Origin of the sequence: Parasphingorhabdus sp., assembly GCF_039939955.1 — a bacterium.
GTDB lineage: Bacteria > Pseudomonadota > Alphaproteobacteria > Sphingomonadales > Sphingomonadaceae > Parasphingorhabdus.
In genome coordinates, this window is sequence record NZ_JBDVHS010000002.1 from 226240 (window position 1) to 282609 (window position 56370).

Consider the following 56370-nt stretch of genomic DNA (forward strand, 5'->3'; position numbering starts at 1 on the left):
TGCTACTGGATCAATTTCAACCGATAAATGATTGGCAGCAATTACAGCATATCGGTGCCATAAAACACTGGTCGACAAAACGGGGCTAAAAATGTTCAATAAAAATCCTTCAGGCGCATTTTCGTCCGGCAAACTTCTCGTTTTGCTCAACCTTATATGGCTTGCCGCGGCGGCGACGCTTTCCTTTTCGGCTCCCGCCTCTGCACAATTTTCTGAAAGCTATAATTTTCTGAAAGCGGTCAAAGACCGTGATGGCGAAGAGGCAACCAAATTTCTAAGCAAGCCAGGGTCGGTAATCGTCAATACGCGCGACCTTTCCAGCGGCCAGACAGCCCTGCATATCGTCGTCGAACGTCGCGACAGAGTCTGGGTCGGTTTCCTGCTACAGAAAGGCGCCAACCCCAATATCGCCGACAAAGAAGGTATGACACCGCTCATGTTGGCGACCCAGCTTCGGTTTATCGATGGTGTGACAGTCCTCTTGGCCAAAAATGCGCGGGTGGATGACACCAATAAGCAAGGCGAAACAGCGCTTATACGCGCGGTCCAACTCCGGGACGCGGAACTGGTTCGCCTGCTTCTCAAAAATGGTGCCGACCCCGACCGCACCGACACGCTCGCAGGATTATCAGCGCGTGATTATGCAACACGAGATCGCCGAGCGGCTTCAATATTGGCGGAAATTGAAAAGGCCGATGCCGACAAAAAGCCGGAAATCGAAGGTCGATTCTTTGGACCAGAAGGCTAGCACCGACAGCTAGCTGGTAGAATCATGCAGTCCTGAGGCAGGACTGATCCAACCATCGGACACCGCCGCTCGCCGCATCGCACGACGGGCCAAACGCATGGTTTCCGTCTTGCGTCGCGCCGGAGCAAGCGTGTGGGTCTCAGCTGATCGCACCATTTCCCCATCATAAGCATCGGCAATGATAAGTCCGGTACGTTGTGGCAGAAACTCCGGTCCATCGACCGGGGAGGCATCAAAACCCACGGGAAGGGCCCAGTAAAAACGGTCACAATAGTCAAGATATTCGGTCCATTTAGCATCACCGAGTAGATCGCTCCGCGCAACCTTAATCTCGACAATGACAATTTGTCCCTTGGCATCAATGCCCATCAAATCCGCCCGGCGCCGATTGCGCAGACTGACTTCGGGCAACACCATGATATCGTGTCGCAGAAACATTCGTGCGACCCCCCGGGCAACAGCCTGTGCACCGGTCAGTTCATCGGTGGCCCGCAACAGATCTAGAGAATCATTGGTTCCTGTCATGTCAATTGACTAGAACATAAAAAGAACAAAATAAAGGCCCCCAAAAGGGAGCCTCTATGCATTCGATCGTTACGCTGTGACTAGCGATAGAAAATATGATTTTCTATCCGGGCCATCCGCTTCAACCGCCAACGAGGAGAAACATAGCGTGCGTGGAAGAAGAGCGCGCCTTCGACCTCGCTTTTCCATCCATCATTGACCGCAATTTTGGCAATCGCAACCGCATTACGCCACTGCTGATGGCCTTTGTTGATACGAGGCATTTTTCCGCCGCGGATGAAGGAAAACTGCCGGCGCTGATAGACAACACCGCATATGGAATTTGGAAAACGGGACGATGCGACACGCGCCAAGACCACCCGCGCGACGGCCAATTGGCCTTTCAGCGATTCACTTTTCGATTCGAAATAGACAGTGCCAGCGAGACACTCCATTTCAGCGTCCAGCGAACCACCGACCGATTGCTGGCTGACCAGCTGGCGCAAGGAGGTTGCACCACTGTTGGTGAAATTAGCGGCTTCGCTATTGGCGATCTTGTCAGCGTCCAAAACTTCTTGTGGGATTTCAGCGACAATTTCTTTTGGCTCAGCAAACATAATCGTCTGATTTGCTTGCTCTGCTTCCAGCACGGCTGGATCAACAAAAATTTCTGATTCAGGCGTTTCGTCAGTTGCTTCCAATGCAAAAGACGCATCGGTGACGGACAATGCCGCAACCGTAGTAATGGCAAGCGAAAAGACGCTTGCTGCACGAAGAATTTTGCTCATAAACCTGTATTTTTATGCGGTGAGACCAGAGTGAATCATGGCATTCTCGCCAAAATCACCAAAAATAGAGCCAAAAAACCAAAACCGAGCCCTATTTCTGTTCTCCCCGTCTGCGTGTTTACCGCCTGTCCTTGTTGACATCACTAAACGGCAACCTGCGCATCAAAGTTGGGTGCCAAATATGGATTTGAACAATAAAGTCAAGTTTACTGACCCATTTCGGCGATGAGCCGTTCCGCATCCGGGATGTCCAGTTCTATTAACCACATATCGGAGTCAAAACGGAATCTTTGAGCAATATAATCAGATAATTCTCTATTATTATCAGTGTTTTGCGGCCATATTGCCTGCCAGTTGGGAGACCCGTCGAGCGATGGCATATTCTCCAGAAGCTTAGGATTTTCCCCCTTTTCAACGCATTGAATCAGGATAGCGCCGGATATCCGGTCACCTTTTTTCAAAACGGCTCCGAATCCACCATTTTGATCCGCCAATCTAAGAAGCGTTTTAACCTTCATTTCCGCAGAAAGTCGCGGTTCAATCACCCTTTTGATATCCCGGCAAGGACGCCAGCGGGATATGCGAACGCATGAACGTCCCGGTACCCCGAGCAATTTCTTCGCCTTCGCTATCGATCAACCGCGCATCGGCGACAAAGACCCGGCGCTTACCGCTAACCCAGCGCCCCTCCGCCGTAACCTGTCCGAATTTCAACGGTTTGGTGAAAAGCAGGTTGAAGGCGGTCGTTAGAATGAACCGGTCGGAAACCAGGCTGTTGGCCGCATAAAAAGCCGCATCGTCGAGCATCTTGAAATAGGCCGTGCCATGCACAGCACCAGCTGCGTGATAATATCGCTCATCAACGTCAAAATATATGCGCGCCAGACCGGCTTCTGCGATTTCCAAACGTGATTGAAACAACTGATTGATCGGGGCTTCCGCATATAGGCGCTCTAACGCTCGGAAATGCTCCTGCGCGCCGCCACTTTCCATATCAGTTTTCGTTTCGTCTGCCATGGTCAACGATCAGGCCGCCCGCTGCTCACGCTGTTTATTCAACAAGGAATAAAGCGCATCCTGACCCGCCGCTCCCCGAAGCTTTGCAACCATCTGATCATCCCGCAAGAATCGGGAAATCGCAGCCAAGGCCTTTAAATGCTCAACCCCACCTTTTTCCGGGGACAACAAAGCGAACATCAGATCCACAGGCTTGCCATCGTGAGAATCGAAAGAAACAGGCTCGGCAAGACGGAGGAAAATACCGACACAATGGTCGAGACTCGCCAATTTCGTATGCGGTATCGCAATCGCCCGCCCGAATCCGGTAGACCCCAGTGCTTCGCGAGCGATCAAACCGGACTCAATGGACGCAGAATCAAGGCCATAGCATTCCTGCCCAACACGGGCGATGATCGCCAAAATGTCGTCCTTGCTGCAATCGCCGGGGCAATCCCGAACAGCAGCGATTTCCAATCGAATGGACAAAGCAGTCATTACTCATTCCTTTTGTCCCGGTAAAACTCGGCCAATTCTGTAACTTTACCAGAATTCGGACGCCGGTGCGCGTTGGACCAACCGTCAAAAACGTCAATCATCTGCCTGTTTGCAGCGATATGACTCTATCAATTATGCGGCTCTACCCAACCAATTGTGCCGTCGGAGCGGCGATAAACCATATTATGGGCGCCAGTACCAGAGTTTTTGAACAATAGGGCGTTGGTATTGCGCAAATCCATCATCATAACGGCGTTAGATACGCTGGCTTCCGGAATGTCAGTGCTGGTTTCGGCAATGATCGGAGGCGCTTCCCCATTGACTTCGCTTTCCTCTTCCTCTTCGTCTACTTCAAACACGCGATAGGCCGCATCTTCTTGTTTTGCAGCATATTGTGCCTGAACATGATGGTCGTTCAACCGCCGCATATAGCGCCGAAGCTGTTTTTCAACCTTGTCGGCGGCCTGATCAAAAGCCTGATGGGCATCGCCCGCCTCAGCATCGGATTTCAACATCAATCCCTGCATGACATGATTCACAATATCGCATTTGAAATGCCCGTGCGGCGCTTTGCTCAGAGTGACATGGGCTGAAATCGCTTTCGGAAAATATTTGCTGGCGATCGCATTCATTCGATCTTCTGCATGGGTTTGCAGTGCGTCACCGGTATCAACCTGATGTCCCGAAACACGAATTTCCATATTCATTCTCCTATTTTTCTACACCGCTACACAATTTATGATGCAGTCAATTTTCGGACCAGAGTGCGTTTTCAATCCCGTCCATAAAGCTCTTGTGCCGGACCAATTCCTCTGCAGTCGCAGAATGTTCCCGCACGGGCATGATCTGTCGGCGTTCTGTCCGTTGTGTTGTGGCTCGGGCATTAGCCGCTGAGGCATCAGGGCTGCGATCCTCTGCCAAACCGAGCCCGATCTGGCGGCCGCCGGTCAACTCAATATAGAGCTGGGTCAGCAGTTCCGCATCAAGAAGCGCGCCGTGTTTCACACGATGGCTGCGGTCAATGCCGTAGCGCGAGCATAGTGCATCGAGGGACAATTTAGCCCCCGGATGTTTCGACTTGGCAATCGCCAATGTGTCGACCATGCGAAACTGTGAAATCGGTTTATATCCGCACATCACGAACTCAGCATTGAGAAATTTGAAATCAAACTGGGCATTATGAGCGACAAGATTCGCTTCGCCGAGAAAGACCAGCAATTCTTCTGCACCGGCAGCGAACAGCTTTTTGTCGGACAAAAATATATCAGAAAGACCGTGCACATCCTCTGCAGCCTTTGGCATCGGACGCTCTGGATTATAGTAACAATGAAAGGTCTGGCCGGTTTCAACCCGGTCGATCATTTCAATACAACCGATTTCAACCATCCGGTCACCATTTTGAGGATCAAAGCCGGTGGTTTCGGTGTCGAAAATTATTTCCCGCATAAGGCCAATATCGGACTCTACTCCGGGTTACGCAAGGGAAGCTTTCAGTTTTCGAACAAGTTTTTGCACATGTTGACGTGTTTCTGCCAGTGGCACCGACGTATCGATCACGGAATCAGCCTTTTGCCGTTTTTCCGCGTCCGGCATTTGCAGCGCTTTTATCTGTTCGAACCGTTCCTCGGTCATACCAGGACGAGCCAGAACACGCGCCCGCTGATCTTCCGGACCCGCGGATACAACAACTATATGATCGACACCCTCGGCGCCGCCTTTTTCAAAAAGCAGCGGGATGTCGAACAGGATCAAGGGCTCGTCACGATTATCTGCAAGAAAGGCCAAGCGCATTTCTCCAACCGCCGGATGAATCAATCCTTCGAGCTGTTTCAGAGAATCCGGATTACCCAGTACCGCCGCTCCGAGCTTCTGCCGGTCCACACCATCCTCGTTCGTGCTGCCCGGAAACAAGGCTTCGATCGCATCCACCAGAGCGCCGCCCGGTCCCTGCAGCTGGTGCACAGCCGCATCTGCATCGAACAACGGAACGCCTTCATCGACAAACATCTGGCCAACCGTAGATTTTCCCATGCCAATGGAACCGGTCAGGCCGATAATATAAGGCTTGTCGGATTTCTTCATGCGATCAGCAGCTTTTTGAGTTCCGCATCATGCTCGACCGGCGGTGTCGCTCCAAAAAACAGTTCAAATGCGAGCGCCGCTTGCCCGATCAGCATGTCTAGACCATCAATCACAGCCAGGTCCCTCTGTTTGGCGGCCTTTAAGAGTCCCGTCTCCAAGGGTACATAGACAAGATCATATACCAATGCGTCAGTAGGTAGGGGATCCAGATCTATCTCGAGCGGCGGCTTGCCAGTCATGCCCAAAGGGCTGGCATTGATAAGCAGGTCGGCCTCCGGCAATCGAGCATCCATCGGCAAAACACTACCTTTGGCAGAGGCTTGCATCAACAAGCCGGTTGCTTTCAATCCACTGCGCGCGATAATGGTGATTTCACCGATACCCACCTGTTTCAGCGCGAATAAAACCGCCCGTGCGGCACCGCCTGCGCCAATAACTACTGCATGTTTTTTTGACCAATCGGTGTCGGCAATCGGCGCCAGAAAACCAGCCGCATCGGTGTTGGTTCCGATCAAGCTACCATCTGCTTGTCGTACAATCGTGTTCATCGCTCCGATCTTGTCGCGAACGCCACCCGGATCTGCGACCAGATCAAGGATTTCTATCTTATGCGGTATGGTCACATTGCAACCGCGCCATGCCGGATCCGCACGCCGCTGCTCAATATAGCCAGGCAATGCATCTGGCGTAACGTGACAGACACGATAATCCGCTTCCATCGCCAATCGCTCAAGCCAGAACTTATGGATCAGCGGAGACTTGCTATGGGCGATTGGATCACCAATCACTTCAGCATAAGGAATATCGGTGGTCATGATGGCATAATTCCTCGAATGCGAAGATAATCCAGAAGATGCAAAAGCGGCAGACCCATGATCGTAAACTGGCTGCCGACAATGGTTGAGAATAGCTGAGCGCCCCTGCCTTCAATCTCGTAACAGCCGACGCAGTGCCGAATATTGTCCCATTCCGATTCAACATATTGCTCAATGAAATTGTCGCTAAGCGACCGCATGGAAAGCGTCGCAATATCGATATGCCGCCACACCGGAGTCCCTTGTTCGGCGATGACTGCAGCGCTGAACAATTTGTGCTTTTTACCGGACAGCATTTTCAGATGCGCCATCGCCTCAGCGGGATCGACAGGCTTGTCGAGCATCTTACCATCTTCAAGTGCGAGAATTTGATCACCACCCAATATCAATCCGCCGCCAATCCGCCGCGACAGACGAACAGCCTTGGCCTCGGCTAGCGCATCGGCCAGATTGCGGGCCGTTGCACCTTCAGTTTTGAGTCCTTCTCTGAGCGCCTCTTCATCAACATTGGGCGCCACCGCTTCAACATTCACACCGGCAGCGGTCAGCATCGCATGCCGCGCCTTGCTTTTCGAAGCCAATATCAGCGGCTCCTCATTCACCGTCACCGACCTTTTGATGATCATCAGAATCGATATGACGTTCGTTATAGAGATTGATGATTGCCGCTGCCGATTCTTCGATCGAGCGCCGTGTCACATCAATCGTCGGCCAGCCATTGTCGGCGAACATCCGGCGAGCGTATTGGGTTTCCGCTTTGACCTTATCTTCGTTGACGTAATCGGTCTCCGGCGCCTGGTTCAGAGACAATAAACGATTGCGCCGAACTTGCACTAGCCGCGAGGCCCCCGTGATCAAACCCACAACGAGTGGATTCTTCAAATGAAACAGAGCGTCGGGGGGCGGAGATTCCGGTACGATTGGAATATTGGCGGTTTTATAGCCCCGATTGGCTAGATAGATGGATGTAGGGGTTTTCGAGGTTCGCGAAACACCTGCGAGCACAATATCTGCCTCTTCCCAATTTTCCCAACCAACCCCGTCATCATGAGCAATGGTGAATTGAATCGCCTCAACCCGGGCGAAATAGGCCGCATCCAAAACATGCTGGCGGCCCGGCCGGGCTTTGGCTTCTTGTCCAAGCATGTTGGACAGCGCATCGGTAACCGTATCCAGCGCCGGAACCGACGGCAGGCCGAGATGCCGGCACTCACGTTCCAACTTTACCCTGATATCGCGGTTGACGATGGTGAAAATCACCAGCCCGGGGTTATCCGCAACCTCAGTCAATATCCGGTTGAGATGTTTTTCGGAGCGGACCATAGGCCAGAAATGCTTGATAATCTCAACGCCATCAAACTGGGCCAATGCCGCCTTAGCGATATTTTCCAGGGTCTCTCCCGTTGAATCGGAGAGCATATGAAGATGAAGTCGATTCATGCACTAAGCTTTGTGATTTCGCGGGGGATAAAGCAAGGGATGAAAATGTGGATAAGCAGCTCAGGGATATTCTTCCCCGATTCCCGAAAATCCATCCACAGCCAACCAACATTGACAGATTCCATCAACAGGCTGTGGATAGCAGGGATCAATTTTTAGAATCGGTAAATTTTCCGTTTACCCCCGCCTGTCAATCTGTTTGTGTTTGCGGTGCTAGCGGGTTACCGCATTTTCCACGCTCTATCATCAACAACAATTTATAATAAATACTTATATAATATATTGGATCACCTTCTTTCTATGCCGCACGAAAATGAATCCCAGAAAATTTTGCTCCAGACATTGCTCGGCAATAAAACCGATCAAACGCCGGTCTGGCTCATGCGGCAAGCTGGACGCTATCTACCGGAATATCGGGAATTGCGTGCCAAGAAAGGCGGTTTCCTGGAGCTTTGCTATGATGCTGAATCAGCGGCAGAAGTCACTTTACAGCCTATTAGACGCTTTGATTTTGACGGTGCGATCTTGTTCTCCGACATTTTGATCGTGCCCCATGCGATGGGCCAGAATCTCTGGTTTGAGGCAGGTGAAGGACCTCGGTTGGCACCAAGGCTACTGGACGCCGCTTTGGGCTTTCTAGAGGGTGCTCCTGAGCATTTTGAAGCCATATATGCAACGGTTCGCAGGGTCGCTGAACAGCTAGACAGCAAAACCACCTTCATGGGCTTCGCAGGCAGTCCCTGGACGATCGCGACTTATATGGTCAATGGTCAGGGCAGCAAGGATCAGGCAGCGACCCGTCGCTTTGCTTATCAGGATGAAACAGCCTTTGGCGAACTGATCGACGCTATCATCGATAATACAGTCACCTATCTATTGGGTCAGATCGAGGCTGGCGTGGATGCGGTTCAGCTGTTCGACAGCTGGGCAGGATCTCTATCCCCAGCACAATTTGAAAAATGGGTCATTGCCCCCAATGCCGAGATTATTTCGCGGCTAAAGGCAGTCCATCCCGATTTTCCGATCATCGGCTTTCCAAAAGGAGCCGGGGCCAAATTGATCGCTTATGCCAATGAAACCGGTGCCAATGCGATTGGTCTCGATGAAACCGTTGATCCGGTCTGGGCGCATAAAAATCTGCCGCGGGACTTGCCGTTGCAGGGAAATCTTGACCCGCTGGCGCTAATCGCGGGGGGTGATGCGTTGGAACAATCGGTTCGGCACATTCTCGATATTTTCAGCGAACGGCCGCATATTTTTAATCTGGGTCACGGGATTTTGCCGGATACGCCCATTGCACATGTTGAAAAGCTGCTTACACTTGTGAGGCAATGAACGAATATATTTCTATGCTTTATCTTTGGCTCAAATCTGCACATCTTATTTTTGTGATCTTCTGGATGGCCGGGCTGTTCATGATGCCGCGTTTCTTTGTCTATCATCAAGAATGCGCGGTTGGTTCCGAAGAAGATGGCAAATGGATTGAACGCGAGGGTAAGCTCCGCAAGATCATTCTGAATCCTTCGCTGATCATTGTCTGGGTGCTTGGATTGTTACTGGCCTACAATATTGGCGCTTTCAGTCAGGGCTGGTTTCATGCCAAATTGCTCGTGGCATTGTTGCTGACGGGCTATCACGGTTGGATGATCGGCTATGTCAAAAAACTTGCCAGAGGTGAGCGGACGATGAGCGACAAAGGCTTGCGGTTGGTCAATGAAGTTCCGGGTATTACTGCTGCGATCATCGTAATATTGGTGATCATCAAACCCTTTTGACCGGGCTTGGTTGACACTCAAATGACAAAGGCGTAATTGAGCGCCAAAGCCCGTCCGGGCGAATATTCATGTGAATCGTAAACAGCAACCAGCTGCGCACATGCATTATAAAAAATAACCTCCTGACATATTTGGATAAACCTCCATGCATTTAAAAGAATTAAAAGAAAAATCGCCCGCCGATCTCGTCTCTATGGCGGAAGAGCTGGGCGTCGAGGGTGCCTCCACCCTACGCAAACAAGATTTGATGTTCGCAATCCTGAAAGAACTGGCGGACAATGACGAACAGATCATGGGCGTTGGCACGATTGAAGTGCTGACCGACGGGTTTGGATTTTTGCGCTCACCTGATGCCAATTATCTCGCCGGCCCTGATGATATTTATGTGTCTCCCAACCAGGTCCGCAAATTTGGTCTTCGCACCGGTGATACGGTCGAAGGCGAAATCCGGGCACCGCGCGATGGCGAACGCTATTTCGCGCTGACCAAATTGACGTCGATCAACTTCGATGTTCCTGATGCGGTTCGTCACCGGGTGAATTTTGACAATCTCACGCCGCTTTATCCGGATGAGAAGCTCAAGCTCGATAGTCTTGATCCGACAGAGAAAGACAAGTCTGCTCGGGTGATCGATATTATCTCGCCACAGGGTAAAGGCCAGCGTGCTTTGATCGTGGCGCCACCGCGGACCGGTAAAACCGTGCTGCTACAGAATATTGCCAAAGCAATTACCGACAATCATCCGGAAGTCTATCTGCTGGTTTTGCTGATCGACGAACGGCCGGAAGAAGTTACCGACATGCAGCGTTCGGTGAAGGGCGAAGTGATCAGCTCGACTTTTGACGAGCCAGCGACCCGCCACGTACAGGTTGCCGAAATGGTGATCGAAAAGGCCAAGCGCCTGGTCGAGCATAAGCATGATGTTGTCATTCTGCTGGACTCGATCACCCGTCTGGGCCGTGCCTATAACACCGTGGTACCAAGCTCTGGTAAGGTTCTCACCGGTGGTGTCGATGCCAATGCTCTGCAACGTCCGAAACGCTTTTTCGGTGCTGCCCGGAATATTGAAGAAGGCGGTTCGCTGTCGATCATTGCAACGGCGCTGATCGATACCGGTAGCCGGATGGATGAAGTCATCTTTGAAGAATTCAAGGGCACCGGTAACTCGGAAATTGTCCTGGATCGCAAAGTCTCTGACAAACGCATATTCCCAGCGCTGGATGTCGGGAAATCCGGCACGCGTAAGGAAGAGCTGCTGGTCGAGGACGAGAAGCTCAAGAAAATGTGGGTGCTACGCCGTATCCTCATGCAAATGGGTACGATCGACGCGATGGAATTCCTGCTCGACAAGATGAAGGATTCAAAATCCAACGACGATTTCTTCGACAGTATGAATCAATAAGCTTACCGGACTGCCCTGATGATCGTCGAACATGCCATATTGCAGGTCCGGCCAGGGCAGTCGGGTGATTTTGAATTGGCGATGGCGAGAGCCAAGCCGCTTGTAGCCGCACAACCCGGTTTTCAGTCGATAGAGATACGGCCATCATCCGATGATCCTGATCGCTATCTACTGCTGATCAAATGGGATACAATTGAATCGCATCGTGATGGGTTTCGGCAATCAGCAGAATATCAACAATGGCGTGGCTTGCTTCATGATTTTTATGATCCTATGCCGACAGTGAACTATTACGGACCATCTATTCTCCATGATTGACCTGATTTCCATCTTTTCCGCCGCCGCCTCGGGGCTCGGTTCGCCCGCTGAAATCTGGCAAGCGATTCTCACCGATTTTTCGAAGATCGGCACGCCCGAAGCCTTGGCAGCTTTTGGTCAGGTCATCCTGATCGATCTGGTTTTTGCCGCTGACAATGCAATCGCCGTTGGCGCGCTGGCTGGCGGTCTGCCAGCGGACCAACGACGCAAGGTCATATTGATGGGTATCGGTGCGGCACTAGTGCTGCGTATATTATTCGCGCTGATTGTGGTGCAGCTTCTGCAGATTGTTGGCCTAGTGCTGGCTGGCGGGTTGCTTTTGCTCTGGGTCGCGTGGAGTTTTTACCGCGAGATTTTCCACGAAGGAGAATCCGACGGATCTCCGGAAATTGAAGGCGATGAACATAGTGGTATCGCATCGAAGAAAAGCTTTTGGGGGGCGGCCTGGGCGGTCATGGCTGCCGACGTTTCGATGAGCCTCGACAATGTATTGGGCGTTGCTGGAGCCGCGCGCGACCATCCAGGCATCTTGGTTGTCGGTCTGATACTTTCGGTCGCCCTAATGGGCCTCGCCGCCAATGTCATCGCCAAATATATCGAGCGGTACAAATGGATTGCCTATCTGGGGCTGGCGGTCATCATCTATGTCGCCGGCAAGATGATCTATTCCGGCCTAGTGGGTGATGAACAAACGATTGGTGTGCTGACGCTGTTTTGATTACGAAAAGGCTGGGATTGCTCCCAGCCTTTTGATCTAACCCTTCATCTTCTCCAGCATCTTGCCCATTTCTTCCCAGACCTTGTTGATCGCCTTCAATGGGCGGACCATCACTTTGAAATCCTGAATCTTGCCTTCGTCATTCCAGTGGATTATATCGACACCGTTCACCTGAATGCCGTCGAGCTCGAGTTCAAATTCCAGCATTGCGGTGTTTTTTGCCTCGTCGACAATTTCGCGGACATAGCGGAAACTGTCATTGGCGAGCACCACGTCGGCTGCGCTGAGATAGGCGACGACCATATGTTTTCCGGATTGGGGCGTGTGCACAACGGGGGAGTGGAACACGGCGTCATCGGCGATCTGATCGGTCAGACCGGATCCACCCTTATCTTCGAAATGGTCGTGCCAGACCTTCAGATTATCCTGTGTGCTCATGCCAGATGCTCCTTGAAAAATGCTTCGGTGCGGTTGTCGGCCAATGTTGCGGCTGCTTCGTCCCGGCGCTTGCCGAATTGAGCGGCAAAGCCATGGTCGAGGCCGTCATAATCGTGCAGCGCAACCTTTGGATGGTCATCCAGTCCGGCGTGCATCGCGGCTTGCGCGTCTGCAGGGACAAAGCCATCGGCGGTAGGAATATGCAGCATTACATCATGGGCTATCGCTTGTTTTTCCCCTAGCAGCCCGTCGATGCCAACGCCGTAATAGCCAACAGACGCCCGGATATCGGTGCGACAGGCGGTCATGAAGGCGAGACGGCCGCCAAGGCAATAGCCGACGCAGCCGACCTTGTGATTGCTGGTCTCTGTCTGCGCAAAATGGATGGCGGCCTCGATATCGCGGATGCCTTGATCCTGATTAAACTTGCCCATCAGATCGAGTGCGGTTTCAAATTCGGCCTGCACGTCGGCATCGAGGTCCGTTTTGTCGTTGATCCGCCAGAACAGATCCGGAGCAATGGCGAGATAGCCAAGGCTTGCCCAATGGTCGCATTTCGCACTGATCCCGTCATTGACGCCAAATATTTCCTGGATCACGATGATGGCGGCGCTGGCTTTTCCATCAGGCTTGGCGACATAACAGGGAAAATCTGCATCTCCGCTCAGTGTTTTCACCTGTTCCATTGCACCCATCTTACAGTTCCTTTGTATCATGACTTGATTCTTGGGGCACAATATCCCCATATCAGCGACAGGCAAGGTGGAACATCAACCTGTTGGGTGAGGGAGGGAACTTCGCTGCAACGGCCAAGTAGAGGAAGACAAAATGAAAGTCACCGTTGAACTGGACTGCACGCCGGAAGAGGCGCGCCGATTGATCGGCCTGCCTGACGTAGGCAAGCTAAACGAAAGCTACGTCAAGGAAATGTCCAAATTCTTGCAAGGTGCGAATTCGGCGGAACAGCTTCAGAATTTCACCAAGATCATCGCGCCGATGGGTGAGGCTGGTCTGAAGATGTTCTCCTCCTTTCTGACCGGCGCAATGAGCGCTTCTTCGACCGGTGGGAAATCATCTTCCTCCAAGAAAAAGTCGGACTAACGGACGTTTCCTGACATGTTGTCCGCTGATGACACCATTTTTGCGCTGTCCAGCGGACAACCACCAGCAGCCATAGGAATCCTGCGGGTTAGCGGGGCTTTGGCCGGACAGGCGCTCGAATCCCTAACAGGAAATTTACCAAAACAGCGCGTTGCAACTCTAGGAAATATCACCAATCCGGTTAGTGGAGAGCTTTTGGACGCGGCCTTATGCTTCTGGTTTCCGGGCCCGAATAGCGCAACGGGGGAAGATTTGGCGGAGATTCACTGCCATGGCGGCCGGGCGGTAATCCGGGCGATTGAGCAAGCGCTGGAACAAATGGAAGGGCTGCGCAAGGCCGAACCGGGTGAATTCACCCGCCGGGCCTTCACCCATGGGAAAATGGATCTAGCTGAATCAGAAGGCCTGTCCGACCTGCTCTTTGCTGAAACCGAATTGCAGCGAAAAGCCGCGGTCCGCAATGCCGGTGGCGGATTGTCGCGCAAGGTCGACGATTGGCAGCAACGTATATTACAACTATCTGCGCTGGTTGAGGCGGAACTTGATTTCTCCGACGAAGATGATGTCGCCCCGCAACAAACAGCGATGATCCAACAGGCCGTTAATCCACTGGTCGAGGAAATGCGCAATCTCTTGCAGCGTCCGCGCGCGGAGAAGCTGCGCGATGGCATTCGGGTGGTGCTTGGCGGTCCGCCCAATAGTGGCAAGTCAACATTGCTCAATGCATTGGTCGAGCGAGAAGCGGCCATCGTGTCGGATATTGCGGGCACAACGCGCGATGTGATCGAAGTGCCCATTGGCTTGGGGGGAATACCATTTCTTTTCATCGATACTGCCGGTGTTCGCGATAGCGGCGCCGAGACGATCGAACAAATTGGCATCGACCGCGCGCGCGCGCAATTTTCTGCTGCCGATATCATCCTATGGCTGGGCGACGAAGGGCAGGGGCCGGCAGGTGCTGATAATCTGATCGAGATTAGCTCTCGCAGCGATCATCCGGAACATCGCCCGAAGGGTGCCAAGGCTTTCACGCTCTCACCGGTTAGCGGGCAGGGCATGGATGCTCTCGTCGATGATTTGGTGACACGCGCCAAAGATATTCTTCCCGATGGAGATCAGGTCAGCGTCAATGCTCGCCAGGCCGATCGGCTGACCGCCGCTTGCTCTAGCCTAGAGGCCATGATCGATGAGTCCGATTATCTGATCGTCGCAGAACATCTGCGGATGGCGCGTAAGGCGCTAGATGAGATTACCGGCAAAGCGAGCACTGAAGATATGCTCGACGGTCTGTTCGGAAAATTCTGTATCGGGAAGTGATTGTTCCACGTGGAACAGATTCTTAACACCGGTAGATTTTGACCTATAAACCGGCTTCCGCTATGGCCCGCGGCATGACGCGGACATTTGACATCATTGTTGTGGGCGGAGGCCACGCTGGTTGTGAGGCAGCCGCTGTTGCCGCGCGTATGGGCATGTCCACAGCATTAGTCAGCTTCACCAAGGAAAGCATTGGTGCCATGTCTTGCAATCCGGCTATTGGCGGGCTGGGCAAAGGCCATTTGGTGCGGGAAGTCGATGCTTTTGACGGGTTGATCGGCCGCGCAGCGGACGCTGCGGCCATTCATTATCGCATGCTCAATCTGTCCAAGGGCACGGCAGTGCAGGGACCACGCGTTCAGGCGGACCGTAAGCTGTATAAAGCCGCCATCCATGACATGCTTGATGCGCAGGACCATCTGACGATTGTCGAAGGGGAAGTGGCTAGCCTGCTTCTCTCACAGTCGCGGATCACAGGTATCCGTTTAGCAGACGGATCGGAGATCAATGCCGAGGCTGTGATCCTAGCAACCGGCACCTTTTTGAATGGGAAATTGTTCCGTGGTGAAGACACCGTCGAAGGCGGACGGACGGGTGAGGCTGCGTCGGTTTCTCTGGGGCAGCAGATCCGTGACGCCGGACTGCCTATCGCTCGCCTGAAAACAGGGACACCACCGCGGCTCGATGGCCGGACGATCAATTGGGCGGCTTTGCCGGAGCAGCCGTCAGATGATGACGAGTGGACCATGTCGCCCTTGTCCAAGGGAAGAGCGGTTCCCCAAACATTTTGCGCTGTCAGTCGCACGGCTGCCAAAACGCATGATATCATTCGCGCATCGCTTGACCGGTCACCGCTTTTCAGCGGTGCCATTGATGCGCAAGGACCGCGCTATTGCCCTTCGATTGAAGACAAGATTCATCGTTTCGCCGATCGTGACTCCCATCAGGTATTTCTGGAACCGGAAGGCCTCGACACCAATTTGGTCTACCCAAATGGTATTAGTACGTCGCTGCCCGCTGATGTTCAGCTTGATTTCGTGCGCACTATGGAAGGTCTCGAGCAGGCCGAGATATTGGTTCCGGGCTATGCGGTCGAATATGATCATATTGATCCCCGTGCATTGGACCGGTCCCTCAAGGTCCGTGATCTGGAGGGTCTCTATTGTGCGGGCCAGATAAATGGCACGACCGGCTATGAAGAGGCCGCTGCTCAGGGTTTGATTGCCGGCATCGGAGCGGCCTGTGCAGTCCAAGGCGTCGATGTACCGGCGCTAGACCGTGGCACTAGCTATATGGCCGTGATGATTGATGATCTGGTGCTGCAGGGCGTTACGGAGCCTTATCGCATGCTCACCGCGCGGGCAGAGTATCGACTGCGGCTTCGGGCCGACAATGCGTCCACGCGATTGACCCCCATTGCGATGGCAACAGGGTGCGTTTCGCAGGAGAGGGCGGAGTGGTTCACAGCCCGTCTTCAAAACCGTGACGATATTCTGGCAGCGCTCGAAAATGTCTATTCCAGCGAGGATTTGGCGAAGGCGGGAGTTGATGTTCGGCGCGATGGCACGAAGCAAAGCCTGTTCGCCTGGCTCCGTTTTCCCAATATTTCAATCTCGTCATTGGAAGGGTTGGAAGCATGTTTGCGGGATTCTGATCCAGCCCTGATCCAGGAGATTGAGGAAGACGCTCGCTATGCGCCTTATCTCGAGCGGCAGGAATCGGAATTACGCGATCTCCGAGCCAATGAACAAATTCGTCTGGGCGATGATATGGATTATGCCGCGATCGCCGGATTATCGAACGAGATGGTCGAACGGCTGACAACCGCACAGCCTGAAACATTGGCCGCCGCATCCCGGATCCGGGGCATAACGCCCGCTGCACTGGCAGCGATATTGGTCCACGCTCGCCGCCGGGATAGCAGGAACATGGCCGCATGACGGAAGACGAGGCGCAAGCCTGGATTAGCGCGAATTTTGATGTTCCACGTGAAACATGGGAGCGCCTCGAACGGTTCATATCCTTGCTACGCGAGGAAATGCTGCACCAGAATCTGATCTCCAAATCAAGCGCCGATCACATGTGGGCACGCCATATTGTGGACAGCGCCCAGCTTCTTCTTTTGGCTCCAAAGCCGGATAAGGATATGATCTGGCTGGACCTTGGGACCGGTGCCGGTTTCCCGGGTATGGTGATTGCTATCCTGAGCTCTTATCAAGTTCGCATGGTGGAATCGCGAAAACGCCGATGCGAATTTCTCAACAAAGTGATCGAACAGGCTGAAATTGAGCGAAATGCTGCCGTTTTTCACGACCGATTAGAGAATATTGATAGCTTTTCTGCCGATATCATCAGCGCTCGTGCCTTTGCCCCTCTGGATCGGCTCATCCCACTTTCGCACCGGTTTTCCACAGAAAAGACGGTTTGGCTATTACCAAAGGGCAAAAATGCGGTAAGGGAGCTTAAAGGCCTGTCGCCAAAACGGCAAAAAATGTTCCACGTGGAACATAGTTTGACCGATCCGAACGCCGGAATATTGGTGGGAAAGGGCTAGAAACCTGTTTCATAAGGTTGAGCTGACCATGGTTCGTATCGCAATAGCCAATCAAAAAGGCGGAGTAGGGAAGACCACGACAGCCATTAATATGGCAACGGCGCTGGCCGCAAGTGGCTGGAAAGTCCTGCTTATTGATCTAGACCCCCAAGGCAATGCATCCACAGGCCTCGGGCTGTCGCAAGGTGATCGTGTGAACAGCAGCTATGATCTGCTGATCAATGAACTGCCGTTGGCGGATTGCGTGAATGAAACGCAGGTGCCGGGGCTGGATCTGGTTCCGGCCACCGTAGACCTTTCCGGAGCGGAAGTGGAACTGGTCGAGTTTGAAGAACGGACTCACCGGCTCAAAAAAGCACTGGATGCAGCGGATAACGGTCTTTGGGATATTTGTCTGATCGATTGCCCGCCGTCTTTGGGGTTGTTGACACTCAACGCGATGGTCGCGGTGGAGTCTCTGTTAGTGCCACTGCAGTGCGAATTTTTTGCGTTGGAAGGTCTCAGCCAATTGCTGCAGACGGTCGAGCGTATTCGCGCCCGATTCAACCGTCAGCTTTCGGTCATGGGCGTCGTCCTGACCATGTATGACCGTCGTAATAAACTGACCGAACAGGTGTCGGACGATGTGCGGGCCTGTCTGGGTGATGTTGTTTTCGAAACCGTCATTCCGCGCAACGTCCGTCTGTCCGAAGCGCCAAGCCACGGTCTTCCCGCATTGATCTATGATTATCGGTGCACCGGTTCCGTTGCCTATATCGACTTGGCTCGCGAGCTGATTGCGCGCTTGCCGGATAGAAAGGCGGCCGCCTGATGGCAGACGATAAAATATTGAATGATAAGAACAAAAAGCCACCGAAGCGGGCTACCGGCTTGGGCCGAGGGCTGAACAGCCTGTTCGGAGAAATCCAGCGCGAAGAACCGATTGTCACGGCGGTCGCTGCGGACGGCGAAAGCACCACGCCCGCTCCAGCCACGGTCATTGATGGCCTGCGCACGATAGCGATTTCCGATATTCGGCCCAATCCGGATCAGCCGCGCCAGACGTTTAACACCGACGCGTTGGATGAGTTGGCCGATAGCATGCGGCAACGCGGTGTGATTCAGCCAATTGTTGTCCGCCCCCATGGCAAGAATTTTCAGATCGTTGCGGGTGAGCGTCGCTGGCGAGCCGCACAACGGGCGCGTTTGCATCAAATCCCGGCAGTGGTTCGTGATCTGAGCGATGAAGAAACGCTAGAAATCGCGATTGTCGAGAATGTTCAGCGTAAGGACCTCAACGTCATCGAAGAGGCAGAGGCCTATGCGAAGCTAAGCACGGATTTCGGCCATAGTCAGGCGCGCCTGGCCGAAGTTGTCGGGAAATCGCGGAGCCATATCGCCAATTTGATGCGCTTGCTCGAATTGCCGGCCAGTGTGAAAGCGCTGGTTGTCGATGAAAAACTGTCCATGGGCCACGCCCGGGCGCTGATCAACGCGCCCAATGCCGAAGAGTTGGCACCCCAAATCGTCAAACAGGGCATGTCCGTTCGGGATGTTGAGCGACAGGTCCGCAAGGCGCTATCGGGTAAAAGCCCCTTGTTGGGAAAAAAACAGGCTAGCATGTCCGAAACAGACGCCGATATTAAGGCGTTGGAAACCCATCTCGGGGATTTGCTTGGGCTTAAGGTGAAAATTGAATCCGAGGGGCAGGGCGGTGCGATGACGATCCAATATGCCAACCTTGATCAGCTCGACTTGATTTGTCAGCGCCTGACGGGTGAACATATCTAGGTCACTGCCGCCAGCGGTAATTTCCATAAAATACCTTTATATCAAATACTTGTACGAATTTCTATCATGACGTCATGCCGGAATTTCTCCAATGGACCTGCATTGCATCGATAAAAGTCGTGCCGCGCAACTGAGCGGAAAGACAGGTTCCGGTGAGAGAGGTCCGAAGCTTGTAACGTCCGCGCTTTCTGTTACTCATTTTGCTTTCGCCTAGATCAGGAACTGTCCATGCAAGTCATAGCCAACGGTATCAATATTGAAGTAGAGGATCACGGAAACCCGGAGGATCCAGCCATATTGCTGGTCATGGGTTATACCGCGCAACTCGTCTACTGGCCGATGGATTTGGTTGAAGGGCTCGTCAAAAAGGGGTTCCGGGTCATCCGGTTTGATAACCGGGATGTTGGGCTTTCCTACAAGTTTGATGGCGTGCAGGCGCCCCATCTCATCCGGCAGATGATCACCAAGCGTTTTTTCCGCAAGCGCCAAATGGCGCCTTATAATTTGAGCGATATGGCGAGAGATGCTGTGGGCGTACTCGATGCGCTCAAAATCGATAAGGCCCATATTGTCGGGGCTTCAATGGGTGGCATGATCGGTCAGCTGATCGCTGCGGATCATGCCGATCGGCTATTGTCATTCACACCGGTGATGTCGTCGACCAATGGCCCGGACTTGCCGGGTGCAACCGCTGAAGTGCGTAAAGTGCTGATGAGAACCGCAAGAGCAAAGCCGCGGACGCCGGAGGAAGCCTTGGAGCTTGGCCTGGAATTTTCCTCTATCATTGCCTCGGAGGAAGGGCGTAACCGTCCGGAGGAACGGCGGGAATTGATGAAATTGGCGCAAGAACGCGCATTTTATCCGCCGGGTCCAAAGCGGCAAATGGCTGCGATTATCGATAGCGGGAATCTGAGGCCGGTAGCCAAACGGATCATGGCGCCCACGCTGGTCATACATGGCGCAGACGATCCTCTTATCCCCCATGTTTGTGGCCAGGATATTGCGAAGTATATCGATGGTGCCCGGTTCGAACTGATCGATGGCATGGGCCATGATTTGCCACCGAGCATATTGCCGAAGATGGTCGCCCTGATCGCGGAGCATTGCCAGACGATTTGATAGCTCGGGCTTAATCGAGATGTGGCAGGCAATAGATGACCGTTGTGCCCGTCATGCTGATTTCGCGGGGCTGTTCTTCCAACATGTCCCCGTCGACCTGAAAGCTCGCCATTCTGGAAGGCTCATTTTCTGCGGCTATCGTGAAACGACGGACGGGCAGGGATTCAACGAAATCGAGCGTCGCCGGATCGCGGCCACGAGCTATAGTCGCTAGAAAACGGAAAAAATCTCGACGCCGTGCTCGGGTCAGTGATATCAGATAAAATATGTCTGCCCCCATGTGCGCTGCCGGCGCTAGTGTCCAGTTTCCTGCATAATGATGGGCTTTGATGACGTAAAAGGCGGTGCTGCTCAGCTGTGTTTTTTCACCATCGGGCAATTCTACGGCTAGAGAAAAGCGCAGCTTTGGCCAATCACCGAGCAACCGGATCAGTGACCAAGCATAGGCCGCCCCGCCAATGCGTTTCTTCAGCTTTGGATTATGCCGGGCTACCGCTTGCCCGTCGGGTCCGGCACTGATGCACGCGACAAAAGGTTGTTCATCGCTGGCCGCAAGCGGCGCTTTCAGTCGTGCTGTTTTTTCGGCAAGAAACCCGGCCATGATTTCACGAGCGAATAATTCTGGATCACCCGCATAGCCGAGCTCTTTTGCAACCAGATTGACCGTGCCGGCCGGAAATATGCAAAGCGGTTTGGACAGCCCGGCCCGGACCATGGATGCAACGACCAGTCGCAAAGCGCCATCACCGCCGGAAACGCAGACGAGATCGCAATCGGGGTCAATTTCAAATCCCCCGTCTTTCTCGGTTCGGCCCATCCGTACTTCTGCGCCACAAGCCTGAAAGGCCTGAGCAAGAAGATCCAGTTGGAATGCATCAAATGTACCGGAAGCCGGGTTGTGAATAAGTTCGACTATCATCGCCCGCTTTCGTTTGATGGGTCTATGCTGGCACCTGCAGCCGCTCCAACGCGATTTCTTTGGCTGCCTTATAGCCGGCCTTACCATTGGCGGCACGGGGCACATCGTCTACCAGCACAATGGCCCGCGGTGCCTTATAGGCTGCAAGTTTCGAGCGAACATGGTCATTTAGCACGGCTTCGTCGAACTCGGCGCCGGCAGCCAGCGAAAGGACCGCGGTAACTTTTTGACCAAAGCGATCATCGGCTATGCCGACGACCAGACAGTCATAGACGCTATCATGGGTTTTGAGCGCTTCTTCCACTTCTTCGGGAAAGATTTTTTCGCCGCCGCTGTTGATGCAGGCCGAGCCTCGGCCGAGTAGGGTGATCGAGCCATCGGCCTCGACCGTCGCGAAATCACCGGGGATTGAATAGCGCACGCCGTCAAAGGTCTTGAAGGTGGCGGCGCTTTTGGCTTCGTCCTTATAATAGCCCAGTGGTACCATCCCGCCGTTGCAGATCAGGCCCATTTCGCCGGAACCGGGCGTCACCGGCTTGCCCTCTTCGGTCAGCACCTTGGTTGTCGGATTCATCTCGAATTTTGCGGTCTGGTCTATGTCGACATTTTCGACCGTGGTGATTGACGTTCCCATGCTGCCCTCTGTCGAGCCCATGCTGTCGACAATCGCCATATGGGGGAGATGGCCCAGCAGGTCGCGTTTGACTTCGGTCGACCACATGACACCGGATGATCCGATCATCTGAAGGGAAGACAGGTCATAGGATTGTTCGGCCGCTTTGGCATCCTCCAGCGCCGCAAGCATCGGCTTGGCAAAAACATCGCCGACGATGGTGATATCGGTGACATTCTCGTCTGCGGCCAATTGCCACAGGGCCGCCGGATCAAAATGGCTGTTGTCAAATAGCACGACGCAGCCGCCGAGGCTGTGCGGGATCATTCCGCCGATCCACATGCCGGTGCCGTGCATCAGTGGGCAGGCCGGAATCGAACGGCCCGTCGTCCCGGCAGCATGCAGTTGCTGGACCAGGGGACCGAAGCTGGAAGCGTCGGTTGGCGGCTCCATCTCGCGCATCTCGAACCCCTTCGCGAGCAAAGCGCTGGCAAAGCTTTTATGATCGTACATCACGCCCTTGGGCATGCCGGTCGTGCCGCCGGTATAGAGCATATATAGGTCATCATCGGACCGTTGGATTGGCGGCATTGGCTCCGCGCTTTGCAGCGCTTCTTCATAGCTTATCGCGCCCTCGAGATGCTCACCCGATCCATCGTCGATTTCGAGGAAGAGTTTGACCTGTTCTAACTGATCGCGGATCGCGGCAACCCGCGGCGCAAATTGAGCCTGGAAGATCAAAGCTTCGCTGTCGCTATTGTTGATAACATGGGTCAGCTCCGCTTCGAGATAGCGGTAATTGACGTTGACCGGCGTGATACGGGCTTTGAAGGCACCAAATTGGCTTTCCAGATATTCTGCCGAATTGAAGGAATAGATAGAGAGCTTTGCGCCGGTTTTCAGGCCGTGGTCGGCCAGTACCTGTGCGACTCTAGCGGCCCGGTTTTCATATTCCGACCAGCTGTAGCGTTTGTCACCATCAACGATCGCGGGTTTGTCAGGAATTGCTTCTGCAATATTCTCCCAAATATCGGCCATTTGCCAGGTCATGCGACTCTCTCCATAATTTTTCTTTGGAGAATAGCCGGATTGCAGACTTACGCAACCGGATCGCGACGCGAAAATTTGATAGACTATTCTATGGTTGCGGGTCGGCGCGCAGCTCTGCGAGTATGGCTTCGCTATGTTCGCCCAGTGCCGGACTAGGGCCGCCATGTACCATTTTGCGGCCGTCGAAACGAGCGGGCGGCGAGACATTTTGAATTGGCCCCAGAAGCGGATGTTCAGCCTGTTCAAATATCTCTATTGCTAGCGCCTGTTGATGGTCGGGCAGATCTTCCAGTGCCAGACAGGCGGCAGCGGGTACATCATGTTTGGCGAGACCGGCGACCATTTCGGCGCTGGTTAGATCGGGCTTTTGACTGGCGATGATGGAGGCCAGTTCCGCCATATGGATGCTGCGATTGGCTAAGCCCTTATATTTCTTTTCGGTCTTCAGATCGCCGCGGCCCACGATATCGAACACGGCATCCCAATGGGCATCGGTCATTGCAGCATAGGCAATGGCACCGTCGGTCGACCGCAAAGGAAGCTGATAATAGTCGGAGAAGGGTGCGCCATGGGTAACATCCTCTCCCTTCAGGGTAAGATGCATTCCGCCATCGGGCCATAGGAAAGCAACACAGCTTTCGAGCATCGAGAGATCAATATGCTGGCCGCTGCCAATGCGCTCGCGCGCAAACAAGGCTGCGGTGATCGCCTGTGCGGCGGTGTAAGCGGTAATCTTGTCGCAGATCAGGGTTTTGACATAAGCAAAGCCATCGGGACTGCCTTGCAGAGTCATCAAACCGGCCATGGCTTGCATCACATGATCATAGGCCGGGCGACCCGAAAGCGGCCCTTCGTGCCCAAAGCCGGTAATGGCGCAGTAGATAAGCTCGGGTTTTTCTTTGCGCAGAGCTTCGCTGCCTAGTCCCAGACGATCCATGACCCCGGGCCGGAAATTGTGAATCACGACATTAGCCGACAGACAGAGCTGACGGGCATGGGCCACGTCTTCTGCTGTTTTAAGGTCAAGGGTAATGGATCGCTTGGCGCGATTGCAATTGTGGAACAGGCCGGAGATACCGGCTTTCTGACTACCCAACCACCGCATGGGATCGCCAATGCCCGGCGGCTCTACCTTGATGACATCAGCCCCTTGCTGGGCAAACATCATGCTTGCCAGCGAAGCGGTAATCATCGTGGAAAATTCGACGACCTTGATTCCGGCCAAAGGCTGCGTCAGTGTTGCTTCTGTCATGCGATCCCCAATCCTCGCTCCGTGTCGATGAGCAAGCTGGAGCATATGGCGCAATATATCCTTCGACAAGCTCAGGATGGATAGGGGTCACTCCCCTAGGTTGGTCGCGAGCCTTTCATAAGCGGTGATGAAATCTTCCTTGAAGCCTTGGACCACTTGTCCTGCGGTCATTTGCTCGTTCATCAGGCCAACCCCTTGTCCGACCCAATAGGTTGCGAGATCTTTGGCGCCCTGATTGTCACCTTGGCTAAGCTTGTCAATCACCCGTAGCGGCGGCTCTGCGACGAGCGACTGTAGTGGCATGGGTAGCGCTGATGGCGCATCCTCGGCTTCCCACGCATCAGTCCAGGGCGAGCGCAATTGCCGCGATGGCTTGCCTGTGCGCGAACGCGCCCGCACCGTGTCCCGAGAGGATGCGGAGAGCATTTTTTCTTTCACCACCGGATTGGTTTCTGCCTCGGCCGTGGTCAGCCAGACTGAGCCGCACCAGGCTCCGCTGGCACCCATCGCCATGGTTGCGGCCATTTGGGTGCCGGTGGCAATGCCGCCTGCTGCGAGCACGGGCGTTTCATCGCCGATTGCGGCCAGCGCGTTGCAGATTTCGGGGATCAGGACCAAAGTGGATATTTCGCCGGTATGTCCACCGGCTTCACCGCCGACCGCGACAATGATATCGACCCCGGCAGCGACCTGAGACATGGCATGTTCTTTCGCGCCGACCAGTGCGGCAACCGGAACATTATGTTTCCGGCCCATTTCCAGCATCACCGGTGGTGGCACGCCAAGCGCATTGGCGACCAGCCCGATGGGATGCCGGAATGCCACGTCCAAAATGGCATCTGCCGTGCCGCCGCGCAAATTATCGGTGAATGCGACCTGTTCACGGCGGACGTCTTCAATGTCTTCGGCGATACGCCCGGTATCGACGCCATGACTCTGCATTATGTCATTGGTAAACTGTTTAAGTTCTCCCGGAATGGAGGCGAGCACGGCGTCGTGATCGGGTTGTTCGCCTTTTCCCTCGACTTTGTTGGGCACGATAATATCCAGGCCATAAGGCTTGCCGTCGACATGGTCGTCGATCCAACTGAGCTCCTCTTCCAGCGTTTCTGGCGAGCAATTGACGCCGCCGAATATACCCATGCCTCCGGCTCTTGAGACCGCTGCCACGACATCGCGGCAATGAGAGAAAGCAAGCAGCGGAAATTCTATTCCGAGCATATCGCAGATTTTATTGTTCATAGGTGCAACTCCGTTCGTGCTGAGCTTGTCGAAGCATGACTGTGTGTGGCCCGTGCCCTTCGACAGGCTCAGGGCGAACGGTAGTGATCATGACTCTTCGTTTTCCTCATCGGCAATAATTTCCAGGATCAGATCGTCGGCCGCAATCTGTTGGCCTGCCGTGGCGGCGATGGTTTCGACCGTTCCATCGATCTCAGCCAGTATTTCATGCTGCATCTTCATTGCTTCGAGAACGGCCAGCTTGTCACCCTTGGCAACCTGCTGCCCGGTTTCGACCAATATCTCGAGCAACAGCCCGTGCATCGGAGCAACCACTGTCCCGCCACCACCGGCATCTTCCATAGCGCTGAGTCCCGTCAGGTCGGTAACCGTTAGGGAGCGGCTGGGTAGCGCCAGATAGAGGGTGCGATGATCCGCATAATAAGTGGCTTCAACCGTACGGCCATCGACACGCAGTTTTACTTGGTCGGCATCTATATCAAATAACCTTATGTCGGCTGTCTCTTCGCCAGCGTTGACCCGGTAATGGCCGGGCTTGTCAACATGGACATGGATGGTTTGGGCATCCTCGCCCTCGGTATATTGTGTTACGGTCTCCAATGTGCCGGTGTTCGACCAATCGAGCATTTCTGCATTGACGTTGAGCGCCAGCTTGTGCGCTGCTTGCTGCCGCAGCTTGTGATGGATCACCGCGGCGATGGCATAGGATGCAAAATCATGTGCCCCCAGATCAACGCCATCGTCACCGTAATTTTCAGCGATGAAAGCAGTAGTCGCTTCGCCTTTTACAAAATCGGGCTTGTCGAGCGCATCGATCAGGAAATCGCGGTTGGTTTTTGGACCGAATAAGGCGGTTTCAGACAGGGCCTTGATCATCCGCCGCCGGGCTTCGTCCCGCGTGGTGCCGTGGGTGATGATCTTGGCGACCATCGAATCGTAAAAAGGAGAGACTTCGCCGCCGGTTGCAATGCCGCTATCGACCCGTGACAGACCGGATGGCTTCCACAAATGCACCGGCCCGGTACTGGGCAGAAAATCATCGGCTGGATCTTCGGCATAGAGCCGGACTTCCATCGCATGACCGTTGAGCGTGATATCCTGCTGCTCGAGGCCCAATAAGTCGCCTGACGCAACTTTGAGTTGCAGCGCGACCAGGTCGAGACCGGTGATTTCCTCTGTGACCGGGTGTTCAACTTGCAGTCGTGTGTTCATCTCCAGAAAATAGAAAGAACCAGACTGGTCGAGCAGAAATTCAACGGTGCCGGCGCCGATATAATCAACCGCCTTGGCCGCATCTACCGCGGCAGCGCCCATTTGCTCGCGCAGATCTGGCGTCATGACGGGGCAGGGTGCTTCTTCGATCACTTTCTGGTGTCGCCGCTGGACCGAACAATCGCGCTCGCCGAGATGGATGGTATTGCCGTGGCTATCGGCAAACACTTGGATTTCGACATGGCGTGGCTTGATAATCGCTTTTTCCAGGATCAGCTCGCCATTGCCAAAGGCATTTTCCGCCTCCGACCGTGCGAGTTTGATCGCATTGGCGATGTCGTCCAAATCATGGACCAGTCGCATCCCGCGGCCACCGCCGCCAGCTGCGGCCTTGACCATTAAGGGGATGCCAATCTTGCCCGCTTCAGCGATCAATATGTCATCGGATTGATCATCGCCCTGATAGCCGGGCACGCAAGGCACATCCGCCGCGATCATCGCGCGTTTTGAACGGGCTTTGTCGCCCATCACGTCGATGGCTTTTTCCGGTGGTCCGACGAAGATAATATTGGCTTCTGCACAGGCTTTGGAAAAAGCGGCATTTTCCGAGAGGAACCCATAGCCAGGGTGAATGGCGTCGGCGCCGGTGCCTTTTGCTGCTTGGATGATAGTGTCGACCAGCAGGTAGGATTCATTCACCGGCGCTGGGCCGATTCGAACGGAATCATCTGCCATTTTGACATGCGGAGCCTCGGCATCGGCGTCAGAATAGACGGCGACCGTGCGCATGCCCTGCGCCTTGGCGGTGTGCATTATCCGGCAAGCGATTTCGCCACGGTTGGCGACAAGGAGAGTGTTGATTCTGGTCATTTTCTATTCCTGTTCCGGCTTCACCACCCAATTGGGTTTGCGCTTTTCGAAAAAGCTGGCAACGCCTTCCTTGGCTTCATCACTGACCATCCGATCAGCGAAATTCTCAGCCGCCAGACGAATGACTTGTTCACGCGGCTGGCCAGCAATCTGCCCGAGCAGTTCCTTGGTTGCAGCGACGGCGCCGGGAGCTGCCCCCAAAACCTGTTTGCGCAGTTGCATTTCAATTGCCTCGAGGCCCGCTGCATCATCGGCGATAAAATCCGCAAAACCGAGATCATGAGCCTCTGTGCCGTCAAAGCGGGCAGCGGTCAGCATCAACCGGCGGCCGGTGGCATAGCCCAGCTTTTGAATCACAAAGGGGGAAATTTGCGCTGGTGTCACGCCGATGGCGGTTTCGGTCATTGCAAAGCGCGCGCCGCTTTCGCAGATCACGACGTCTGCACAGCAGGACAGACCAAAGCCTCCCGCCATGGCCGCGCCCTCGATCAGCACGATCACAACTTGCGGCGCACTGTTCACAAGGTCGAAAATCTCTGCTGCGCTGCTCGACATATTGATGATCGCCGCGCGGTCGCCGCTTTGCTGGAAATTCTCTTTGAAATTTTTCAGATCTGCGCCGGCGCAGAATACGCCGCCGCGGCCGCGCATGGTGATTCCACGGACGGTGCGGTCATCGCGCACGCTTTTGAGGACGCTGGCGAGTTCTGCCACCAAGGCATCGCTCAGCGCGTTTCGGTTTTCCGGCTGGTTGAACCAGATGGTGAGCCAGCCCTGCTTGAGCGCTAGTTCGAGCGTTTCGGTTTTGGGGAGACCGGTCATATCCGTGCCACTCCAAAGGCGTTGGGGTGAAGCGTCCGGTTTTGCGCTTCGAATATCGTTTCCAGCGCAAAGCCGAGTACCTTGCGGCTATCGCGGGGATCGATCACGCCATTGTCGAGGCATCGACCGGAGGTGAAGAAGGCGCTTTCCTGTGCCTCGAAAATATCCTTGATGCGCTGTTCTTGTTTTGCGATCGCTTCTTCATCGGGTTCAACGCCTTTGCGCTTGGCCTGCACCCGGGCGACATGGCTCATCGTATTGGCAGCCGACGCGCCAGCCATCACACCAGTTTTGGCATTGGGCCAACTGAACAGAAAGTCGGGTTCGAAGGCGACACCGCTCATACCGTAATTCCCGGCGCCAAAGCTTGCGCCGATATAGAGCGACAATTTGGGAACCCGGACATTGGATACCGCCTGGATCATCTTGCTGCCCAATTTGATCATGCCCTTATGTTCGGACTCGGTTCCGACAATATAGCCGGTGGTATTGTTGAGGAAGATGATCGGCAGTTCGGACTGGTCACACAGCTGGAAGAAATGAGTGGCCTTTGCCGCCGCTTCGGGATCGAACGGGCCGTTGTTCCCGATCAGGCCGACCGCGTGGCCCATGATGCTGGCCTGCATGCAGACCGTGCCCGGTCCATAGCGTGGTTTGAATTCTTCGAAATCGGATCCGTCGACAATCCGCGCCGCGACCTCCCGGACATCATAGGGAATGGTATAGTCGGTCGGAACCACACCGGCGATCTCGTCGATGTCATAGATGGGCTCTTCGTAATCATTGCGGCGGATCGGCGTGGTATTCTTGTTCCAATCCAGACGCCCCATGGTTTCGCGCGCAATGGCAATGCCATGGGCATCGTCATCGGCGAGATATTCGACGCTGCCGGTGGTCGAAGCATGCATTTCTGTGCCGCCGAGTTCGCGGTCATCCGCAACCTCTCCGGTAGCCGCATGGACAAGGGCCGCACCCCCCAAGGCTGCCATGCCATTGTTGCGGATGCCAATGACATAGTCGGACATGCCCGGCATATAGGCGCCGCCTGCAGTCGACGGCCCGTGCAATACAACCATTGTCGGAACGCCTGCAGCGCTCAGCCATGCAAGATTGCGGAACAGCATACCGCCGTGCGCCCAAAGCTCGACCTTATATTCCATCAGGTTCGCGCCAGCGCTTTCGACCAGATGGATGAACGGAAGCTTGAGGTCCTGCGCGATCTTCTGCGCGCCTTTGCTGGCATCCCAACCACCGGTGGTTGCCGCACCGGCCCGAATGCCACTGTCATCGACCCAGACCATGCAGCGGACGCCTTTGACAAAACCAATGCCCAGAATCACACTACCACCCGGAATACTGGTGTCGGGATTGCTATCCTCGACCATATAATTGGCCATATTGTATAGCTGTAGCCATGGCATGCCCGGATCAAGCAGGCGTTTTAGTCGTTCATGCGGGGTCAGCTGGCCACGCTTTTCAAAGGTGGGCCGCCGTTTTTCCGATGCATCGACGGCGCGTTTTTCGAGATCGCGGAGATGATCGATCAGTGTCAGCATGTCCTTGCGGTTCTGGGCAAAGCCCTCCGAACTGGTGGCAATTTTCGATTTAAACTGGGGCATTTCTAGGACGCCTTTGCGGGAAATAGCATGGTCGAACATTGGTTATTTGACACGTTGAGTCTCCTATGGCTATTTGAATAGCATTCGGTATTTTCGAGTCAAGCTCAATAAAGGACAGATTTTGGCGACTAAGGCGGACATTCCAGAGACTCAGCGCGTCAAGCTGGAACGCAAAGAAGGTGCGATTCTTGATGCAGCACGCCGCGTCTTTATTGAACATGGCTTTGATGGCGCGCGCATGTCTGAGATCGCCCGCCAGGCCCATATCGGCGAAGGAACTATCTACAGCTATTATGAATCTAAAGCCGAATTGATGTTGGCAGTGCTGCAGCAATTCTGGGACGGTCTGACCTTGGAGGCCGAGGCAGTCATGGCGTCAACCAAGGCCGAAGGTTTTTTCGACCGTTTGCATGCTCTGGCTCAATATCATTTGAACACGGTGATTGTGAACGCAGATTTCATCAACCTCAGTTTCGCTTTGCGCCGCAACAATAGTGAAGTGGGTGTCTCACGCGATCATTTGCGCCAATATGTTGCCGTCTTTGATCAGCTGTTCCGGCGCGGCCAGGATCGCGATGAATTGAAGCGGGATGCCATATTGTGGCAAGCACGGGACGTGTTTTACGGCAGTCTGGAATATAGCGGCCGGTCCATTGAAATGACCATGGGCTCAGACCACCGGGTCCGTGAACAAGGGCCTGTTGTGGATCAAATGGTCGCTCTGTTTCGCGCGCACTATGGAATGGACCGCGAGCCAACGGCGGTTGGCGACGTGTCTTTGGCTCAGCTTTCGTCGCAGCTGGAACAGCTGTCCGAAAAACTCGATAAGCTGACAAAATAGATTTGCTGACAGGCAAAAAAAGAGCCCCCGAAGGAGCTCTTTCTAGTCTTATTGTAATTTGGTTTAGGCCGCTTTGTAGAAGCTCTCGCCTGCATCGGCTTTTTCGCGGAAACTCATGGGGGGCTTGAAGCGTTCGCCATATTTCTGCGCCATATTGTCGGCCGTGCGGACAAAATTGTCGACGCCGATCGTGTCGATATGGCTCATCGGGCCGCCGGTCCATGGTGCAAAACCCCAACCGAAGATCGCGCCGAGATCAGCCGATTGCGGATCAGAGATAACTTCCTCATGATAGCATTGTGCGGTTGCGATCAACTGGATGTACATCAGCCGCTGTTTGACTTCTTCCACATCCGGTTGTTCCTCGGCCAACGGGAAATGCTCGCTAAGGCCGGGCCATAATTTCTTCGACCCATCGTCACTATATTCATAGAAACCACCACCAAAGCGGCGTCCGCGACGATCGACTGTTTTGACCATCAATTCCATCAGGTCTTCGGTGCCGCTCGGAACATAGGCATCGCCCATTTCTTCCTTGGTTGAAGTCATGATGTCATAGCCCAGCTGCAACGTGGTCTCGTCGACAATGGCCAATGGACCGATGGGCATGCCCATGGCCACTGCGGCATTTTCGATCAGTGCTGGCTTAACGCCCTCGGCAACCATCAGCATCGCCTCATTGGCATAAGGCGGGAACACGCGGTTGGTGTAGAATCCGCGAACATCTTTGACGACAATTGGCGTCTTGCGGATCTTGGCATTATAGTCGAGTGCTACGGCCAAGGCCTTGTCGCCGGTTTCAGCGCCTGGAATGATTTCCAGCAATGGCATTTTTTCAACGGGGGAGAAGAAATGCATCCCGATGAATTGATCCGGCCGATCGCTATTCTTGGCGAGGCCCGTGATCGGTAACGTCGACGTGTTGGACGCAAAGATGACATCCTTGCCGATAACCGCTTCGGTTTTCTTGATGACGTCGGCTTTGATGTCCGGACGTTCGAAAACGGCTTCGATGATCAGATCAACATCTTTGAGATCGTCATAATTGTCCGTCGGTTTGATCCGCGCCATGAAGGCATCAGCCTTTTCTTGAGTCATCTTGCCGCGCTTCACGCCTTTGTCGACGATCTTCTGGCTATAGGCGATCGCTTTCTGGGCTTCTTCCATGCTGCGATCCAGTACGACGACATTCATGCCGCCTTTGGCGGTAACATGGGTGATGCCGGAACCCATCAGGCCGGCACCAAGAACGCCAACGGTCTTGAGGTCGGTTGCCGGCACGTCTTTCGGACGGGCCGCGCCTTTTTCCGCTGCCTGCTTGTTGATGAACAAGGTGCGGATCATATTCTTGGCTTGTGGGCCGGAGAGCAGCTTGGTGAAATATTTGCTTTCGACGCGCAAGGCGGTGTCCATAGGGAGCATCGAGCCTTCATAGAGGCAAGACAGGATCGCTTTGACGGCTTCGAAATTGCCCTTGCTCTGCTTCAGCGCAATTGCGGAAGAACCCATGTAAAGCGGCACAGCGCGGGGATCCATGGAACCAGCGCCACCCGGGAATTTATAACCCCTTTTGTCCCAAGGCGCAGCAGCTTTGGGATTGGCTTTGACCCATTCTTTTGCCTTGGCGATGACTTCATCCGCAGGAACGACTTCATCGATAAAGCCTTGTGCTTTAGCAGCCTGCGGGTTTGCTGGAGCACCGGTCATGATCATCATGCCAGCGGCTTGCAGTCCCGAAAGACGTGGCAAGCGCTGTGTTCCGCCGCCGCCAGGCAGCAAACCGACTTGGACTTCGGGAAGGCCGAGTTGGATTTTCGGATCGTCGGCACAAACGCGATAGTGGCAGGCCAAAGCGAGTTCCAGACCGCCGCCAAGGGCCAAGCCGTTGAGGGCGCATGCAACGGGTTTCGCGTGCGCGGTACCTTTGAGCAGTTCTTTCGCCGTATGGCCGCCGGTTTCCATCATCCGGAGCATGCCGTTTAATTCCCAAGCGCTTTCAAAGGCCTCGGCCATGCTAGCCGCCTTGGATCCGCCCAGCATATTGAGGTCTGCACCGGCGAGAAAACCGGATTTTTTGCCGGAGGTGATAACCGCGCCTTTGATGGCGTCGTTGCTGTTCAGTTCGGGAACAAAGGCTTTGAAGTCGGCAATGAGCGCTTCGTTCCATACGTTCATGGATGCGCCGGGAACGTCGATGGTGACGAGTGCAATGCCATCGCTATCGATATCGACGGTGAATGTTTCGTAGGTCATATTATCTGTCCTGCTGGATATCTTGTTTTTTCGGTGAACGCGTCGATGCGCCTAGTTCACACGCTCAATGATGGTGGCAATGCCCATGCCGCCGCCGATGCAAAGCGTCGACAAAGCGGTGGTCTTGTTCGAGCGTTCCAGCTCGTCAAGCACCGTGCCTAGGATCATCGCGCCGGTTGCACCGAGGGGGTGACCCATTGCGATAGCGCCGCCGTTGACGTTCATATCGCTATGATCGACGTTCATGGCTTCCATGAAGCGTAGGACGACGGCTGCAAAAGCCTCGTTAAGCTCCCACACATCAATATCATCTGCGGTCATACCGGCACGGGCCAGCGCTTTCTTTGCGGCAAATTCAGGGCCGGTCAGCATGATTGTTGGCTCGCTGCCGATCGCTGCCATCGACACGATGCGCGCACGCGGCTTCAGGCCGTATTTTTCGCCAGCCGATTCATTGCCAACCAATACGGCCGCAGAACCATCGACGATGCCCGAGCTGTTGCCCGCATGATGGACATGATTCATTTTCTCGACATCAGGATGTTTGAGGATCGCGACATCATTGAAGCCAGGCATTTGTTCACCCATGCCGATGAAGGCCGGGTTGAGCGAGCCGAGCGACTGCATGTTGGTTTCGGGCCGCATGAGTTCATCATGGTCCAGAACCACTTCGCCGATAACATCGCGGATCGGGAGAATGGATTTTGCAAAACGCTTCTCGTCCCAGGCTTGGGCGGCGCGCTTCTGGCTTTCGACGGCATAGGCGTCGACATCATCGCGGCTATAGCCATATTTGGTGGCGATCAGATCGGCGGAAATGCCCTGCGGCACGAAATATTCCTGAAAGACCAGGGTCGGGTCGGCCATGCCACCCATGCCGTCGCTGCCCATCGGGACGCGGGACATGGATTCGATGCCGCCGCCCACGGCGAGATCGGTTTCGCCGGCCTTGACCTTGGCAGCTGCCAGATTGACGGCCTCCAGTCCTGATCCGCAGAAACGGTTGACCTGAATGGCGGAAGTGGTCTCCGCATAGCCCGCTTTCAAAACCGCAGAACGGCTTATGACGGCGCCTTGCTCACCGACCGGTGAGACACAACCAAAGGCAACATCTTCAACCTCGTGGCCTTCCAGTCCGTTGCGGTCATTGACCGATGCAAGCACTTGCGATGCGAGGTCGAGGGCGGTGATTTCATGCAGGCTGCCGTCGCTGCGGCCCTTGCCGCGCGGGCTTCTTACCGCATCATAGATAAAGGCTTCGGTCATATCAGGTTCCTTTTACTGGAAGACTTGGAAACATGTTCCACACATAGTTAATGTTGCGCTGCAGCATAGTCAAGCAGTTTACGTAAACGTCAACTTAGCGCCAATGGGCGACTCGATAATGGGCTGACTTGCCGCCACTATATCCTATTCGAGGATTGATTGATATTTCTGGCTGAACACGTCCCGGCCGACGATATAGCGCATGATCTCGCTGGATCCGGCATAGATGCGGCTCATCCGGGCGTCGGTGAATATCCGGCTGATTTCATATTCTTTCATATAGCCGGCGCCGCCATGGAGTTGCAGTCCGAGGTCCGCCATTTCCCACTCAATTTCGCTGCCGAGCATCTTGCCTTTGGCAGCGATATTGGCGGTGAGGCCGCCCTGATTGTGGATCTCGACACAATGGTCGATATAGACTTGCAACATGTCAATTTTTGCGTCCATTTCGGCCATTTTGAACTGGGTATTCTGCATATCTGACAGCTTTTTACCGAAAACATCGCGTTCCATGACGAATTCCCGGGTAACATCAAAGGCCCGGCGTGCGGATGCGCCATAGCCGACCATTCCGATCAGGCGTTCTTCGGCCAGGCCCTCCATCAAATGGATAAAGCCTTTCCCGGGTGTGCCCAGCGTGTTTTCTTTGGGTATCTTGACATTGTTGAAAAATAGCTCGGCCGTGTCTTGTGCATGCAGGCCAATTTTCTCGAGATTCTGTCCGCGCTCAAAGCCTTCCATCCCGCGCTCCAGGATCAGCAAGACCATGGCATGTTTATCGTCCACACCGTCCATTTTGGCGGCGACAATCACGACGTCCGCGTTGATGCCGTTGGAGATGTAGGTTTTCGAACCATTGAGGAGCCAATGGTCGCCCATGTCCTTTGCCGTGCTTTTCATCCCGGAAAGATCGCTGCCAGCACCGGGCTCTGTCATTGCAACGGCCAATATTGTTTCACCGGTCACGCATTTTGGCAGGAACCGTTCGCGCTGTTCTTCATTGCCCATATTTTTCAAATAGGGTCCGACCAGGCGGCTGTGCAGCGTATTATACCATTCGGCGCATCCCGCACGGGTGGTCTCTTCGATGATAATCTGTTCATAGCGGAAGTCGTTATCGCCCATGCCGCCATATTTTTCGTCTGGCCAGATCATCAGGAACCCCTGCTCGCCCGCCTTTCTGAATATCTCCCGGTCGACGATTCCGGCTTCGCGAAATTCATCCATGCGCGGCGCGACTTCGTCGGCAAGAAAACGGCGATAAGCATCCCGAAACATGTGCTGTTCTTCGGTAAATTTGCGCATGAAATGGTCCTTTGTTCTGAGGAGGGAGAAGCGTGCTCAAAGCCCGCTAATGATTGCCGGTCTTAATGAGCCAAATTTAATCGGTCAATTAAGAAACAGATAGGCTGCACAAGCCCGTTGCAATTGCCCACCAACCATCGTTATGGCGTTCCGGTGGAACAGACAAAGAAACCTTTCATCCTCGGTCTTGGCGGCACAACCAGTCCCGTATCATCAACCGAAGTCGCCCTATCCATTTCTCTCGAGGCTGCAGCTGCGGCTGGCGCGGAAACTGAACTGTTCGGATCGGATCGCCTGATGGCGTTGCCGCATTATCGTTCAGACCCGGCAGGACTCAATCAGACCGGCAAAGATCTGGTCGCGCTGGTGCGCCGTGCCGATGGCTTGATATTATCCAGTCCCGGCTATCATGGCACCGTCTCCGGCCTGGTGAAAAATGCCATTGATTATATCGAAGAGACATCGTCCGATGATCGCATCTATCTCGATGGCTTGCCAATTGGTCTCATCGTCACCGCATATGGTTGGCAGGCGGTCGGCAGCACTCTGGCCGCGCTCCGTTCGATCGTGCATTCTCTTCGCGGCTGGCCGACGCCGCTTGGTGTTGGAATCAATGCATCGGGTGGCATGTTCAGTGACGGCGTTTGTACGGACGATGGTGTCAACGAACAGCTGAAGCTGGTGGCACAGCAAGTGATGCTTCGCGCTGAATCGCGCTGATCATTCAATCGGCTAATTGCCGTAGAAGTCCCGATACCAGCTGACGAAACGCTGCAACCCATCTTCCAGCATCACCTTCGGCGCATATCCTGTTAGCGCCTGGAGCTTGGATATATCTGCATAGGTCGATGTCACATCTCCCGGTTGCATCGGGCGCATGATTTTTTGCGCTTCGACACCGAGCGCCTCTTCCAGAGCCTTGATCATATCCATCAGGCCGACCGGGCGGCTATCACCGATATTGAGGATGCGATGACCATGCCGCTCCGGCGGATGGTCAAGTGCGCCCAAGATACCGTCCACGATATCGTCTATATAGGTAAAGTCCCGTGCCATCTTGCCTTCGCCATAAACCTCGATCGGTTCACCGGCCAAAATCTTCTGGGTGAAACCGAAATAGGCCATGTCCGGGCGGCCCCAGGGACCGTAGACCGTGAAGAATCGCAGGCCGGTCATCGGGAAACCATAGAGCTTTGCATAGGACTGGCTCATCATCTCACCGGACCGTTTGGTGGCGGCGTAGAGAGAGACCGGATTATTTGCCGGCTCGTCTTCGGTAAACCCCTCCCCGCCCATCGGCTTGTCGCCATAGACCGAGCTGGACGATGCATAGACGAGATGTTGAAAACCATCGGCATGGCGGCTCGCTTCGAGCAAAGACAAATGGCCTTGCAGATTGGATTTCTGATAAGCGAACGGATTCTCAATACTGTAGCGCACGCCGGCCTGTGCGGCGAGATGGACGATGCGCTGGATGCCATGGCTTTGGACGAGCGTCTTGACGCCATCGGCATCGGAGACATCCATCTGCTCAAAGCGGAAGCCGTCCAGTGCGTTGAGATTATCAAGCCGTGCGGCCTTCAACGCGGGGTCGTAATAATCGTTGAGATTATCAATCCCGATCACTGATTCTCCGCGCTCCACCAGTCGAGACGAGACAGCATGGCCGATGAACCCGGCGGCTCCGGTTACCAGAATAGGCGAAATATCAGTGTCAGGCATGATGGCTTCCGTCATTGTCAATCTTCGAGCCTCTAGCACGAACTGGTAAATATTTCACAAGGGAAAGCCGCCTGTCGGGATAACGTAACCCGCACACAAAGAAACGGCGGCGCTTTGCAGCACCGCCGTTTCTTTGTCAGGTTTGATGTGACTAGAATTCGTAGCGCACACCAAGTTGGATCCGCCAGATCGATGACGAGAAGCCAACATTATAATCATCGTCTGGATTAAAACCGGTGATAATATAACGGCCCTGAGCATCCACTCCGCCATCTACCAGGTCGACCAGACTATTGACTGGGTTGAAAGTATTCCAGCCACTGTCCAGCATGTTCAGGACATTGTCGAAATCGGCGAACAGCTCGATTTTGTCGTCGACTCCGAAGAGACGTCCTGGGCCAGGGATTTCTTGGCTAAAGCGCATATCCAGGTCGAATACCCAGTCGTTCCGGCAGCTGTTCCGGCTGATGGATTGTCCAGCCGCAAACTTACATTTGCCAAAGACGTTATTCTGAGGATTGCCATCAGAGTCGGTGCTGGAAAGTTCACCATTGTTCAAATAGCCCAGCAACGATGTCACGGCTGCGTCCTGCGCTGCCTGTGAGGCTGCGTCAGGGCGAACCGATAGGTTCGGATCGTCGATACCTGTCGGAATATAGAGCAACGCATTGTCAGTACCCGAAGAACCGTCCGCAAATACGCCACCGCCATCAAAGGTCAGGCTGAACGGACGTCCGGACCGGGCCGAGAAGAAGAGGCCAAGCGATGTATCATATTCATCAATAAACTGTTCTTTCCAGTTTACCGCAAAGGTCAGGCTATGCCGTGTCTCGAAATTCGACGTCGATGTTGCCGGGTTTTGCCGATCAAACGCAGCCGTTACGTCAAAGTTTGACGTCGCGGTCGAGCTACCAACATCACGATAGTTGTTGGAATCCGTAAACGCATAACCAAAGTTCACGCTAACGCTGCCGCCATCGGTGATAACGCCCTGATCGAAATATTTGGAAAGGGCGAAGGAAGCAACATGGCTGTCATAGGACCGGCCATTTGTCAGCTGGATAAAGTCATCCAGACCGGTTCCGAAACAAGCAGCTGTTACGCCGTTATATGTTGGCGGGGTGCCGCCGTTACCCTGCAATTGGGCGTCACATCCAGCATTCAACGGGTCAATTGCTGCATATATCGGACGGCCATCGACCGTGAAGCCATTGTTGGTACGGATGTCTGGAACCTGCACAAGATCAACAAAATTGAGCGGGTCTATGAAGCGTGAATAGATATAGTCGAACTTCATGTTCCAGTCTGAGAAAAATCCGCCGTCGGTTCCGAACATGGTGTCCACACCAAGATTCAGGCGGAAGACCGTCGGAATATCAAGGTCCGGGTCAGTGGATTGGGTGTCAGCACCACCTACTGCAGCTCGATTGGAGGCGGCTTGAATCGCGCAGTCTGGGAAACCGGTGAATGCGCCGCCGTTCAAGACATTGAAATTACCATTGGCATCCAGCAGGCCAGCGCAATTTCCAGAGAAGGTATCGCCATTGGCTGAAGAAAAGCCATTGTTGGAAAACGCGTTGGAGAAGAACACGACAGGATCACCGCCCGAGAACATGCCTACACCACCGGTTACCGAGGTGTTGTGGAAGAACCCATCATTGTTCAGATCATAGGTTGCTGCCAAACGCGGCAAGATGACCGGGTCGAGTTTGCTGAAGCTGTTGGCGTTGGTGAAGCCGAACCGCTGCAGGAAGCTTGGGTTCGCTCGCGGTGCGTCGCCACTATACATTTGAACGCGAAGGCCAGCTGTCAAATTCAGTTGGTCTGTCGCCTGCCATTCGTCTTGAGCATAGAAGGAATAGATTTGACGCCCAAATTGAGCCGCGGCCTCGTTTATATCACCCGATGGTGTGGCTGCGATAGTGGCACCGCCCAATCCGCCGCCGACAAGGTCATCGGAGCTACCAAAGACGCTTGAAAAGCCGCCGTTGGCGACCACGCCATTTTGAAAGTCGGTGAGGTTGCGGAAGAAGATCGTGCCTGTTGCGTTGATTGCGAACAGGTTGAACACTTTGAGATCGTTCAACTCGGCACCCAGCTTGATCTGGTGATCGCCCGCGCCAATGTTCATCTGGAACTTGGCTTGATCGACGGTCTGATCCAATTGGTTGGCAGAACGGAAGATGCCCGGTCCGGTTGACAGTCTTCCCGCTTGGGTGGTTTGACCGGCAACCGGCTCTACGCCCACGGATAGTCGTACGATCGGATTGTCAGACTGGGCTTCGCCACCGCCGACAGGGCCTTGCACATCGCCAACTTCCGAACGCGAAAGGCGCAATTCGGTTGAGACATTGTCGGTCCAGTCGGAATAGAGACGGAGCGAATAATAGTCCGAAATCGTGCCTTCATCTTCGAAGCTATTCAGGCCTGTCAATTCCTGACCGCCAAAGTCCGACTCAACGTTGGTTTCTTCCAACCGCTGATAGGTCGCTTCCAATCGATGGTCGTCGGTGATGTAAGCATCGAGCCGTCCAAAATAACGAACGCTGGATTGCGCGAGAGTGGTTGGGTAGCCGCCTACGTCAACACCGTAGACCGTGTTTGCGATATTCGCGAACTGGTCAAATTGCGCTTGAGTGACGAAATTTGCTTCGTTCGGGAAGCCGCCGCCATTTGGACCAAATTCGTTGGCACCACCAAGATCTGTTTCTTCGTAACCGGCGAAGAAGAACAGGCGGTTTGGAATGATTGGGCCGGAAAGAGTCGCACCCCAACGTTTCTCGTTAAAAGGATCGATGTCAGAAGTTCTTCCATCGACTGTATCGCCGCGCAGACCTGAGTCGCGATAGGTGAAAAAGGCACTGCCGTGGAACTGATTCTCGCCCGATTTGGTGACGACGTTCACTGCACAGCCGGTAAAGTCTGAATATTCAACATCGAACGGCGCAAATTCGACCGAGGTTTCACGGATCGCATCATAAGGTAGCGGAAGTGCGTTTCGTGCTGCAAATGGCGTGCCGTTCAGTCCGAACGTGTCTGCCTGTACAATACCGTCGACGGTGAATGTGTTCGAACGATCATTGCCGCCGAGACAGCTGATCCGATCAACTTCGTTTGCGCGATCAAGGCTCACGCGGGGATCGAGACGAATGATGTCGCGAACGTCACGAGATAGTGAAGGGAAGCTTTCGAGCTCTACGGTACCGAACGACTGGCCCGGGCCAACAGCAAGCTGGGTTGCATTCGCGCGACCACCGGTGACAACAATGATTTGATCATCAACGTTGGATGCCGCCAATTCAAAGGTGAAATCTCGGTTACCCTGCAGGTTGATGAACTGGTTTTCGACGGTTTGACCTTCGAAGCCGCTTGCTGTGACGGTGACCGAATATGGTCCGCCGGGAACCAGAGATCCTGCTCGAAACTGTCCATTGCCGTCTGTGGTGCTTGACCGCTCTTGGCCGGTACGTGTGTCGAGAACAACCACGGTTGCGCCCTGTAGCGGTGCCCCGTTCTGGTCGGTTACCTGACCTTCAACGCCCGATGTAATCTGTTGTGCCGAAGCAGGTGTGGCCATCAGGCCAGCAGTGGAAAGACTGACAACGCTGGCAGCCAAAAGATATTTGATTCTCATGTTATGAATTCCCCGTTCATGAACCGCATAAAAAACCGTGGCAGGTGATCTATTGTGCGTCCTGCACAGCCATACCAAAGCCCGGACCACCTAGCCCTCAAAAATGACAGTTTTGTCTCAACCGCAACGACTTTTCGCTGCGATGCAGCAAATAAATTTTATCCACAGTTTACCCAACAGGGCAAAAATACCGGATTTGACATGGGTTTACGTGAATAAATCCGAGATAAGCTATTGAATTAGAGATTGAATATTTTGTAATATCATCTCAAATTCATTCTCTAGGGCCTGTTTTGACTGTTGCGAATTTATCACGATGTCAGCATGGGCTTTTGAGGGCTCTACATAGAGGTCGTGCATCGGCCCCACTTGGTTGGCGAATTGTTCGTGCACCGATTGTGCGGTGCGCCCGCGTTCGCGAACGTCGCGCTCCAGCCGTCGGGCAAAGCGTGTTTCGGCATCGCATTCGACGAATATGCTGAGATCCAACAGGTCGCGCAGCGGTTGATGCTGCAGTATCAAGATGCCATCGATCACGATCACCGGACGTGGCTCCGTGTGCTCGGTCTCTGTTTTCGGCAAATGGGTTGGGAAATCGTAAAGCGGCCGGTCAATGGCTTGCCCGTTTTTCAATTGGCAAAGCTGCGCGCATAGTTGGTCAAAGTCGACCGCATCCGGGTGATCGAAATTAGGCCCACCCTTGCCTTCGGGCGCATCGCCAAGTCCAAAAAAATAGTCATCCTGCGGCAGGACCACGCATTGCTTCGACCCCAGCTGTTCGAAGATTCTCTCGGTTAGCGTTGATTTTCCGGAACAACTGCCGCCGCCGATGCCGACCGCTTTTGGAATCATGCTAGACCGATTTCGCGCAGGCGTTGCATCAGATAATCATGTGCCGTGATGGGCTCTGGATAGAGGTCCGGATGGGTGTCATCGACGCAGCTCGGCAAGGTCTCGATGGAATAATCGGGCCGGAAATGCAGGAAGAAGGGCATGGAGTAGCGCGAGAAACCGCGCCGTTCCGGGGCCGGATTGACCACGCGGTGGGTGGTCGAGGGCAAGCGATTATTGGTCAGCCGTTGCAGCATGTCCCCGATATTCACTGCCAGTTCGCCGACCTTGGGGCTGACCGGCCGCCAATTGCCATTTTTGTCGAGCAATTCCAGGCCGGCCTCTTCGGCACCGATTAGCAATGTGATCGTATTGATATCCTCATGCGCCGCGGCTCGGACCGCTGGCGAATCCTCTGGCACCGGGGGATAGTGGATCAACCGCATCACCGAATTGCCATCGCGGACCGTGTCGACAAAAAAGTCGGGTGCGAGACCCAAAAACCGGGCAATGGCTTCCAAGATACGCGCACCGGCCTTGTCGAAAGCGGCGAACATTTCGAGATAGGTTTGTTGAAATCCGTCGAGTTCCTTGGGCCAGATATTGGGCGGCATATAGGATTCGAACGGGTGACCGGCAGACAGTTCGCGGCCGATATGCCAGAATTCCTTGAGATCATGGATGTCGGAATCCTTGGCGCTTTCTGTACCGAAGGGTGTGTAGCCGCGGGCACCGCCGCCGCCGGCTATATGATAGGCGCGCTTCACCTCTTCGGGCAGCGCGAAAAAAGCGCGGGACATGGCCTCGGCGCGCGCGATCAATTCCGCCGGGATGCCATGGTCGGCAACGATCGCAAAGCCCCAGTCGGAAAAGCTGCGACCGATTCGTTCGGCAAAAACATCGCTGTCTTTGTCCGCCATCGCGAGCGAAACGGCGGTGAGAGTATCTTGGTCTTGGTTCATGCTCTTAAAATGCGCCCTCGGGCATTTTTGTCAATCGGGATAACTCAGCCGAGCGAAAGCAAGATACCGGCAAGCGCCGCGCTCATCAGATTGGCCAGCGATCCTGCGGCCAAGGCGCGGAGGCCAAGCTTCGCGATGACCGGCCGTTGATTGGGCGCGAGACCGCCTGTGACGGCTAGCTGGATGGCGATGCTGCTGAAATTGGCAAAACCGCACAGGGCGAAGATGACAATGGCGTTGGTTAGCGGCGAAATGCCGGCCTGCATCTTGCCCAGCTCAATGAAGGCGACAAATTCATTGAGGACAACTTTCGTACCGAACAGACCACCTGCGTTCAGCGCTTCTTCCCAAGGGACGCCGAGCAGGAACATGATCGGCGCGAAAATATAGCCGATGATTTGCTGGAAGCTCAGATCGGGCATACCAAACCATCCACCAATGCCGCCTAGCACGCCATTGGCTAGAGCAACCAAAGCGACAAAGGCGAGCACCATTGCGCCGACCGCTACGGCCAGCTTAACACCGGTTTGCGCGCCCATGGCTGCTGCCATGATGATATTGGCAGGCTTCTCATCTTCATATTCAACGGCGACAAGTAGCTCTTCGGGGGCGGGATCATCGGGATTGTCCGGCATGATGATCTTCGCCATCAATATGCCACCAGGCGCGGACATGAAGGCTGCGGCAAGCAGATAGTCAATGCGGATGCCCATCGCGGCATAGGCGGCCAATATCGTGCCTGCGACCCCGGCCATGCCGACGCTCATCACGGTGAATAGCTGCGATTGGGTCAAGCGGGCGAGATAGGGACGGATAACCAGTGGTGATTCGGACTGACCGACAAAAATATTGGCTGCAGCACAGAGCGATTCGACTTTGGAAATACCGGTGATTTTCTGGATAGCGCCGCCAACCCATTTGATGATGAACTGCATGATATTCAGATAATAGAGGATGGAAATCAGCGCCGAAAAGAAGATGATGACGGGAAGCGCGGCGATCGCAAAACTATTGCCGCCGATGGACGGATCGGCGAGCGGACCAAAGATAAAATTGGTGCCGGCTGATGCATAGCCAAGTAGGCTGGAGACGCCGTCCGCCATCGCCTGAATAATCCTTTTCCCGGCTGGAATATAAAGCACGATGACGGCAATTCCGGCCTGCAGGGCGAAGGCGGCACCGACGACACGGAACCGGATATTTCGTCGTCCGGTCGACAGGGCAAAGGCAATCAACAGGATCAACGCCATGCCGGCAATGCTGGTAAAAATCGGTATCATAGGACGCTTCCAGTCAAATGTTCGGGTTGATATTGGTTCACCAGGTAAAACTGCCTGCCTCGGTGGTGCAAGCCGCCGCGAGGCGATCGAGACAGTCCGCGATATTGTCGGAAATGATCAATTGCTTGCGGCGATCGGCGGATACGAAACCCTGTTCCGTCATTTTATCGAGAAAAACGATCATCGCATCCCAGTAGCCGGCGATATTCAAAATGGCGAAGGGCTTGTTATGATAGCCCAGCGCATTCCAGCTCCAGGCTTCGAACAATTCGTCCATCGTGCCAACGCCCCCTGGCAGGGCAACAAAGGCATCTGTCAAATCGGTCATTTTGGCTTTACGTTCGTGCATATTTGCAACGATATGAAGCTCGGTCACACCTCTATGCGCCACTTCCAGATCTTTCAGCATTTCCGGAATGACGCCATGCACCTGACCGCCATGCTCGAGCACCGTATCGGCAATAATTCCCATCAGGCCAAGACGGCCACCGCCATAGACGAGGTCCACATTGCGCTCTGCCATCGTCTTGCCCAGCAATATCGTTGCCTCGGCATAAGCCGGATCTTGTCCGGCGTTGGCACCACAATAAACTGCCAGTTTGTGCAAAACATCCCCCTGATCGCGTGACACAATTGGTCACGGCTTGTTATTGTCCGTTTCTTTTTCCGTATAGAAAAAATGCGGCGCGTTACTATGTCTTTTTTTTCATCGCCGACCGCGCTAGGTAAAGGCGATGACCGAAACATCAAAAACCAACCTCATCCCGAGATCCCTATTTGTCTTTGCTGTGCTCTACGGTGGGATGACCTGTATCGCCGGAATATTAGGCGCTAAGCAGGTTGCGCTTGGGCCGCTGGCTGTGGAAGCGGGGATTTTCCCGTTCCTGCTTCTGGTGGTATTATCCAGCTCGGTCGCTGAATTGCATGGGCGGGAGGTGGCCAACCGGTTGGTCCGTTTTGGTTTCATTCCTCTGATCACCGCGATCATTCTGATCCAGATCGTTCTGGCGTTGCCGACCGATCCGGGAATGTATGAACCCGCCAAAGAGGCCTTTCCGATCATTCTTTCCCAAGGTGCGCGGCTGATGTTTGCCGGGATTATCGCTTATGGGGTTTCGCAATTTCTCAACGTTTATATCTTTTCGCGCTTGGCCAATATGAAGGGCGGGCTGCTGGCGTTGCGGGCTGCCATTGCTAGCGCGCTGTCGCAAATTGTCGACACGCTGATTTTCATCACAATCGCCTTTTATGGTGAGCGTCCGATAGGGCAATTGCTGCTCGGCCAAGGTTCGGCCAAAGTTGTCCTGTCCTTCTTGCTGGTGCCTTTCTTGATCGTGTTTTTCGTGAAACTGGGGCAAAAACTGGATCGGGAATGAAGGCCTTCTGGCCCAAAGCTATGGGATGGCGCGATATATAATATTGGCCTGCGCCAAGTCTTCCTCGCTATCGATATCCATCAGAATCGGATCATCGGCCGTCACCAAATGAGCATCGGATAGCAACGCCCGGGCACCGGAATCGCCTTCCAGCGTGAGCAAATCATTCAACGCAGAATTGGGAAATATCGCGGGCGGCATGGCTTGTCCGTCGCGGGCAGATGCGATGGTGCGGGTGCAGCCCATTTGTTCGAAGATAGCCAGCAGCCTGTTGATATGATCCGCTGTCACAAACGGCATATCGGCGAGCATGATATATAACGCCCTGGCGCCAGCCTCAATGGCGTGGGACGCGGCGAGCCGGACGGATGTCGCCTGACCCAGATGTGCCTGCTCATTGACGATTATCCGGTAGCCCAGATCATTCCATCGCCTTGCGCAGCCATGTGCCGGTGGACCGATCACCCGCTTTTGAGGGCAGTGAATTGCCGCTCCCGCTTCGGCAGCGTGCAGGCCGAGCATCTTGCCGCCGAGCAATGCGGTCAGTTTATCCTGATCGCCAAATCTGCGGGATTGCCCGGCCGCCAGCAATGCCAGCATGATACCGGACTGGCTGTTCAATTGGCGGTAACGCTCGCGATATACGCGATTACGGCCTGTCTTTTCGCTGGCTCCGCGATCGCGCCCGCGACCATTGTCGTGCCCGGAATTTTTGCGGCTGGATCGGCGATAAAGCTATCGAGTTCTGCCTCGGCCCAAATGACGCCGGACGCTTTCAAGGCGTCGGAATAGGCAAAACCGGAGGCTTCGCCGGCCGCCTTGTCGATGATTCCAAAGAGGTTGGGGCCAGCACCATGGGGCGCGTCTTGCTCCAGACTGTGACAGGCGGAGCAATTGGCAAAAGCCGCCTTCCCTTCGGCGACTAGGCTGCTTGCTGGATTGCTGTCGGTGGGGGCAGAAGCAACGGCGGTTTCGACCGGTGCGGCTCCAGGTTCGCGGACGATGATTTGCTCCACCGGTCCCGGTGCCGGATCGGTGCCGCAAGCGGCTAAGACAAATAAAGAAGGTAGGGCAACCATTCGGATGAATTTCAGCATATCAGGTCTCCGATCCGGCAAAATCATATTTGGCAACGGGCAGTTCGCGGACGCGCTTGCCGGTGGCGGCAAAAATAGCGTTGGTGACGGCAGGGGCAATCGGCGGCAAGCCGGGTTCACCTGCGCCACCGATCCGATCATGATCGCCATTGATCAAGGCGACGGATACCTCCGGCATTTCGTTGATTCGTAGCATTTCATAGTCGTGGAAATTGCTCTGTTGGACTGCACCATCTTTGACGGTTATTTCGCCATAGAGCGCAGCGGTCAGGCCATAGACGATACCGCTTTCTATCTGTGCAATGACTCCGTCAGGGTTCATTGCGAAGCCGACATCGGTACAACAGAAAACCTTTGTCACACGCGGTTTCTTACCGGTCATGTCGACTTCTGCGACCTGTGCAACAACCGAATTAAAACCCGGTACAAATGCGATCCCACGGCCATGGCCTTCGGGCAGAGGGCTGCCCCAATTGGCCATTTCGGCAACCTTGTCGAGGACTGCGAGATGGCGGGGAGTGTCAGCCAGCAGCAGCCGGCGTAATGCGAGCGGATCCTTGCCGGTTTCCGCCGCGACTTCATCAACAAAGCTTTCGATAAACCATGCCTGTTGGCTGTGGTCGACGGATCGCCATGGGCCAAAGCGCAAATGCATGGGCACGTCGATTTTGCGGATCAGCTTATTGGGGATCGCATAGTGATTGATCTTCGGGGCTTCAGACGGGTCGAACAGATGGACATGGATATTGTCCCAGGCGACGAGATTGCCTTCCGCATCCAGCCCTGCTTCGAACCGGCTGGTGGCCGAGGGGCGATAAAAATCCTGTGTCGTGTCTTCTTCGCGCGACCATATCATTTTGATCGGATAGCCGGCCGCCTTGGCCAGCCGTGCCGCCATGATCGGAACATCGGTATTTGAACGACGTCCAAAGCCGCCACCCAGATATTGGTTTTCCAGATTGACGCTGTCTTCATCTATTCCCAGCGCTTCGGCCACCTCTCGACGCACGCCCAACGGGTTTTGTGAACCCAGCCATAAATCACACTGGCCGTCCATCACTCTGGCGGTGCAGTTCATAGGCTCCATGGTTGCATGAGCCAAAAAGGGCACCTTATATTCGGCTTTGATTATCTGTGCGGCTTCGGCAATTGCGTTCACGGCATCGCCTGTTTCGGTTTCAATATCGCCGCCATCTTTGCCCGCATCATCAAGAGCTGCAGCATAGCGCGCGAATATCGCATCATGGTCGATGTCTCCGCCCTCGGCTTCCGAATAGGTCGCTTCAACCGTGTTCAGCGCCTGCTGTGCTTGCCAATAGCCATCGGCAATGACCGCGACAAAATTGCCCATATTTAAAATCTGCAAAACACCGGGCATGGATTGGGCGGTCTCTGCGTTGATCTGTTCCACGCTCGCGCCAACCACCGGAGGGGCTTTGACGGCGGCATATTTCATGCCTTCGATTTCGACATCAATGCCGAAGCTGGCGGTACCGTCGACCTTGGCCGGAATGTCCTTGCGCGGGATTGGTTTGCCCATCAACTTGAAATCGCCAACTGCTTTGCGCGGAGGCTTGGCGGGCAGTGATTGTTCGGCAGCGGCAGCAGCAAATTCGCCATAGGTTGCCGACTGGCCAGAGGTTTTGTGGCTTAACATGCTATTTTCGGTTGTGATTTCTTCCGCCGGAACGTCCCATTTTTCGGCAGCCGCTGCGATCAGCATCTGCCGTGCGGCGGCACCAGCCGTGCGGATGCTGCGCTGTCCAGCGCCGCGGATTGAAAAGCTGCCACCCGTCACGCCGATCGATATCATGTCGGCGAGCGTCAGAAAGCCGCCCTGAGCAGTTGGCTCAAGAATTTTCGGAACTTCAAGCGTGGGCGCAAGAAATTCGCGGACCATGTCGGCGCCGGCATAAGACGGTAAGCCGGGGGCTTCGAGAATTTCGACCTTGTCCCAGTCGGCATCCAGTTCATCGGCTAGCATTTGCGCCAGCACGCTATGGGCCCCCTGCCCCATTTCAGCATGGGGGACGATTGCGGTGACCACGTTGTCCGGCGCGATTTTGACCCAACTGTTGATCAGCTGTTCACCATCGCCGTTCGCGACAAATGGCTTGAGCTTTTCGGTTGGGTTGCCCGGACGGACGGCGACGCCCACCACCAGTGCACCGCCAGCCACAACACCGGCTCCGATAAAGGCGCGTCTTGACCATTTGCCCATGACCTAAGCCTCCACTTTCGAGGGTTGCTTGATATCGGCTGCGGACTTGATCGCATCGCGGATGCGGCCATACATGCCGCAGCGGCAGACATTGCCAGCCATTGCTGCATCGATTTGCGCATCGGTCGGCTGCGGGTTTTTCTCCAGCAGTGCGGTTGCGGCCATGATCTGGCCGGACTGGCAATAGCCGCATTGCGGCACTTGCGCTTCGATCCAGGCTTGCTGGATCTTATGTAACGTACCATCTTCGCTGGCGATGCCTTCGATGGTTGTGATGGCCTTGCCTTCTGCTGCGGAAACCGGGGTCGAGCAGCTGCGGATGGGTTTGCCATCCAGATGCACAGTGCAAGCGCCGCATTGCGCGATACCGCACCCGTATTTTGTGCCGGGCATCTTCAAATTTTCGCGAACAACCCATAGAATGGGCGTGGCTGGATCAGCATCGACCTCCCGGGCCTGACCGTTAACATTCAGTTTTATCATGAAAATTTCACCCGGATGTTTGCATAGCAATGTGCAACTGATAGCGGAGCGGCAGCCTCTAGCCAAGTAGCCATTGATAGAGTGGACGTGAATCAGGTGAAAATGTCGGTGATCCGTGTCACATGAATATCGTTCATTCCGGCATTGCCGTAGCGTCAGCTTAATTGCGCGGCTAATTGCTTGTTTTCGGCGGTTTTCGGCGTATAGTCCCGGCAAATTGTGACCAAGGAGTGCTCCCATGAATCTGGAATTCACCGAAGAAGAAATCGCGTTTCGCGCTGAAGTGCGCGAGTTTATTGAAAATAATTACCCGCAGAACATCGGGACTCGCGGTGTGCAGGACGAGATGAGCCGCGAGGATTTGCTCGCTTGGCACAAGATTCTGGGGAAAAAAGGCTGGTCGACTCCGGCTTGGCCAGCAGAATATGGCGGAACCGACTGGACGCCGACGCAGCGCTATATCTGGTCGGAAGAAAATGCGCGGAAAAACACGGTGATGCCTTTGCCTTTCGGCGTCGCGATGGTGGCACCCGTCATCTACACATTCGGAAACGAGGAGCAAAAAGCACAACATCTTCCGGGTATTCAATCCGGTGATGTGTGGTGGTGTCAGGGCTATTCAGAACCTGGTGCGGGCTCCGATCTGGCTTCGCTGAAAACTACGGCAGTGCGTGACGGTGACGATTATATCATCAACGGGCAGAAAACCTGGACGACCTTGGCTCAACATGCCGATTGGGGCTTCTTCCTATGTCGCACGGACCAAGATGCAGCCAAGCCGCAAATGGGCATCAGCTTCATTCTCGTCGACATGAAAACACCAGGGATTGAAGTGCGTCCGATCAAGCTGATCGACGGCGGTCATGAGGTCAATGAAGTGTGGCTTACCGACGTTCGCGTACCGGCGACCAATTTGATTGGCGAAGAGAATAAGGGCTGGACCTATGCCAAGTTCCTGCTCGCCCACGAACGTTCCGGTATTGCCGGTGTGGCGCGTTCCAAGCGCGGTGTTGAACAGCTGAAGGAAATTGCCGCCGCCGAAATGCTCGATGGCAAGCCGCTGATTGAAGACATGGGTTTTGCCACCAAGATCAGTCAGCTGGAAATCGATCTTTCTGCTTTGGAAATTACCGAGCTGCGGACGCTGGCTGGCGAACAGGCGGGCAAAGGACCAGGGCCGGAAAGCTCTTTGTTGAAGGTCAAAGGTACGGAAATTCAGCAGCGGTTGACGGAACTGACACTGGAAGCGGTAGGCCATTATGGCGCGCCCGATTTCCGGAGCTTCCCGAACGATGGGTCGAACGACTTCCCAATCGGACCGGATTATGCCCACCATGCGGCACCGACCTATTTCAACATGCGCAAGACGTCGATTTACGGCGGATCCAACGAGATCCAGCGCAACATCATCACCAAAATGATCCTCGGCCTTTAACCGGGACGAGACAGGGGAACCAAAATGGATTTCGAATTTACCGACGAACAGAATATGGTGCGTGATGGAATTTCACGCCTGGTCCGTGAGCAATATGACTTTGATACGCGCCGCGGCGTGATCGAAAGCGATTCTGGTTGGCGGCCAGAGCTTTGGGCGCAATTGGCAGAACTCGGCATGCTTGCCGCTCCATTTTCGGAAGAAGATGGCGGTTTCGGCGGTGCAACCGAAGCGATGATCATCATGGAAGAATTTGGTAAAGGCCTTGCGGTTGAACCCTTTATTCCGACGGTGGTCTGTGCTGGCGGGGCGTTGAAACATGGCGGTAGCGCAGCGCAGCGTGAAGAATATATCGGCGGTATCATAAGCGGCGAGATGGTTTTCGCTTTTGCTTATGCCGAGCCGCGCGGACGCTATGATCTGGCCAATTTGGAAACAACCGCAAAGGCCGATGGTGGGGATTATGTTCTCAATGGCCATAAAGCGGTTGTCATTGGTGCGCCTTGGGCCACGCATCTGGTGGTCACGGCCCGCACATCGGGCGGACAGACGGACAAGAACGGCGTGTCCGTATTCGTTGTCGATAAATCAGCCCAAGGGGTGAGCACACGCGACTATGCCACGGTCGATGGCCGCCGGGCTTCGGAAGTCTATTTCGAAAATGTGAAAGTCTCTGGCGATGCTTTTATCGGTGATGCGGACAACGGCTTGCCGCTGATTGAGAAAGTCATGGATGAGGCCACTGCTGCGGTCTGCGCCGAAGCCGTTGGCGCGATGAAGGTGACCAACGAAACCACGGTCGAATATTCCCGTCAGCGCAAACAATTTGGCGCGCCGATCGGTTCGTTTCAGGTTCTGCAGCATCGCATGGCGGACATGCTGATGGAATATGAGCAGTCGGTGTCGATGTGCTATCTCGCCACGATCAAGCTGGACGAAGATGACGCAACCCGCATGCAAAATGTTTCTGCTGCGAAGGTACGCATAGGGCAGGCCGCGCGTTTCATCGGCCAGTCGGCAATCCAAACACATGGTGGCATGGGCATGACGGACGAGCTTGCTGTGGGCAGCTATTTCAAACGCCTGTCGATCTTCGAAGGCGAGTTCGGCAGCGTTGATCATCATATGCGCCGGCATATTGCTTTGACCGCGGGCTAGCTAGACAACGTCCGTTCGTCCTGAGCCTGTCGAAGGATGAACGGGAGGCAGAGCGCCGTTTGAAATGTGCTTCGACAAGCTCAGCACGAACGGCGCGGGTCTGTATGAATATTGACCCTATCAATTAAGGGGATAGAGCCAAGCTGGTTCTGTCCCCTTTTTCACGCTAGGCTTGAGTCATCCTTTGGAGAGGATGCAGATGAGTTCTAAATCCGTGCCGACCAACGGCGGTGTCTATCGCTATTATGCCCTGATCATGCTGATGTTGACCTTCATGTTCAACATTGCTGATCGATTGGTGATGTCGGTCTTGATCGAAGATATCAAAGCCGAATTTATGCTGAGCGACACGCAAATCGGTTTGCTGGCGGGCACGGCATTCACGGTTTTCTATTTGCTGCTTGGCGTCCCGGCGGGACGTTTGGCTGACCGCACCAATCGCAAGACGATGGTGGCCATTTCTCTTTCCTTGTGGAGTCTCATGTCAGCGCTATGCGGCGCTGCCGTGGGTTTCTGGACTTTGCTTTTGGCCCGGTTGGGCGTCGGGGTCGGTGAAGCCGGCGGCGGTCCGCCTTCCGCTTCCATCATCACCGACTATTTTGCTCCGCATGAATTGTCGCGTGCAATGGGTATCTTTGCGGTTGGAGCGGTCCTCGGGCCGGCGCTTGGCTATGCTGCCGGTGGTCTGATCGCCGAGGCTTATGGCTGGCGATGGACCTTTGTGATTCTGGGTGTGCCGGGGATTGTATTGGGATTGATCATTTATTTGACAATCCGTGAACCCAGGCGTGGCCGATATTATCAGCACGCGGGAGAGCAATCCGGCGCAACCAAGGGTGTCGACACCCAAGAACCGTTCATGACCACAATGCGGTCGCTGTGGACGAACAATATATTCTTCCGGGTCGTTCTGGCCAACGCCTTCACCAATATTCCTTCCTTTGCATTTGCCATATGGCTTGCGCCGATATTGATGCGCAATTTTGATGTGACCTCTGGAGAGGTTGGCGTGTATCTGGGAGGGGCCCTGCTTGTCGGCGGTGTGCCGGCGATGATCTTGGGTGGATTTCTCGCAGATTATCTCGCGAAGAAAAATCCAAAATGGCGACCATGGTATTGTGCTCTGGCGGTGTTGCTGACGATACCATTTTGGACGTTCTGCCTGTTGTCAAACAGTCTGGAGATGACGCTCGCCTTTTATATGTGCGGTTATGTTCTGCTGGTATCGACGCAAGGCGCAGCGATTTCGTTGGTCCAGTCGTCGGTTTTGCCTACGGAACGCGGCACGGCTGGAGCGATCAGTAGCCTGTTGACCAATTTGCTCGGTTACGGCATCGGGCCTGCGCTCATCGGAGTGATGAGCGACAATTGGGCTGACTCGTACGGCAGCATGTCGCTCAACTATTCCGTCATTTCAGTGGCGGTGGTGAGCCTGACCATGGCAGCGATATTCTTCTGGTGGGTCGGCAAGGCTGTGCGGATCGACCCAGCGTCTCCCGCGCGTGCGACTTCAACCTGAGTTAGAGCAATAGTCCGCCATCCGCGATGATGGTTTGTCCCACGACATAGCCTGCCAAAGGAGACGCTAGATATAAGGATAGCCCAGCCATATCATCGGGATCGCCAATGCGGCCCAGCGGGATTGACCGTATTGTGGCGTCGCGCCGTTTCGGATTATCGGTTGTGACCTTGGTCATTTTGGTCGCAATCAAGCCCGGTGCAATGCCGTTCACCCGGATGCCATCGGGCGCCCATGCCTTGCCCAAAGTGCGCGTTAATCCGGCCGCGCCAGCCTTGGACGCATTATAGCCGGGATTGCCAACTGTCGCATGAAAGGCCGCGGTCGAACTGATGATGATGAGCGAGCCCTTTGCTTCTTTCAGCAGATCATGAAATTGCCCGGCGCAGGTCATCAGACTGTTGAGATTGACCTGAACGACCTTGGCAAAATTTTCCGGCTCGAACTCTGCGCGTTTGTATAGCACCATGCCTTGGGAGCAGATCAGCACATCCATACGGTCGAATTTTTGCCGCAACGCAATGATGGCGCTGTCGTCCGCTGCATCCAATTGGTGATAGCTAAGTCCTGTTAGATCAGACCCATCTGCGATGTCATAATCATCCGCACTGGCTCGCGTTCCGGTAACGTGGACCTCGGCCCCGCAACCACGAAATGCCTGTGCCGTAGCGTTGCCGATGCCGCTCGAACCGCCAATGATGCAGACGGTTTTTCCGGTATAATCGAGGGACGTGTCTATCATGATCTTCTCCTATGCAATTGACTATTGGCCGACCATTTCAGGATCGTCTAGACCCACTGTAATATTTGATCATTTACGGAGCAGAAAAATGGATATCCCCTTTTCCCTTGCAGGGCGGACTGCGTTGATTGCGGGTGCGTCTTCCGGATTTGGTGCCCGTTTTGCGGAGCTCTTTGCGGCGGCTGGCGCTCAAGTGGTCTTGGGCGCACGGCGGACAGACCGCACGGCTGAATTGGCCGATAAAATTGGCGCTTCAGGTGGGCAAGCTTTGGCGGTTCCGCTGGATGTAACCGATGAAGCGTCGATCATCGCCGCTTATGATGCGGCGGAAGCAAAATTCGGAACCGTTGATTCGATTGTTGCCAATGCTGGGGTTGCGGCGACAGGCCGCTCGACCGAAGTGCCGGCCGACCGGCTCCAGATGCTGCTCGATACCAATTTCAAAGGCGTCTATCTGGTTGCGCGCGAAGGCGCCAAAAGGCTGATCGCCAGCGGCAGCCGGGACAAGGAAAATGGCCGGGTTGTCATCATCGGGTCGATCACCTCGCGGCTGACTGGCGAAGGCGACAGCGCCTATGCCGCCAGCAAGGCCGGTGTGACCCATCTTGGCCGCAATCTGGCGCGCGAATGGGTGCGGATGGGGGTGAACGTGAACACCATCCACCCTGGCTATATTCCAACAGAGATTCAGGGCGATTGGTACCAGACCGCAGGTGGTGAGGCGCAAATTGCCGGTTTCCATCGCCGCCGCTTGCAGGATATCGAATCGCTTGATCCGATGATGCTCTATTTTTCTTCCGATGCATCACGGATGGTGACCGGGTCGGATATCATCATCGACGACGGCCAGTCGCTCTGACGGGTCGATAGACGCGCCCTAGCTAAACAAAGGGTGCCGGGAAGAAAATAATCCTGTCATACCCGCCGGATGGTAGAGGACATCCGCCCCAACGAGGGCATCGAGAATTCGGCAGATTCTGAATCTGCGTCGCGCCGACGCGCCAATTATGCGCTCGCGATCCTGTTCATCGTAATGATGCTCAACTTCCTTGATCGCCAGGTGATCTCGATTGTTGCCGAGCCGATCAAGCGCGATCTCGGGCTTTCCGACACACAGCTTGGCTTGATGACGGGCCTGTCCTTTGCGATTTTCTATACAACTTTAGCTATTCCTCTTGCCGCTCTGGCGGACCGTTGGAACCGCAGTCGGATTATCGCCATTTCTATTGCCGTCTGGTCCCTGATGACGGTCTTGTGTGGAATGGCCGGCAATTTTGTGCAGCTGTTTCTCGCGCGTGTGGGCGTAGGCATTGGCGAGGCTGGATCAGGACCGGCGTCCCATAGTTTGATCGCGGACCTGTTCCCGCCGGAACGTCGCGCGGGCGCGCTCGGGATCATGGGGGCAGCCGTGCCGGTTGGCGCGTTTCTGGCCTATGCCGGTGGCGGCTATATCACCGAAATATTTAGCTGGCGGGCGGCGTTTCTGCTGGCAGGTTTGCCGGGTCTGATCATCGCTGTGGTCATCTGGTTCACCGTGCGGGATCCGCGCGGCAAAGTCAGTCTGGCAAAAGCCTTCCAGCCTGTGGCCGGTGAGATGACCTTGCGTGAGGCTTTGCTCGAACTGTCCGGAAAACGGGCCTATTGGCATTTGGTTGCCGCTGGCGTGCTGGTGCAATTTGTCTCTTATGGCCTGGCGAGCTTCTATGGTGGCCTGTTTGTCCGGGTTCATGGCATGGACTATGGGGAGCTGGGTTGGAAGCTTGGCGTGATGGTCGGTTTGACGGGCGGCTTCGGGGCCTGGTTCGGCGGCAAGGTCGGTGACATAATCGGGAAACGCGATCCGGTGCTGCCGTTGCTGGTCTGCGGTATTGTGTTGGTTATCGCCGCACCGGGCATGATGGCCGCCGTCTATGCCGGCAATGCGAATCTGGCCATCATCCTGCTGGGCTTTCCAACTTTTGCCGCGACTTTCTATTTTGGTCCCAGCTTTGCCGCGGTCCAGCTATTGGCCACTGATAGGACACGGGCAATGGCCGTGGCCATCTATCTGATGGTGGCGGGCCTGATCGGATTGGGCATCGGGCCGGTTTTTGTTGGTGGCTTGTCAGACCATTTTGCATCGGGAAATAGCGAGCTGGAAGCCAGTGCGCTCCAGCAAGCCCTGATGATTCTCGCCCTGTTCAACCTTTGGGCCGGTTTTCATTATTGGCGGGTCTGGGTGTGGATGAAGCGGCAACGCGCCTAGGCGGTCATTTGCCACCCG

General features: G+C 54.6%; 57 protein-coding genes (1 of these 57 only partly in view). 21 read left to right on the top strand and 36 right to left on the bottom strand.

Going from position 1 to position 56370, the window contains the following annotated elements:
• Positions 1-91 precede the first annotated feature (91 nt).
• The gene (locus ABJG22_RS01360) at positions 92-748 is read left to right on the top strand and encodes an ankyrin repeat domain-containing protein (protein ID WP_348018437.1); all 657 of its coding nucleotides are present in this window, start codon (positions 92-94) and stop codon (positions 746-748) included.
• Positions 749-757: 9 nt separating this feature from the next.
• Here ABJG22_RS01360 and ABJG22_RS01365 read toward each other — a convergent pair whose 3' ends face one another.
• The 11 genes from ABJG22_RS01365 to ABJG22_RS01415 form a co-directional block, all read right to left on the bottom strand.
• Positions 758-1273, bottom strand: coding sequence for an MmcB family DNA repair protein (locus tag ABJG22_RS01365; protein ID WP_348018438.1), 516 nt, complete (start codon positions 1271-1273; stop codon positions 758-760).
• 80 nt (positions 1274-1353) lie between these two features.
• Positions 1354-2040, bottom strand: coding sequence for a cell wall hydrolase (locus tag ABJG22_RS01370; RefSeq protein ID WP_348018439.1), 687 nt, complete (start codon positions 2038-2040; stop codon positions 1354-1356).
• A 206-nt stretch (positions 2041-2246) separates the two neighbouring features.
• On the bottom strand, positions 2247-2558 hold the full coding sequence (locus ABJG22_RS01375; RefSeq protein ID WP_348018440.1) for a DUF1491 family protein: 312 nt from the start codon (positions 2556-2558) through the stop codon (positions 2247-2249).
• 19 nt (positions 2559-2577) lie between these two features.
• On the bottom strand, positions 2578-3057 hold the full coding sequence (locus tag ABJG22_RS01380) for a PaaI family thioesterase (protein ID WP_348018441.1): 480 nt from the start codon (positions 3055-3057) through the stop codon (positions 2578-2580).
• Between the two features lie 9 nt (positions 3058-3066).
• On the bottom strand, positions 3067-3534 hold the full coding sequence (locus ABJG22_RS01385) for a PTS sugar transporter subunit IIA (protein WP_348018442.1): 468 nt from the start codon (positions 3532-3534) through the stop codon (positions 3067-3069).
• Positions 3535-3662: 128 nt separating this feature from the next.
• Positions 3663-4235 carry a ribosome-associated translation inhibitor RaiA gene (gene raiA / locus ABJG22_RS01390; protein ID WP_348018443.1) on the bottom strand — a complete coding sequence of 191 codons (573 nt, stop codon included), beginning with the start codon at positions 4233-4235 and terminating at the stop codon, positions 3663-3665.
• Positions 4236-4281: 46 nt separating this feature from the next.
• The gene (gene dnaQ, locus ABJG22_RS01395) at positions 4282-4980 is read right to left on the bottom strand and encodes a DNA polymerase III subunit epsilon (RefSeq protein ID WP_348018444.1); all 699 of its coding nucleotides are present in this window, start codon (positions 4978-4980) and stop codon (positions 4282-4284) included.
• 27 nt (positions 4981-5007) lie between these two features.
• Positions 5008-5616, bottom strand: a complete 609-nt coding sequence (gene coaE, locus ABJG22_RS01400) for a dephospho-CoA kinase (RefSeq protein WP_348018445.1) — start codon at positions 5614-5616, stop codon at positions 5008-5010.
• Entirely contained in the window at positions 5613-6431 is an 819-nt protein-coding gene (gene aroE / locus ABJG22_RS01405) for a shikimate dehydrogenase (protein WP_348018446.1), read from the bottom strand. The genes coaE and aroE overlap by 4 nt, the downstream gene beginning before the upstream one ends.
• Positions 6428-7057, bottom strand: a complete 630-nt coding sequence (locus ABJG22_RS01410) for a Maf family protein (RefSeq protein ID WP_348018447.1) — start codon at positions 7055-7057, stop codon at positions 6428-6430. Before ABJG22_RS01410 ends, aroE begins: the two co-directional genes overlap by 4 nt.
• Positions 7026-7871 (bottom strand): pyruvate, water dikinase regulatory protein, encoded by an 846-nt coding sequence (locus ABJG22_RS01415; protein WP_348018448.1) that lies wholly within the window; start codon positions 7869-7871, stop codon positions 7026-7028. Before ABJG22_RS01415 ends, ABJG22_RS01410 begins: the two co-directional genes overlap by 32 nt.
• Positions 7872-8171: 300 nt before the next feature.
• Here ABJG22_RS01415 and hemE point away from each other — a divergent pair, with 300 nt between their 5' ends.
• The 5 genes from hemE to ABJG22_RS01440 all read left to right on the top strand — a co-directional run bounded on the left by hemE (position 8172) and on the right by ABJG22_RS01440 (position 12084).
• On the top strand, positions 8172-9206 hold the full coding sequence (gene hemE, locus ABJG22_RS01420) for a uroporphyrinogen decarboxylase (protein ID WP_348018449.1): 1035 nt from the start codon (positions 8172-8174) through the stop codon (positions 9204-9206).
• On the top strand, positions 9203-9646 hold the full coding sequence (locus ABJG22_RS01425; protein ID WP_348018450.1) for a CopD family protein: 444 nt from the start codon (positions 9203-9205) through the stop codon (positions 9644-9646). Before hemE ends, ABJG22_RS01425 begins: the two co-directional genes overlap by 4 nt.
• Positions 9647-9791: 145 nt before the next feature.
• Positions 9792-11048, top strand: coding sequence for a transcription termination factor Rho (gene rho / locus ABJG22_RS01430; RefSeq protein WP_348018451.1), 1257 nt, complete (start codon positions 9792-9794; stop codon positions 11046-11048).
• Positions 11049-11066: 18 nt separating this feature from the next.
• Positions 11067-11366 carry an antibiotic biosynthesis monooxygenase gene (locus ABJG22_RS01435; RefSeq protein ID WP_348018452.1) on the top strand — a complete coding sequence of 100 codons (300 nt, stop codon included), beginning with the start codon at positions 11067-11069 and terminating at the stop codon, positions 11364-11366.
• Positions 11359-12084, top strand: coding sequence for a YjbE family putative metal transport protein (locus tag ABJG22_RS01440; RefSeq protein ID WP_348018453.1), 726 nt, complete (start codon positions 11359-11361; stop codon positions 12082-12084). Before ABJG22_RS01435 ends, ABJG22_RS01440 begins: the two co-directional genes overlap by 8 nt.
• 36 nt (positions 12085-12120) lie before the next feature.
• Here the strand turns inward: ABJG22_RS01440 and ABJG22_RS01445 are convergent, their stop codons facing one another.
• Entirely contained in the window at positions 12121-12522 is a 402-nt protein-coding gene (locus ABJG22_RS01445) for a nuclear transport factor 2 family protein (protein ID WP_348018454.1), read from the bottom strand.
• Positions 12519-13217, bottom strand: coding sequence for a dienelactone hydrolase family protein (locus ABJG22_RS01450; RefSeq protein ID WP_348018455.1), 699 nt, complete (start codon positions 13215-13217; stop codon positions 12519-12521). The genes ABJG22_RS01445 and ABJG22_RS01450 overlap by 4 nt, the downstream gene beginning before the upstream one ends.
• Positions 13218-13350: 133 nt before the next feature.
• Between ABJG22_RS01450 and ABJG22_RS01455 the strand changes: the two genes are divergently transcribed.
• The 6 genes from ABJG22_RS01455 (at position 13351) to ABJG22_RS01480 (ending at position 19264) form a co-directional block, all read left to right on the top strand.
• Positions 13351-13623, top strand: coding sequence for a DUF6489 family protein (locus ABJG22_RS01455; protein ID WP_348018456.1), 273 nt, complete (start codon positions 13351-13353; stop codon positions 13621-13623).
• Between the two features lie 15 nt (positions 13624-13638).
• Positions 13639-14940, top strand: a complete 1302-nt coding sequence (mnmE, locus tag ABJG22_RS01460; protein ID WP_348018457.1) for a tRNA uridine-5-carboxymethylaminomethyl(34) synthesis GTPase MnmE — start codon at positions 13639-13641, stop codon at positions 14938-14940.
• 74 nt (positions 14941-15014) lie between these two features.
• Positions 15015-16880 carry a tRNA uridine-5-carboxymethylaminomethyl(34) synthesis enzyme MnmG gene (mnmG, locus tag ABJG22_RS01465; RefSeq protein WP_348018458.1) on the top strand — a complete coding sequence of 622 codons (1866 nt, stop codon included), beginning with the start codon at positions 15015-15017 and terminating at the stop codon, positions 16878-16880.
• A complete protein-coding gene (rsmG, locus tag ABJG22_RS01470; protein ID WP_348018459.1) occupies positions 16877-17494 on the top strand; it encodes a 16S rRNA (guanine(527)-N(7))-methyltransferase RsmG in 618 nt (205 codons plus the stop codon). Before mnmG ends, rsmG begins: the two co-directional genes overlap by 4 nt.
• A 28-nt stretch (positions 17495-17522) precedes the next feature.
• Complete coding sequence (locus ABJG22_RS01475) at positions 17523-18305, top strand: AAA family ATPase (RefSeq protein ID WP_348018460.1); 783 nt, start codon at positions 17523-17525, stop codon at positions 18303-18305.
• Complete coding sequence (locus ABJG22_RS01480; RefSeq protein ID WP_348018461.1) at positions 18305-19264, top strand: ParB/RepB/Spo0J family partition protein; 960 nt, start codon at positions 18305-18307, stop codon at positions 19262-19264. The genes ABJG22_RS01475 and ABJG22_RS01480 overlap by 1 nt, the downstream gene beginning before the upstream one ends.
• A gap of 64 nt (positions 19265-19328) precedes the next feature.
• Here the strand turns inward: ABJG22_RS01480 and ABJG22_RS01485 are convergent, their stop codons facing one another.
• Positions 19329-19463, bottom strand: a complete 135-nt coding sequence (locus tag ABJG22_RS01485; protein ID WP_348018462.1) for a hypothetical protein — start codon at positions 19461-19463, stop codon at positions 19329-19331.
• A gap of 29 nt (positions 19464-19492) precedes the next feature.
• On the opposite strand from ABJG22_RS01485, the gene ABJG22_RS01490 reads away from it, so the two are divergent.
• Positions 19493-20383, top strand: coding sequence for an alpha/beta hydrolase (locus tag ABJG22_RS01490; protein ID WP_348018463.1), 891 nt, complete (start codon positions 19493-19495; stop codon positions 20381-20383).
• Positions 20384-20393: 10 nt separating this feature from the next.
• On the opposite strand, the gene ABJG22_RS01495 is transcribed toward ABJG22_RS01490, so the two are convergent.
• From ABJG22_RS01495 to ABJG22_RS01525, 7 genes are all read right to left on the bottom strand, one after another.
• Positions 20394-21302, bottom strand: a complete 909-nt coding sequence (locus ABJG22_RS01495; RefSeq protein ID WP_348018464.1) for a diacylglycerol kinase family protein — start codon at positions 21300-21302, stop codon at positions 20394-20396.
• A gap of 22 nt (positions 21303-21324) precedes the next feature.
• A complete protein-coding gene (locus ABJG22_RS01500; RefSeq protein ID WP_348018465.1) occupies positions 21325-22965 on the bottom strand; it encodes an acyl-CoA synthetase in 1641 nt (546 codons plus the stop codon).
• 88 nt (positions 22966-23053) lie between these two features.
• Positions 23054-24217 (bottom strand): CoA transferase, encoded by a 1164-nt coding sequence (locus tag ABJG22_RS01505; RefSeq protein WP_348018466.1) that lies wholly within the window; start codon positions 24215-24217, stop codon positions 23054-23056.
• 87 nt (positions 24218-24304) lie between these two features.
• Positions 24305-25459, bottom strand: a complete 1155-nt coding sequence (locus ABJG22_RS01510; protein ID WP_348018467.1) for a nitronate monooxygenase — start codon at positions 25457-25459, stop codon at positions 24305-24307.
• An 87-nt stretch (positions 25460-25546) separates the two neighbouring features.
• The gene (locus tag ABJG22_RS01515) at positions 25547-27541 is read right to left on the bottom strand and encodes an acetyl-CoA carboxylase biotin carboxylase subunit (protein WP_348018468.1); all 1995 of its coding nucleotides are present in this window, start codon (positions 27539-27541) and stop codon (positions 25547-25549) included.
• A gap of 3 nt (positions 27542-27544) precedes the next feature.
• Positions 27545-28363: an enoyl-CoA hydratase-related protein gene (locus tag ABJG22_RS01520; RefSeq protein ID WP_348018469.1), complete on the bottom strand. Its 819-nt coding sequence runs from the start codon at positions 28361-28363 to the stop codon at positions 27545-27547.
• Complete coding sequence (locus ABJG22_RS01525; RefSeq protein ID WP_348018470.1) at positions 28360-29982, bottom strand: carboxyl transferase domain-containing protein; 1623 nt, start codon at positions 29980-29982, stop codon at positions 28360-28362. Before ABJG22_RS01525 ends, ABJG22_RS01520 begins: the two co-directional genes overlap by 4 nt.
• Before the next feature lie 121 nt (positions 29983-30103).
• Here ABJG22_RS01525 and ABJG22_RS01530 point away from each other — a divergent pair, with 121 nt between their 5' ends.
• Positions 30104-30823, top strand: a complete 720-nt coding sequence (locus tag ABJG22_RS01530; RefSeq protein WP_348018471.1) for a helix-turn-helix domain-containing protein — start codon at positions 30104-30106, stop codon at positions 30821-30823.
• Positions 30824-30886: 63 nt separating this feature from the next.
• On the opposite strand, the gene ABJG22_RS01535 is transcribed toward ABJG22_RS01530, so the two are convergent.
• From ABJG22_RS01535 to ABJG22_RS01545, 3 genes are all read right to left on the bottom strand, one after another.
• A complete protein-coding gene (locus ABJG22_RS01535; RefSeq protein WP_348018472.1) occupies positions 30887-33076 on the bottom strand; it encodes a 3-hydroxyacyl-CoA dehydrogenase NAD-binding domain-containing protein in 2190 nt (729 codons plus the stop codon).
• Between the two features lie 51 nt (positions 33077-33127).
• A complete protein-coding gene (locus ABJG22_RS01540; RefSeq protein ID WP_348018473.1) occupies positions 33128-34342 on the bottom strand; it encodes an acetyl-CoA C-acetyltransferase in 1215 nt (404 codons plus the stop codon).
• Positions 34343-34486: 144 nt separating this feature from the next.
• Positions 34487-35647 (bottom strand): acyl-CoA dehydrogenase family protein, encoded by a 1161-nt coding sequence (locus tag ABJG22_RS01545; RefSeq protein ID WP_348018474.1) that lies wholly within the window; start codon positions 35645-35647, stop codon positions 34487-34489.
• A gap of 153 nt (positions 35648-35800) precedes the next feature.
• Here ABJG22_RS01545 and ABJG22_RS01550 point away from each other — a divergent pair, with 153 nt between their 5' ends.
• Positions 35801-36367 carry an NADPH-dependent FMN reductase gene (locus tag ABJG22_RS01550; protein ID WP_348018475.1) on the top strand — a complete coding sequence of 189 codons (567 nt, stop codon included), beginning with the start codon at positions 35801-35803 and terminating at the stop codon, positions 36365-36367.
• A gap of 12 nt (positions 36368-36379) precedes the next feature.
• Here ABJG22_RS01550 and ABJG22_RS01555 read toward each other — a convergent pair whose 3' ends face one another.
• The 6 genes from ABJG22_RS01555 to ABJG22_RS01580 form a co-directional block, all read right to left on the bottom strand.
• The gene (locus ABJG22_RS01555; RefSeq protein ID WP_348018476.1) at positions 36380-37369 is read right to left on the bottom strand and encodes an NAD-dependent epimerase/dehydratase family protein; all 990 of its coding nucleotides are present in this window, start codon (positions 37367-37369) and stop codon (positions 36380-36382) included.
• Between the two features lie 151 nt (positions 37370-37520).
• Positions 37521-41003 (bottom strand): carboxypeptidase regulatory-like domain-containing protein, encoded by a 3483-nt coding sequence (locus tag ABJG22_RS01560; protein WP_348018477.1) that lies wholly within the window; start codon positions 41001-41003, stop codon positions 37521-37523.
• 231 nt (positions 41004-41234) lie between these two features.
• Positions 41235-41855, bottom strand: coding sequence for a uridine kinase (gene udk / locus ABJG22_RS01565; RefSeq protein ID WP_348018478.1), 621 nt, complete (start codon positions 41853-41855; stop codon positions 41235-41237).
• The gene (locus tag ABJG22_RS01570) at positions 41852-42796 is read right to left on the bottom strand and encodes a 2-oxoglutarate and iron-dependent oxygenase domain-containing protein (RefSeq protein WP_348018479.1); all 945 of its coding nucleotides are present in this window, start codon (positions 42794-42796) and stop codon (positions 41852-41854) included. Before ABJG22_RS01570 ends, udk begins: the two co-directional genes overlap by 4 nt.
• Positions 42797-42840: 44 nt before the next feature.
• Positions 42841-44076: a NupC/NupG family nucleoside CNT transporter gene (locus tag ABJG22_RS01575; protein WP_348018480.1), complete on the bottom strand. Its 1236-nt coding sequence runs from the start codon at positions 44074-44076 to the stop codon at positions 42841-42843.
• 37 nt (positions 44077-44113) lie between these two features.
• Positions 44114-44683 (bottom strand): TIGR00730 family Rossman fold protein, encoded by a 570-nt coding sequence (locus ABJG22_RS01580; RefSeq protein ID WP_348018481.1) that lies wholly within the window; start codon positions 44681-44683, stop codon positions 44114-44116.
• Between the two features lie 127 nt (positions 44684-44810).
• On the opposite strand from ABJG22_RS01580, the gene ABJG22_RS01585 reads away from it, so the two are divergent.
• Entirely contained in the window at positions 44811-45452 is a 642-nt protein-coding gene (locus tag ABJG22_RS01585; protein WP_348018482.1) for a queuosine precursor transporter, read from the top strand.
• An 18-nt stretch (positions 45453-45470) separates the two neighbouring features.
• On the opposite strand, the gene ABJG22_RS01590 is transcribed toward ABJG22_RS01585, so the two are convergent.
• The 4 genes from ABJG22_RS01590 to ABJG22_RS01605 are packed head-to-tail and all read right to left on the bottom strand — an operon-like array spanning position 45471 to position 49253.
• On the bottom strand, positions 45471-46052 hold the full coding sequence (locus ABJG22_RS01590; protein WP_348018483.1) for a nucleotidyltransferase family protein: 582 nt from the start codon (positions 46050-46052) through the stop codon (positions 45471-45473).
• 17 nt (positions 46053-46069) lie between these two features.
• The gene (locus tag ABJG22_RS01595; protein ID WP_348018484.1) at positions 46070-46549 is read right to left on the bottom strand and encodes a c-type cytochrome; all 480 of its coding nucleotides are present in this window, start codon (positions 46547-46549) and stop codon (positions 46070-46072) included.
• 1 nt (position 46550) lies between these two features.
• Entirely contained in the window at positions 46551-48770 is a 2220-nt protein-coding gene (locus ABJG22_RS01600; protein WP_348018485.1) for a molybdopterin cofactor-binding domain-containing protein, read from the bottom strand.
• Between the two features lie 3 nt (positions 48771-48773).
• Positions 48774-49253: a (2Fe-2S)-binding protein gene (locus ABJG22_RS01605; RefSeq protein WP_348018486.1), complete on the bottom strand. Its 480-nt coding sequence runs from the start codon at positions 49251-49253 to the stop codon at positions 48774-48776.
• A gap of 238 nt (positions 49254-49491) precedes the next feature.
• Between ABJG22_RS01605 and ABJG22_RS01610 the strand changes: the two genes are divergently transcribed.
• The 3 genes from ABJG22_RS01610 (at position 49492) to ABJG22_RS01620 (ending at position 53365) form a co-directional block, all read left to right on the top strand.
• Positions 49492-50688 carry an acyl-CoA dehydrogenase family protein gene (locus ABJG22_RS01610; RefSeq protein ID WP_348018487.1) on the top strand — a complete coding sequence of 399 codons (1197 nt, stop codon included), beginning with the start codon at positions 49492-49494 and terminating at the stop codon, positions 50686-50688.
• 24 nt (positions 50689-50712) lie between these two features.
• Positions 50713-51846 carry an acyl-CoA dehydrogenase family protein gene (locus ABJG22_RS01615; RefSeq protein WP_348018488.1) on the top strand — a complete coding sequence of 378 codons (1134 nt, stop codon included), beginning with the start codon at positions 50713-50715 and terminating at the stop codon, positions 51844-51846.
• A 199-nt stretch (positions 51847-52045) separates the two neighbouring features.
• Positions 52046-53365, top strand: coding sequence for an MFS transporter (locus tag ABJG22_RS01620; RefSeq protein WP_348018489.1), 1320 nt, complete (start codon positions 52046-52048; stop codon positions 53363-53365).
• A 1-nt stretch (position 53366) separates the two neighbouring features.
• Here ABJG22_RS01620 and ABJG22_RS01625 read toward each other — a convergent pair whose 3' ends face one another.
• Entirely contained in the window at positions 53367-54104 is a 738-nt protein-coding gene (locus tag ABJG22_RS01625) for an SDR family oxidoreductase (protein WP_348018777.1), read from the bottom strand.
• A 91-nt stretch (positions 54105-54195) separates the two neighbouring features.
• Between ABJG22_RS01625 and ABJG22_RS01630 the strand changes: the two genes are divergently transcribed.
• Both ABJG22_RS01630 and ABJG22_RS01635 read left to right on the top strand, forming a co-directional pair.
• A complete protein-coding gene (locus tag ABJG22_RS01630) occupies positions 54196-54966 on the top strand; it encodes an SDR family NAD(P)-dependent oxidoreductase (protein ID WP_348018490.1) in 771 nt (256 codons plus the stop codon).
• A 69-nt stretch (positions 54967-55035) separates the two neighbouring features.
• Entirely contained in the window at positions 55036-56352 is a 1317-nt protein-coding gene (locus tag ABJG22_RS01635) for an MFS transporter (RefSeq protein WP_348018491.1), read from the top strand.
• A 4-nt stretch (positions 56353-56356) separates the two neighbouring features.
• On the opposite strand, the gene ABJG22_RS01640 is transcribed toward ABJG22_RS01635, so the two are convergent.
• Positions 56357-56370: the end of an SDR family oxidoreductase gene (locus tag ABJG22_RS01640; protein ID WP_348018492.1), read on the bottom strand. 760 nt of this gene lie beyond the right edge of the window; only the last 14 of its 774 coding nucleotides appear in the window; its start codon lies beyond the right edge, outside the window; it ends in the stop codon at positions 56357-56359.

What these genes read in the sequence shown, in the direction of transcription:
- ABJG22_RS01360 (WP_348018437.1), top strand. Translation starts at nt 92, where the DNA reads ATGTTCAATAAAAATCCTTCAGGCGCATTTTCGTCCGGCAAACTTCTC.
- ABJG22_RS01365 (WP_348018438.1), bottom strand. Translation starts at nt 1,273, where the DNA reads ATGACAGGAACCAATGATTCTCTAGATCTGTTGCGGGCCACCGATGAA.
- ABJG22_RS01370 (WP_348018439.1), bottom strand. Translation starts at nt 2,040, where the DNA reads ATGAGCAAAATTCTTCGTGCAGCAAGCGTCTTTTCGCTTGCCATTACT.
- ABJG22_RS01375 (WP_348018440.1), bottom strand. Translation starts at nt 2,558, where the DNA reads ATGAAGGTTAAAACGCTTCTTAGATTGGCGGATCAAAATGGTGGATTC.
- ABJG22_RS01380 (WP_348018441.1), bottom strand. Translation starts at nt 3,057, where the DNA reads ATGGCAGACGAAACGAAAACTGATATGGAAAGTGGCGGCGCGCAGGAG.
- ABJG22_RS01385 (WP_348018442.1), bottom strand. Translation starts at nt 3,534, where the DNA reads ATGACTGCTTTGTCCATTCGATTGGAAATCGCTGCTGTTCGGGATTGC.
- raiA (WP_348018443.1), bottom strand. Translation starts at nt 4,235, where the DNA reads ATGGAAATTCGTGTTTCGGGACATCAGGTTGATACCGGTGACGCACTG.
- dnaQ (WP_348018444.1), bottom strand. Translation starts at nt 4,980, where the DNA reads ATGCGGGAAATAATTTTCGACACCGAAACCACCGGCTTTGATCCTCAA.
- coaE (WP_348018445.1), bottom strand. Translation starts at nt 5,616, where the DNA reads ATGAAGAAATCCGACAAGCCTTATATTATCGGCCTGACCGGTTCCATT.
- aroE (WP_348018446.1), bottom strand. Translation starts at nt 6,431, where the DNA reads ATGACCACCGATATTCCTTATGCTGAAGTGATTGGTGATCCAATCGCC.
- ABJG22_RS01410 (WP_348018447.1), bottom strand. Translation starts at nt 7,057, where the DNA reads ATGATCATCAAAAGGTCGGTGACGGTGAATGAGGAGCCGCTGATATTG.
- ABJG22_RS01415 (WP_348018448.1), bottom strand. Translation starts at nt 7,871, where the DNA reads ATGAATCGACTTCATCTTCATATGCTCTCCGATTCAACGGGAGAGACC.
- hemE (WP_348018449.1), top strand. Translation starts at nt 8,172, where the DNA reads ATGCCGCACGAAAATGAATCCCAGAAAATTTTGCTCCAGACATTGCTC.
- ABJG22_RS01425 (WP_348018450.1), top strand. Translation starts at nt 9,203, where the DNA reads ATGAACGAATATATTTCTATGCTTTATCTTTGGCTCAAATCTGCACAT.
- rho (WP_348018451.1), top strand. Translation starts at nt 9,792, where the DNA reads ATGCATTTAAAAGAATTAAAAGAAAAATCGCCCGCCGATCTCGTCTCT.
- ABJG22_RS01435 (WP_348018452.1), top strand. Translation starts at nt 11,067, where the DNA reads ATGATCGTCGAACATGCCATATTGCAGGTCCGGCCAGGGCAGTCGGGT.
- ABJG22_RS01440 (WP_348018453.1), top strand. Translation starts at nt 11,359, where the DNA reads ATGATTGACCTGATTTCCATCTTTTCCGCCGCCGCCTCGGGGCTCGGT.
- ABJG22_RS01445 (WP_348018454.1), bottom strand. Translation starts at nt 12,522, where the DNA reads ATGAGCACACAGGATAATCTGAAGGTCTGGCACGACCATTTCGAAGAT.
- ABJG22_RS01450 (WP_348018455.1), bottom strand. Translation starts at nt 13,217, where the DNA reads ATGGGTGCAATGGAACAGGTGAAAACACTGAGCGGAGATGCAGATTTT.
- ABJG22_RS01455 (WP_348018456.1), top strand. Translation starts at nt 13,351, where the DNA reads ATGAAAGTCACCGTTGAACTGGACTGCACGCCGGAAGAGGCGCGCCGA.
- mnmE (WP_348018457.1), top strand. Translation starts at nt 13,639, where the DNA reads ATGTTGTCCGCTGATGACACCATTTTTGCGCTGTCCAGCGGACAACCA.
- mnmG (WP_348018458.1), top strand. Translation starts at nt 15,015, where the DNA reads ATGACGCGGACATTTGACATCATTGTTGTGGGCGGAGGCCACGCTGGT.
- rsmG (WP_348018459.1), top strand. Translation starts at nt 16,877, where the DNA reads ATGACGGAAGACGAGGCGCAAGCCTGGATTAGCGCGAATTTTGATGTT.
- ABJG22_RS01475 (WP_348018460.1), top strand. Translation starts at nt 17,523, where the DNA reads ATGGTTCGTATCGCAATAGCCAATCAAAAAGGCGGAGTAGGGAAGACC.
- ABJG22_RS01480 (WP_348018461.1), top strand. Translation starts at nt 18,305, where the DNA reads ATGGCAGACGATAAAATATTGAATGATAAGAACAAAAAGCCACCGAAG.
- ABJG22_RS01485 (WP_348018462.1), bottom strand. Translation starts at nt 19,463, where the DNA reads ATGAGTAACAGAAAGCGCGGACGTTACAAGCTTCGGACCTCTCTCACC.
- ABJG22_RS01490 (WP_348018463.1), top strand. Translation starts at nt 19,493, where the DNA reads ATGCAAGTCATAGCCAACGGTATCAATATTGAAGTAGAGGATCACGGA.
- ABJG22_RS01495 (WP_348018464.1), bottom strand. Translation starts at nt 21,302, where the DNA reads ATGATAGTCGAACTTATTCACAACCCGGCTTCCGGTACATTTGATGCA.
- ABJG22_RS01500 (WP_348018465.1), bottom strand. Translation starts at nt 22,965, where the DNA reads ATGACCTGGCAAATGGCCGATATTTGGGAGAATATTGCAGAAGCAATT.
- ABJG22_RS01505 (WP_348018466.1), bottom strand. Translation starts at nt 24,217, where the DNA reads ATGACAGAAGCAACACTGACGCAGCCTTTGGCCGGAATCAAGGTCGTC.
- ABJG22_RS01510 (WP_348018467.1), bottom strand. Translation starts at nt 25,459, where the DNA reads ATGAACAATAAAATCTGCGATATGCTCGGAATAGAATTTCCGCTGCTT.
- ABJG22_RS01515 (WP_348018468.1), bottom strand. Translation starts at nt 27,541, where the DNA reads ATGACCAGAATCAACACTCTCCTTGTCGCCAACCGTGGCGAAATCGCT.
- ABJG22_RS01520 (WP_348018469.1), bottom strand. Translation starts at nt 28,363, where the DNA reads ATGACCGGTCTCCCCAAAACCGAAACGCTCGAACTAGCGCTCAAGCAG.
- ABJG22_RS01525 (WP_348018470.1), bottom strand. Translation starts at nt 29,982, where the DNA reads ATGCCCCAGTTTAAATCGAAAATTGCCACCAGTTCGGAGGGCTTTGCC.
- ABJG22_RS01535 (WP_348018472.1), bottom strand. Translation starts at nt 33,076, where the DNA reads ATGACCTACGAAACATTCACCGTCGATATCGATAGCGATGGCATTGCA.
- ABJG22_RS01540 (WP_348018473.1), bottom strand. Translation starts at nt 34,342, where the DNA reads ATGACCGAAGCCTTTATCTATGATGCGGTAAGAAGCCCGCGCGGCAAG.
- ABJG22_RS01545 (WP_348018474.1), bottom strand. Translation starts at nt 35,647, where the DNA reads ATGCGCAAATTTACCGAAGAACAGCACATGTTTCGGGATGCTTATCGC.
- ABJG22_RS01555 (WP_348018476.1), bottom strand. Translation starts at nt 37,369, where the DNA reads ATGCCTGACACTGATATTTCGCCTATTCTGGTAACCGGAGCCGCCGGG.
- ABJG22_RS01560 (WP_348018477.1), bottom strand. Translation starts at nt 41,003, where the DNA reads ATGAGAATCAAATATCTTTTGGCTGCCAGCGTTGTCAGTCTTTCCACT.
- udk (WP_348018478.1), bottom strand. Translation starts at nt 41,855, where the DNA reads ATGATTCCAAAAGCGGTCGGCATCGGCGGCGGCAGTTGTTCCGGAAAA.
- ABJG22_RS01570 (WP_348018479.1), bottom strand. Translation starts at nt 42,796, where the DNA reads ATGAACCAAGACCAAGATACTCTCACCGCCGTTTCGCTCGCGATGGCG.
- ABJG22_RS01575 (WP_348018480.1), bottom strand. Translation starts at nt 44,076, where the DNA reads ATGATACCGATTTTTACCAGCATTGCCGGCATGGCGTTGATCCTGTTG.
- ABJG22_RS01585 (WP_348018482.1), top strand. Translation starts at nt 44,811, where the DNA reads ATGACCGAAACATCAAAAACCAACCTCATCCCGAGATCCCTATTTGTC.
- ABJG22_RS01590 (WP_348018483.1), bottom strand. Translation starts at nt 46,052, where the DNA reads ATGCTGGCATTGCTGGCGGCCGGGCAATCCCGCAGATTTGGCGATCAG.
- ABJG22_RS01595 (WP_348018484.1), bottom strand. Translation starts at nt 46,549, where the DNA reads ATGCTGAAATTCATCCGAATGGTTGCCCTACCTTCTTTATTTGTCTTA.
- ABJG22_RS01600 (WP_348018485.1), bottom strand. Translation starts at nt 48,770, where the DNA reads ATGGGCAAATGGTCAAGACGCGCCTTTATCGGAGCCGGTGTTGTGGCT.
- ABJG22_RS01605 (WP_348018486.1), bottom strand. Translation starts at nt 49,253, where the DNA reads ATGATAAAACTGAATGTTAACGGTCAGGCCCGGGAGGTCGATGCTGAT.
- ABJG22_RS01610 (WP_348018487.1), top strand. Translation starts at nt 49,492, where the DNA reads ATGAATCTGGAATTCACCGAAGAAGAAATCGCGTTTCGCGCTGAAGTG.
- ABJG22_RS01615 (WP_348018488.1), top strand. Translation starts at nt 50,713, where the DNA reads ATGGATTTCGAATTTACCGACGAACAGAATATGGTGCGTGATGGAATT.
- ABJG22_RS01620 (WP_348018489.1), top strand. Translation starts at nt 52,046, where the DNA reads ATGAGTTCTAAATCCGTGCCGACCAACGGCGGTGTCTATCGCTATTAT.
- ABJG22_RS01630 (WP_348018490.1), top strand. Translation starts at nt 54,196, where the DNA reads ATGGATATCCCCTTTTCCCTTGCAGGGCGGACTGCGTTGATTGCGGGT.
- ABJG22_RS01635 (WP_348018491.1), top strand. Translation starts at nt 55,036, where the DNA reads ATGGTAGAGGACATCCGCCCCAACGAGGGCATCGAGAATTCGGCAGAT.